The sequence below is a fragment of the Cupriavidus sp. UGS-1 genome, from assembly GCF_021213615.1.
Classification (GTDB): Bacteria; Pseudomonadota; Gammaproteobacteria; order Burkholderiales; family Burkholderiaceae; genus Cupriavidus.
Map to the genome: position 1 here is coordinate 1 of NZ_JAJQJF010000003.1, position 55,712 is coordinate 55,712.

Annotated in this window: 56 protein-coding genes (1 of these 56 running past the window's edge); 39 read left to right on the forward strand and 17 right to left on the reverse strand. The window is 68.8% G+C overall.

What is annotated here, in order from left to right:
• Positions 1-243: 243 nt before the first annotated feature.
• The gene (locus tag LRR16_RS04890; RefSeq protein WP_006578491.1) at positions 244-1,167 is read right to left on the reverse strand and encodes a LysR family transcriptional regulator; all 924 of its coding nucleotides are present in this window, start codon (positions 1,165-1,167) and stop codon (positions 244-246) included.
• A gap of 124 nt (positions 1,168-1,291) precedes the next feature.
• Between LRR16_RS04890 and LRR16_RS04895 the strand changes: the two genes are divergently transcribed.
• Positions 1,292-2,548, forward strand: a complete 1,257-nt coding sequence (locus tag LRR16_RS04895) for an MFS transporter (protein WP_232204962.1) — start codon at positions 1,292-1,294, stop codon at positions 2,546-2,548.
• On the opposite strand, the gene LRR16_RS04900 is transcribed toward LRR16_RS04895, so the two are convergent.
• From LRR16_RS04900 to LRR16_RS04910, 3 genes are all read right to left on the reverse strand, one after another.
• Positions 2,533-3,183, reverse strand: a complete 651-nt coding sequence (locus tag LRR16_RS04900; protein ID WP_064576661.1) for a 4-carboxy-4-hydroxy-2-oxoadipate aldolase/oxaloacetate decarboxylase — start codon at positions 3,181-3,183, stop codon at positions 2,533-2,535. The two genes, LRR16_RS04895 and LRR16_RS04900, sit on opposite strands and share 16 nt — an antisense overlap.
• A gap of 72 nt (positions 3,184-3,255) precedes the next feature.
• The gene (locus tag LRR16_RS04905; protein WP_232204963.1) at positions 3,256-4,275 is read right to left on the reverse strand and encodes a tripartite tricarboxylate transporter substrate binding protein; all 1,020 of its coding nucleotides are present in this window, start codon (positions 4,273-4,275) and stop codon (positions 3,256-3,258) included.
• A gap of 97 nt (positions 4,276-4,372) precedes the next feature.
• Positions 4,373-5,080: an RraA family protein gene (locus LRR16_RS04910; protein ID WP_232204964.1), complete on the reverse strand. Its 708-nt coding sequence runs from the start codon at positions 5,078-5,080 to the stop codon at positions 4,373-4,375.
• A gap of 87 nt (positions 5,081-5,167) precedes the next feature.
• On the opposite strand from LRR16_RS04910, the gene LRR16_RS04915 reads away from it, so the two are divergent.
• The 11 genes from LRR16_RS04915 (at position 5,168) to LRR16_RS04965 (ending at position 16,462) form a co-directional block, all read left to right on the forward strand.
• A complete protein-coding gene (locus LRR16_RS04915; RefSeq protein WP_232204965.1) occupies positions 5,168-6,100 on the forward strand; it encodes a LysR family transcriptional regulator in 933 nt (310 codons plus the stop codon).
• A gap of 92 nt (positions 6,101-6,192) precedes the next feature.
• Entirely contained in the window at positions 6,193-7,845 is a 1,653-nt protein-coding gene (locus tag LRR16_RS04920) for a multicopper oxidase family protein (protein WP_232204966.1), read from the forward strand.
• Between the two features lie 123 nt (positions 7,846-7,968).
• Positions 7,969-8,997 (forward strand): sulfonate ABC transporter substrate-binding protein, encoded by a 1,029-nt coding sequence (locus LRR16_RS04925; protein ID WP_232204967.1) that lies wholly within the window; start codon positions 7,969-7,971, stop codon positions 8,995-8,997.
• Positions 8,994-10,205, forward strand: a complete 1,212-nt coding sequence (gene ssuD / locus LRR16_RS04930; protein ID WP_232204968.1) for an FMNH2-dependent alkanesulfonate monooxygenase — start codon at positions 8,994-8,996, stop codon at positions 10,203-10,205. Before LRR16_RS04925 ends, ssuD begins: the two co-directional genes overlap by 4 nt.
• Positions 10,206-10,210: 5 nt before the next feature.
• The gene (ssuC, locus tag LRR16_RS04935) at positions 10,211-11,089 is read left to right on the forward strand and encodes an aliphatic sulfonate ABC transporter permease SsuC (protein ID WP_023264764.1); all 879 of its coding nucleotides are present in this window, start codon (positions 10,211-10,213) and stop codon (positions 11,087-11,089) included.
• Positions 11,090-11,133: 44 nt separating this feature from the next.
• Positions 11,134-12,021: an ATP-binding cassette domain-containing protein gene (locus LRR16_RS04940; protein WP_232204969.1), complete on the forward strand. Its 888-nt coding sequence runs from the start codon at positions 11,134-11,136 to the stop codon at positions 12,019-12,021.
• Positions 12,021-12,638 (forward strand): NADPH-dependent FMN reductase, encoded by a 618-nt coding sequence (ssuE, locus tag LRR16_RS04945; RefSeq protein WP_232204970.1) that lies wholly within the window; start codon positions 12,021-12,023, stop codon positions 12,636-12,638. Before LRR16_RS04940 ends, ssuE begins: the two co-directional genes overlap by 1 nt.
• 37 nt (positions 12,639-12,675) lie before the next feature.
• The gene (locus LRR16_RS04950) at positions 12,676-12,894 is read left to right on the forward strand and encodes a molybdopterin-binding protein (RefSeq protein WP_006577405.1); all 219 of its coding nucleotides are present in this window, start codon (positions 12,676-12,678) and stop codon (positions 12,892-12,894) included.
• Between the two features lie 17 nt (positions 12,895-12,911).
• On the forward strand, positions 12,912-13,880 hold the full coding sequence (locus LRR16_RS04955) for an aliphatic sulfonate ABC transporter substrate-binding protein (protein ID WP_232204971.1): 969 nt from the start codon (positions 12,912-12,914) through the stop codon (positions 13,878-13,880).
• A 561-nt stretch (positions 13,881-14,441) separates the two neighbouring features.
• Positions 14,442-16,049: a glycoside hydrolase family 68 protein gene (locus LRR16_RS04960; protein WP_083492541.1), complete on the forward strand. Its 1,608-nt coding sequence runs from the start codon at positions 14,442-14,444 to the stop codon at positions 16,047-16,049.
• Between the two features lie 11 nt (positions 16,050-16,060).
• Positions 16,061-16,462 carry a hypothetical protein gene (locus LRR16_RS04965; RefSeq protein ID WP_232204972.1) on the forward strand — a complete coding sequence of 134 codons (402 nt, stop codon included), beginning with the start codon at positions 16,061-16,063 and terminating at the stop codon, positions 16,460-16,462.
• 26 nt (positions 16,463-16,488) lie between these two features.
• On the opposite strand, the gene LRR16_RS04970 is transcribed toward LRR16_RS04965, so the two are convergent.
• The 5 genes from LRR16_RS04970 to LRR16_RS04990 are packed head-to-tail and all read right to left on the reverse strand — an operon-like array spanning position 16,489 to position 23,351.
• A complete protein-coding gene (locus tag LRR16_RS04970; RefSeq protein WP_023263759.1) occupies positions 16,489-17,073 on the reverse strand; it encodes a glycerol-3-phosphate responsive antiterminator in 585 nt (194 codons plus the stop codon).
• 5 nt (positions 17,074-17,078) lie between these two features.
• The gene (locus tag LRR16_RS04975) at positions 17,079-18,629 is read right to left on the reverse strand and encodes an FAD-binding oxidoreductase (protein ID WP_232204973.1); all 1,551 of its coding nucleotides are present in this window, start codon (positions 18,627-18,629) and stop codon (positions 17,079-17,081) included.
• Positions 18,626-20,305 (reverse strand): glycerol-3-phosphate dehydrogenase/oxidase, encoded by a 1,680-nt coding sequence (locus LRR16_RS04980; RefSeq protein WP_232204974.1) that lies wholly within the window; start codon positions 20,303-20,305, stop codon positions 18,626-18,628. Before LRR16_RS04980 ends, LRR16_RS04975 begins: the two co-directional genes overlap by 4 nt.
• Complete coding sequence (locus LRR16_RS04985) at positions 20,302-21,891, reverse strand: FGGY family carbohydrate kinase (RefSeq protein WP_232204975.1); 1,590 nt, start codon at positions 21,889-21,891, stop codon at positions 20,302-20,304. Before LRR16_RS04985 ends, LRR16_RS04980 begins: the two co-directional genes overlap by 4 nt.
• Positions 21,888-23,351 (reverse strand): MFS transporter, encoded by a 1,464-nt coding sequence (locus LRR16_RS04990; RefSeq protein ID WP_064576652.1) that lies wholly within the window; start codon positions 23,349-23,351, stop codon positions 21,888-21,890. Before LRR16_RS04990 ends, LRR16_RS04985 begins: the two co-directional genes overlap by 4 nt.
• 233 nt (positions 23,352-23,584) lie before the next feature.
• On the opposite strand from LRR16_RS04990, the gene LRR16_RS04995 reads away from it, so the two are divergent.
• Entirely contained in the window at positions 23,585-23,950 is a 366-nt protein-coding gene (locus LRR16_RS04995; protein WP_232204976.1) for a TraR/DksA C4-type zinc finger protein, read from the forward strand.
• 61 nt (positions 23,951-24,011) lie between these two features.
• Here the strand turns inward: LRR16_RS04995 and LRR16_RS05000 are convergent, their stop codons facing one another.
• Positions 24,012-25,151, reverse strand: a complete 1,140-nt coding sequence (locus LRR16_RS05000) for a tRNA-dihydrouridine synthase (protein ID WP_232204977.1) — start codon at positions 25,149-25,151, stop codon at positions 24,012-24,014.
• Entirely contained in the window at positions 25,148-25,546 is a 399-nt protein-coding gene (locus tag LRR16_RS05005; RefSeq protein WP_232204978.1) for a RidA family protein, read from the reverse strand. The genes LRR16_RS05000 and LRR16_RS05005 overlap by 4 nt, the downstream gene beginning before the upstream one ends.
• Positions 25,547-25,713: 167 nt before the next feature.
• Between LRR16_RS05005 and LRR16_RS05010 the strand changes: the two genes are divergently transcribed.
• Positions 25,714-26,631, forward strand: coding sequence for a LysR substrate-binding domain-containing protein (locus tag LRR16_RS05010; protein WP_232204979.1), 918 nt, complete (start codon positions 25,714-25,716; stop codon positions 26,629-26,631).
• A gap of 48 nt (positions 26,632-26,679) precedes the next feature.
• On the forward strand, positions 26,680-27,534 hold the full coding sequence (locus LRR16_RS05015; protein ID WP_232204980.1) for an AraC family transcriptional regulator: 855 nt from the start codon (positions 26,680-26,682) through the stop codon (positions 27,532-27,534).
• 24 nt (positions 27,535-27,558) lie between these two features.
• Here LRR16_RS05015 and LRR16_RS05020 read toward each other — a convergent pair whose 3' ends face one another.
• The 3 genes from LRR16_RS05020 to LRR16_RS05030 form a co-directional block, all read right to left on the reverse strand.
• Positions 27,559-28,146, reverse strand: coding sequence for a LysE family translocator (locus LRR16_RS05020; protein WP_157072050.1), 588 nt, complete (start codon positions 28,144-28,146; stop codon positions 27,559-27,561).
• Positions 28,147-28,292: 146 nt separating this feature from the next.
• On the reverse strand, positions 28,293-29,618 hold the full coding sequence (gene oxlT / locus LRR16_RS05025) for an oxalate/formate MFS antiporter (RefSeq protein ID WP_006576590.1): 1,326 nt from the start codon (positions 29,616-29,618) through the stop codon (positions 28,293-28,295).
• 346 nt (positions 29,619-29,964) lie between these two features.
• A complete protein-coding gene (locus LRR16_RS05030) occupies positions 29,965-30,276 on the reverse strand; it encodes a hypothetical protein (protein ID WP_232204981.1) in 312 nt (103 codons plus the stop codon).
• Between the two features lie 126 nt (positions 30,277-30,402).
• Here LRR16_RS05030 and LRR16_RS05035 point away from each other — a divergent pair, with 126 nt between their 5' ends.
• The 3 genes from LRR16_RS05035 to LRR16_RS05045 all read left to right on the forward strand — a co-directional run bounded on the left by LRR16_RS05035 (position 30,403) and on the right by LRR16_RS05045 (position 32,784).
• A complete protein-coding gene (locus LRR16_RS05035) occupies positions 30,403-31,095 on the forward strand; it encodes a putative glycolipid-binding domain-containing protein (RefSeq protein ID WP_232204983.1) in 693 nt (230 codons plus the stop codon).
• Positions 31,096-31,243: 148 nt separating this feature from the next.
• Positions 31,244-32,200 (forward strand): RNA polymerase sigma-70 factor, encoded by a 957-nt coding sequence (locus tag LRR16_RS05040; protein WP_255674026.1) that lies wholly within the window; start codon positions 31,244-31,246, stop codon positions 32,198-32,200.
• A gap of 104 nt (positions 32,201-32,304) precedes the next feature.
• Positions 32,305-32,784: a carboxymuconolactone decarboxylase family protein gene (locus LRR16_RS05045; protein ID WP_006576587.1), complete on the forward strand. Its 480-nt coding sequence runs from the start codon at positions 32,305-32,307 to the stop codon at positions 32,782-32,784.
• Between the two features lie 111 nt (positions 32,785-32,895).
• Here the strand turns inward: LRR16_RS05045 and LRR16_RS05050 are convergent, their stop codons facing one another.
• The gene (locus tag LRR16_RS05050; protein WP_232204985.1) at positions 32,896-34,695 is read right to left on the reverse strand and encodes a methyl-accepting chemotaxis protein; all 1,800 of its coding nucleotides are present in this window, start codon (positions 34,693-34,695) and stop codon (positions 32,896-32,898) included.
• Positions 34,696-35,264: 569 nt separating this feature from the next.
• Between LRR16_RS05050 and LRR16_RS05055 the strand changes: the two genes are divergently transcribed.
• The 21 genes from LRR16_RS05055 to LRR16_RS05155 all read left to right on the forward strand — a co-directional run bounded on the left by LRR16_RS05055 (position 35,265) and on the right by LRR16_RS05155 (position 54,507).
• Complete coding sequence (locus tag LRR16_RS05055; RefSeq protein WP_232204987.1) at positions 35,265-36,029, forward strand: beta-ketoacyl synthase chain length factor; 765 nt, start codon at positions 35,265-35,267, stop codon at positions 36,027-36,029.
• Positions 36,022-36,798: a 1-acyl-sn-glycerol-3-phosphate acyltransferase gene (locus LRR16_RS05060; protein ID WP_064576644.1), complete on the forward strand. Its 777-nt coding sequence runs from the start codon at positions 36,022-36,024 to the stop codon at positions 36,796-36,798. The genes LRR16_RS05055 and LRR16_RS05060 overlap by 8 nt, the downstream gene beginning before the upstream one ends.
• Positions 36,785-37,054: a phosphopantetheine-binding protein gene (locus LRR16_RS05065; RefSeq protein ID WP_006576952.1), complete on the forward strand. Its 270-nt coding sequence runs from the start codon at positions 36,785-36,787 to the stop codon at positions 37,052-37,054. The genes LRR16_RS05060 and LRR16_RS05065 overlap by 14 nt, the downstream gene beginning before the upstream one ends.
• 73 nt (positions 37,055-37,127) lie before the next feature.
• Positions 37,128-37,394, forward strand: coding sequence for an acyl carrier protein (locus LRR16_RS05070; RefSeq protein ID WP_006576953.1), 267 nt, complete (start codon positions 37,128-37,130; stop codon positions 37,392-37,394).
• A gap of 6 nt (positions 37,395-37,400) precedes the next feature.
• Positions 37,401-37,976, forward strand: coding sequence for a hypothetical protein (locus tag LRR16_RS05075; protein WP_006576954.1), 576 nt, complete (start codon positions 37,401-37,403; stop codon positions 37,974-37,976).
• Between the two features lie 265 nt (positions 37,977-38,241).
• Positions 38,242-39,702: an AMP-binding protein gene (locus LRR16_RS05080; RefSeq protein WP_232204989.1), complete on the forward strand. Its 1,461-nt coding sequence runs from the start codon at positions 38,242-38,244 to the stop codon at positions 39,700-39,702.
• The gene (locus tag LRR16_RS05085; protein WP_023264875.1) at positions 39,695-40,444 is read left to right on the forward strand and encodes a glycosyltransferase family 2 protein; all 750 of its coding nucleotides are present in this window, start codon (positions 39,695-39,697) and stop codon (positions 40,442-40,444) included. The genes LRR16_RS05080 and LRR16_RS05085 overlap by 8 nt, the downstream gene beginning before the upstream one ends.
• The gene (locus LRR16_RS05090) at positions 40,441-41,403 is read left to right on the forward strand and encodes an acyltransferase (RefSeq protein ID WP_232204991.1); all 963 of its coding nucleotides are present in this window, start codon (positions 40,441-40,443) and stop codon (positions 41,401-41,403) included. Before LRR16_RS05085 ends, LRR16_RS05090 begins: the two co-directional genes overlap by 4 nt.
• An 11-nt stretch (positions 41,404-41,414) precedes the next feature.
• Complete coding sequence (locus LRR16_RS05095; RefSeq protein ID WP_006576958.1) at positions 41,415-41,852, forward strand: thioesterase family protein; 438 nt, start codon at positions 41,415-41,417, stop codon at positions 41,850-41,852.
• A gap of 92 nt (positions 41,853-41,944) precedes the next feature.
• Entirely contained in the window at positions 41,945-42,487 is a 543-nt protein-coding gene (locus LRR16_RS05100; RefSeq protein WP_232204993.1) for an outer membrane lipoprotein carrier protein LolA, read from the forward strand.
• The gene (locus LRR16_RS05105; protein WP_232204995.1) at positions 42,480-44,852 is read left to right on the forward strand and encodes an MMPL family transporter; all 2,373 of its coding nucleotides are present in this window, start codon (positions 42,480-42,482) and stop codon (positions 44,850-44,852) included. The genes LRR16_RS05100 and LRR16_RS05105 overlap by 8 nt, the downstream gene beginning before the upstream one ends.
• Positions 44,853-44,889: 37 nt before the next feature.
• Entirely contained in the window at positions 44,890-46,119 is a 1,230-nt protein-coding gene (locus tag LRR16_RS05110) for an NAD(P)/FAD-dependent oxidoreductase (protein ID WP_043441466.1), read from the forward strand.
• Complete coding sequence (locus tag LRR16_RS05115) at positions 46,107-46,691, forward strand: DUF3261 domain-containing protein (protein WP_023264795.1); 585 nt, start codon at positions 46,107-46,109, stop codon at positions 46,689-46,691. Before LRR16_RS05110 ends, LRR16_RS05115 begins: the two co-directional genes overlap by 13 nt.
• On the forward strand, positions 46,688-47,890 hold the full coding sequence (locus LRR16_RS05120; protein ID WP_006579416.1) for a beta-ketoacyl-ACP synthase: 1,203 nt from the start codon (positions 46,688-46,690) through the stop codon (positions 47,888-47,890). The genes LRR16_RS05115 and LRR16_RS05120 overlap by 4 nt, the downstream gene beginning before the upstream one ends.
• Positions 47,891-47,895: 5 nt before the next feature.
• On the forward strand, positions 47,896-48,402 hold the full coding sequence (locus LRR16_RS05125; RefSeq protein WP_006579415.1) for a beta-hydroxyacyl-ACP dehydratase: 507 nt from the start codon (positions 47,896-47,898) through the stop codon (positions 48,400-48,402).
• Entirely contained in the window at positions 48,399-49,130 is a 732-nt protein-coding gene (gene fabG, locus LRR16_RS05130; RefSeq protein ID WP_232204997.1) for a 3-oxoacyl-ACP reductase FabG, read from the forward strand. The genes LRR16_RS05125 and fabG overlap by 4 nt, the downstream gene beginning before the upstream one ends.
• A complete protein-coding gene (locus tag LRR16_RS05135) occupies positions 49,127-50,356 on the forward strand; it encodes a beta-ketoacyl-ACP synthase (RefSeq protein WP_006579413.1) in 1,230 nt (409 codons plus the stop codon). Before fabG ends, LRR16_RS05135 begins: the two co-directional genes overlap by 4 nt.
• A gap of 52 nt (positions 50,357-50,408) precedes the next feature.
• The gene (locus LRR16_RS05140; RefSeq protein ID WP_232205005.1) at positions 50,409-50,867 is read left to right on the forward strand and encodes an excinuclease ATPase subunit; all 459 of its coding nucleotides are present in this window, start codon (positions 50,409-50,411) and stop codon (positions 50,865-50,867) included.
• A 17-nt stretch (positions 50,868-50,884) separates the two neighbouring features.
• Positions 50,885-51,619, forward strand: coding sequence for a 4'-phosphopantetheinyl transferase superfamily protein (locus tag LRR16_RS05145; protein WP_006579411.1), 735 nt, complete (start codon positions 50,885-50,887; stop codon positions 51,617-51,619).
• Positions 51,620-51,688: 69 nt separating this feature from the next.
• Positions 51,689-53,260 carry a histidine ammonia-lyase gene (hutH, locus tag LRR16_RS05150; protein WP_023264797.1) on the forward strand — a complete coding sequence of 524 codons (1,572 nt, stop codon included), beginning with the start codon at positions 51,689-51,691 and terminating at the stop codon, positions 53,258-53,260.
• Positions 53,257-54,507 carry a cation:proton antiporter gene (locus LRR16_RS05155; RefSeq protein WP_232205007.1) on the forward strand — a complete coding sequence of 417 codons (1,251 nt, stop codon included), beginning with the start codon at positions 53,257-53,259 and terminating at the stop codon, positions 54,505-54,507. The genes hutH and LRR16_RS05155 overlap by 4 nt, the downstream gene beginning before the upstream one ends.
• A gap of 29 nt (positions 54,508-54,536) precedes the next feature.
• Here the strand turns inward: LRR16_RS05155 and LRR16_RS05160 are convergent, their stop codons facing one another.
• Positions 54,537-55,304 carry an SDR family NAD(P)-dependent oxidoreductase gene (locus tag LRR16_RS05160; protein ID WP_232205009.1) on the reverse strand — a complete coding sequence of 256 codons (768 nt, stop codon included), beginning with the start codon at positions 55,302-55,304 and terminating at the stop codon, positions 54,537-54,539.
• 143 nt (positions 55,305-55,447) lie between these two features.
• A protein-coding gene (locus LRR16_RS05165) for an SGNH/GDSL hydrolase family protein (RefSeq protein WP_232205011.1) crosses the window boundary here: on the reverse strand, positions 55,448-55,712 show its final stretch. Its footprint extends 1,025 nt past the window's final position; only the last 265 of its 1,290 coding nucleotides appear in the window; its start codon lies off the right edge, out of view — the gene reads right to left on this strand; the stop codon is at positions 55,448-55,450.

Consider the following 55,712-nt stretch of genomic DNA (forward strand, 5'->3'; position numbering starts at 1 on the left):
CGAAGCCAAAGTCACTGGGTCCCCGCATGCGCGGGGACGACGTAAATCGATTCCACGGCGCCCGTCGGCCCCAGCGCCATCCCGAGATCGCCTACGCGATTCTGGATGCGCAGGGGCTGCTGGGCGAGGGCTGACGTTGACCCACGCCTACCTCCGTCGTCCCCGCGAAAGCGGGGACCCAGCGGCTCTTGTTGCGCCGAAGCCAAAGTCACTGGGTCCCCGCGTGCGCGGGGACGACATAAGTCAATTCCACGGCGCTCCGTTTGCCCATGCGCGGTCGATCTCGTCGATCAGCCGGCGCACCTTCGGCGACAGATGGCGGCGATTCGGATAGACCGCGCAGACCGGCGCTCCCGGGCCGGTGAACCGCTCGAGCACCGGCACCAGCGTGCCGGCGCGCAGATCGCCGCCGACCAGGAAGGCCGCAATCTGGACCAGCCCCGCGTCCGCCAGCGCCAGGTCGCGCATCGCCTCGGTATTGTTCATGCGCCAGCGGCCCTCGATCGCGAGCGTACAGGCGCGGCCGTCGACGGTGAAACGCCACGGCGGTGCCATGCCCGCATGCGTATAGACGATCGTGTCGTGACGCGCGATATCGTCGAGCGTCGCGGGGGTGCCGTGCCTGGCCAGATAACTGGGCGTGGCGCAGGTCACCAGCCGGTGCGGGGCCAGCACCCGGCGGATCAGCCCGCTGTCGTGCTCGCCGCCGACGCGGATCGCCAGGTCGATGCCGTCGCGCACGAGGTCGCTGTATTCGTCCGAGAACGACACCTCGGCCCGCAGCTCGGGCCATTGCGCCAGGTACCGGTGCAGGATCGGCACGATGTGCAGGCGCCCGAGCGTGACCGGCAGATCGATGCGCAGGCGGCCGCGCGGCACCTCGTTGCGCCAGGCCAGCGCGGCCTGCGCTTCGTCGACCTCGGCCAGGATGCGCACCGCATGCTCGTAGAACAGGCGGCCCTCGTCGGTCAGGCTGACGCTGCGCGTGGTTCGCTGCAGCAGGCGGGCCGCCAGTCCCGCTTCCAGCCGGCCGATGCATTTGCCGACCGCCGAGCGCGAGATGCCCAGCCGCTGCGCCGCCAGCGTGAAGCTGTGCGCCTGCGCGACCTGCACGAAGGCGCGCACATCGCCCAGGTGATCGAGCGCGATGCCTTCCCCATTAGGCACGATTCGTCCCCAGTGTTGCGAAAATTGGCTACTTTATCACCGCATTGGCAACGATTACGCTTGCCGGACTCGCGGGCGGCCCGGCGAAACGGGCCGGGCACCGCGTCAGACGGAGCGATTGCCAATGACTGACATCCATCAAACAAGATTCGACGATTCCCCGCTTGCCGGTCCATCCGCGGCATCCGGCGACACGCCCCCCAACCGCTGGCCCGCGGTCGCCGCGGTCGGCCTGGCCACCTTCGGCGTCGTCACCACCGAGATGCTGCCGGTCGGCCTGCTGACGCCAATCGCGCAGGGGCTGCAGGTATCGGCCGGCAGCGCTGGCCTGATGCTGTCGGCGCCCGCGCTGCTGGCCGCGCTGTTTGCCCCGCTGATCGTCGTCGGTGCCGGTTCGATCGATCGCCGGCGCCTGCTGGCGGCGCTGCTGCTGGCATTGGCCGGCGCCAACGTGCTGTGCGCGCTGGCGCCGACGCTGCCCTGGCTGCTGGCCGCACGGGTGGTGGTGGGCTTCTGCATCGGCGGCATCTGGTCCGTGGCCGGCGGGCTGGCGCCGCGGCTGGTGGCCGCGCCATCGGTCGGCTGGGCGACGGCGATCATCTTCGGTGGCGTGTCGGTGGCCTCGGTGGTCGGCGTGCCGCTGGGCGCCTGGCTGGGCGAACTGGTGGGCTGGCGCGCGGCGTTCGGCGCGATGGCGGTCTGCAGCGGCCTGATCTTCGCGATGAACGTGGCCACGCTGCCGCCGCTGCCGGCCGCCGCAAGCGGCTCCCGGCAAGGGCTGCGCGCGCAATTCGGCAACCGCGGCGTGCGGCTCGGCCTGACGGTGACGTTCTTCCTGGTGGCCGGCCACTTCATGGCCTATACCTTCGTCCGCCCCTTGCTGCAGCAGGTATCGGGCTTCGGCGCCGGCTGGATCGGCGTGCTGCTGTTCGGCTACGGCGTGGCGGGCATGATCGCCAATTTCGCTGCAGGGCCGCTCGCGGGACGGCATCCGGGACGCGCGCTGCTCGTCGTGGCGATGGCGCTGAGCGCGACGCTGCTGCTGTTCGCGGCCTTCGGCGACACCATGACGAGCGGGGCGGCGCTGCTGTTGTGCTGGGGGCTGTCGTACGGCGCGGTGTCGGTCTCGGTGCAGAGCTGGATGCTGAGGGCGGCCGACGGCATCGACGGCATCGAGTCCGCGACCGCGCTGCTGGTGTCGGTGTTCAACCTCGGCATCGCGCTGGGTTCGTTCTTCGGCGGCATCGCGGTCGATGCGGCGGGGCTGCATACCACGCTGCTGATCGCCGGTGCGCTGACGCTGGCGGGGCTTGCCACCAGCGCGCGCATGCAGCGGGCGCCGGCGGAACGTTCCGCCGGCCTCGCTCAATGCAGGCCGTAGCGCGCCAGCGTGTCCTGCAATTCCAGCAGCTCGACCATGGTGGCGCCCCCGGCCAGCCGCTCGCGCATTTGCTGCTCCTTGCGTTCGCGCGCTTCGCTCGCTTCGATGACCTGCGCCACCTGCTCGCGCGCCACCACGACCAGGCCGTCGCGATCGCCGACCACGATATCGCCGGGGCGGATCGCGGCGCCGCCGACGATCAGCGGCACGCCGAGCCTGCCCGGCTGCTGCTTGTTGGTACCGCGGATGCAGACGCCGCGGCAGAACACCGGGAAGCCCATCTCGACGATGCTGGACGCATCGCGCACCGCGCCGTCGATCACCAGCCCGGCAAGGCCGATCGTCTGCGCGGCGAAGGTCAGCACGTCGCCCCACGGGCCGGCGTCGGCGAAGCCCTTGGCGTCGACCACCAGCACGTCGCCGGGCCGCGCCTTGGTCAGCGCGTAGTGAATCATCAGGTTGTCGCCGGGGCGGATATCGACGGTCAGCGCCGGGCCGGCCAGCCGCATGCCGGGATCGAGCGCGGCGATGCGCGGGTCGATCGCGCCTTGCTGGCCCTGTGCCTCGTGGATGGTGGCCGTGCCGAGCCGCTTCAGGCGGTCCAGCTGGGCGATGGTGATGTCGGCGTACGTCATGGAGAACGGGAAGTCGGGATGAGGGCAGGGAAGCGGGCGGGGTGCGGGCAGGGATGTGGGCAAGGACGCGGTTCAGTCCACGGTCGCGCCGGAGCGCTTGACCACGGATTCCCAGTACGGCATCTCCTTGGCGATGAAGGCGCGGAACTGCGCCGCGGTGCCGCGTACGTCGGCCGAGCCCATGTCCGACAGCCTGCTGGCGATATCGGGTTGGCCCAGCACCGCGTTCAGCGCGGTGTTCAGCCGCTGCACCAGCGGCGCCGGCGTGTCGGCGGGCACGAACAGGCCGTACCAGTTCTCGATCACGAAGCCGGGAAAGCCGGCCTCCTGCATCGTCGGCAGATCGGGCAGCGTGCGGGCGCGCTTCGCGCCGGTTGTCGCCAGCGGGCGCAGCCGTCCGGATTTCAGTTGCGGCGCGATCGCGGTGGTGGTCTCGAAGGCGATCGGTACCTGGCCGGCAATCACGTCGCTGAGCGCCGGCCCCTGTCCGCGATAGGGGATATGAACGATATCGAGCTGGCGTTCGAGCTTGAGCATTTCGCCGGCCAGATGCTGCGGGCTGCCGCTGCCGCCGGACGCGTAGCTGTACTTGCCGGGCGCGGCCTTGGCGAGCGCGACCAGCTGCGCCACCGAGTTGACCGGCAGCGCGCTGTTGACGTACAGCACCAGCGGCACCGACGCGACCGCGCCGACCGGCGCCAGTGCGCGCGTGGGATCGAGCTTGAGCGAGTAAAGATTGCGGTTGATCACGATGCCGGTGTTGTTGCCCAGCAGCGCGGTACAGCCATCGCCCTTGGCGCGTCCGACGAACTCCGTGCCGATATTGCTGCTGGCGCCGCCGCGGTTGTCGACGATCACCGGAATGCCGAGCCGCGTCGACAGTCCGGGCGACACGATGCGCGCCAGGATATCGGTGGTGCCGCCTGGCGGATACGGCGACACGATGCGCAAGGTCGCGCATGGGTAAGGCTCGGGCGCTGCGGCGCGGGCGGCCGTGCCGGTGAAGACGAGGCTCGCGATCGCCCCGACGGCCAGCGGGACTGTGGGGTGTCGGCGCGGAAGGCGGCGCGCGGGAGTGGGCGCGATGGTCATGCTGTCTCCTGTTGGATTCGGTGCGACGTGGTCCGTCGTCTGTCGATGAGAGGCGATGCCGGCAGCGGTGAAGGCCGCCGACAGGCTTTAGCGAGCGCTAGTGGCCGGCACGCTGCAGCAGGTGATAGCCGAACTGGCGGCGGGCCTCGCGCAATGCCATGCCGCTCAGCGCCGCGTCGAGAATCCGCTGTTCGACGTCGCGGGTCCGCAGCGCGCGCTCGATCACGCGCTGCGCGTGCGATTGCGGAATGACCACGACGCCGTCGCCATCGGCGAGGATGTAGTCGCCGGCGACCACGCGCACGTCGCCGAGGCTGACGGGCTGCCCGACCGCCGAGACCTGCACGCGATCCTTGCCGGTGCGCATGAAGCGTCCGCGGGCATAGAGCGGGTAGCCGGCGGCATCGGCTTGCGCGGTGTCGCGGCAGACGCCGTGGATCACGGTGCCGGCGACGCCGCGATGCGCGGCCAGCTGGCTCATGATGCCGCCCCACACCGTGCAGTCGAGGCGGCCGCCGTTGTCCAGCACGGCCACCGATCCGGCCGGAATGTCGTCGAGAAAATCGCCGACGGTGCCGGGGGCTGCCACATCCACCGGCACGAAGCTGACGGTGAAGGCCGGGCCGAACAGCGCCGGCGCGCCGGCGACCGGCCGGATGCCCAGCGCGCTGCCGGGTAGCCGGAAATAGTCCAGGGCGTCGGAAACCTCGGCGGTGGAGAGTTCGCGCACGGCCTGCAGCCAGTCGTCTCCGTGCTGCTGCCCGAATTTGTCCCTGTGCCCGTCCCGGGGCTGCATGGCGTTCATATCGATGTCCTCGTAAGCGTCAGGCGCAGTTTCAAGTAAAGTTGCAGCCGGATCAAACATCGATTAATGGACCCATATTCATAAAAAATGAACTTGCGCCAGCTCAGCTACTTCTGTGCCGTGGTCGATGCCGGCAGCGCCGTCGAGGCAGCCAATCGGCTGTTCGTGGCGCCGACGGCGATCAGCATGCAGATCTCGCAGCTAGAAGGCCGGCTCGGCGCGCCCGTGTTCGATCGCTCGACGCGGCCCATGTCGCTGACCGCGACCGGGCGCTTCCTCTATCCGCGCGCCAAGGACCTGCTGTCTCAGGTGCGCCGGCTCGACGAGGAGGCGCGTGCGGTCGCCGCCGGCAATCTCGGCTGGCTGGGCATCGGCTTCACCCGCTCGGCAATCTTCTCGATCCTGCCTGCGGCGGTCCGCCGCTTCCGCAAGCGTTTTCCCGATGTCCATCTGGACCTGGTCGAGCAGTTGTCGGAGCACCAGAGCGCGTTGCTGCGGCGCGGGCGCATCGATGTGGGCATCTCGCGCTATATCGGCGACTTCGAGCGGCCCGCGGATCTCGAGCACACGATCCTGTTCGAGGAACCCTTCGTCGCGGCGCTGCCGGCGACGTCGGCGCTGGCGCGGCGCAAGTCGCTGCGCGCGGCCGAGCTCGGCGCGATGGCGCTGATCCGCTATCCGAAGGATCCGCAGAGCGGCTTCGCGGACCTGATGCTGGCGGCGCTGCGCCGGGCCGCTTGCGATCCGCAGCCCGGCCACGAGGCGATCGAGATCCATACCGCGCTCGGGCTGGTCGCCGCAGGACTGGGCTTTACGCTGGTCGGCGCCTCGGTCGCCGAGGCGAACCGGCCCGACGTCGCCTTCGTGCCGATCGCGGATCTCGACGCCCATGCGACCGTGGTCGCGGTCACGCGGGCCGACGGGTCGACGCCGGCGGTGCAGGCCTTTGTCGCCGCGCTGAAGGAGGGCAGGGGCGGCGCGCACAGGCGCGTACCGCGACGGAAGGTCCGCGCGCCGTAAAGGGGGGCACCATGTCGCCGGCCATGACCTAACATGAGGACTTGTCCCGCCTGCGCTTCCCTTGTGCGGGCTCTCGACGGCAGGAGGTCGCCATGGCTTTCTTCGCAAAGGCTGCGATTGCGCAGGTTCGTGTCGCGACGGGCGCCGCACTGGCCCTGGCGATGCTGGCAGGGTGCGGAGGCGGTGGGGGCGAAGATGGCGGGACCGCCATCCCGCAGCCCGAGGTCGCGACGGCCCGCGACGGCACGCTGCGCGCGACGCTGCGGCAGGCGCCGGCCACCATCACGGTGGCCGGCAAGACCTTCACCTCCAATGTCTTCAACGACACCTATGTGCCGCCGGTATTGAAGCTGCGGCGCGGCGAGCGGCTCGAGCTGACGCTGCGAAACCGCATCGGCAAGGCCGACGTGCAGATCGACGGCCCCGAGGAGACCAACCTCCACTATCACGGCATGTCGATCTCGCCGAAGGCGCCGGCCGACGACATCTTCCTGCATATCGCCAGCGGCGCGGACTACCAGTACAGCTGGCAGGTTCCGGCCACGCACCCGCAGGGCAGCCATTGGTATCACCCGCATCCGCATGGGCTGGTCGAGCCGCAGATACTGAGCGGCATGTCGGGCATGCTGGTGATCGACGGCGTGCTGGATCATTTCCCGGCCTTCGCACGGCTGCCGGAACGCTACTTCCTGCTCAAGGACATCCAGTTGCCCGGCGCCGACGACAGCGCGCCGCTGACCAAGACCATCAACGGCGTGCTGGGCGGCGTGCTGCGCATGCGGCCCGGCGAGATGCAGGTCTGGCACCTGGGCAATGTCGGCGCCGACGCCTACTTCCATGTCGCCATCGATGGCGTGCCGCTGTGGGAGCTGAGCCGCGACGGCAATCTGCGCGCGGGGCCAGAACGCAATGCGTCGCTGTTCCTGCCGCCTGGCGCGCGCTCGACCGCGATCATCCAGGCGCCCGACGTGCCGGGGCGTTATGCGATCCGCACGCTGGCGGTCGATACCGGCCCGCAGGGCGACCCCAATCCCGAGGTCCAGCTTGCCACGCTGATCGTCGAGGGGCCGCGGCATGAGAGCGCCTCGCTGCGCGCCGCGCTGGCAGACCCGGCGGTCGATGTCGATACGCTGACGCCGGCGCAGGTCGCCGCAATGCCGATCACGCGCCGCCGCACGGTGGTCTTCTCGGAATCCGCGGACGGCAATACGTTCTTCATTGACGGCAAGCAGTACGACCCGGCCCGCGACGATGTCACGGTCAACCTGGGCGATGTGGAAGAGTGGACCGTGCAGAACGTCAGCGGCGAGCGCCACGTCTTCCATATCCACCAGCTCGACTTCCTGGTGACCTCGATCAATCAGCAGGACGTTGACGAGACCGGCCTGCGCGATGTCGTCGACCTGCCGTACCAGCAGAACGGCGTGCCGGGCGAGGTCAAGATCGTGATCCCGTTCACCAACCCGCTGATGGTCGGCCGCTTCGTGTTCCACTGCCATATCGTCGGACACGAGGACGGCGGCATGATGGCCAATGTCGTGGTGCTGGGGCCGGGACAGACCACTGCAGCGCCGGCCAGGATGCGCATGGTGACACCAGCAGGGTCAGCAAGATCGGCGAACGCGACTTTCCTTTCGCGCTGGCTGGGCACGCCCGCTCGGACGCGGACGCCGTGGGAGGAGGCGGTGTGCCGGTCGCCCCAGGCGAATGCGGCGGCGGGCGGCGTGGTGGCGCGGCTGCGCTGAGATCGGTGCGCGCATCCCACATGCGCTGACCGCGTATCGAAATCCGAAACGCTTCGTTTGTCATGGCGGCCTGTCGGGCTATCGTCGGGGCTACTCGATTCCCGATCCCCGATCCATCAAGCCATGACGCTTCCGATCCTGATTCAAGGGCTGCGACGCCTGCGCGCCCTGCGTGGCCTGGCGGCGCTCGCCATCGTCTGCGCTGCCGCGGCGGCATCCGGTGCCGCGCTGGCGCAGGCCGCCACCGACACCCTGCGCATCGGCTATCAGAAGTCCGCCAGCCTGCTGGTGCTGCTCAAATCGCAGCAGTCGCTCGAGCGCCGGCTGGCGCCACTCGGCACCACGGTCAAATGGGTGGAGTTTCCGGCCGGCCCGCAATTGCTGGAAGGGCTGAACGTGGGCGCCGTCGATGTCGGCTTCGTCGGTGAAGCGCCGCCGATCTTCGCGCAGGCGGCCGGCGCCGACTTCGTCTATATCGGCTTCGATCCCGCCGCGCCCGAGGCCGAGGCCATCGTCGTGCGCCGCGATTCGCTGCTGCGCTCCGTGGCCGATCTGAAAGGCAGGAAGGTCGCGTTGAACAAGGGATCGAACGTCCATTACCTGCTGGTCAAGGCGCTGGAGAAGGCGGGGCTGAAGATTAGCGATATCCAGCCGGTGTATCTGGCGCCGGCGGACGCGCGAGCGGCCTTCGAGCGTGGCGCCGTCGATGCCTGGGTCATCTGGGACCCGTTCCTGGCCGCCGCGGAAAAGCAGGTCGGCGCGCGCGTGCTGGCCGATGGCCGCGGCCTCGTCAACAACTACGCCTACTACCTTGCGGCGCGGCGCTTTGCCACGCAGAAGCCGCAGATCGTCGAGGCGCTGTTCGATCAGCTGTTGCGAGAGGGCCAGCGCCTGAAGGCCGATACCCGTGCCGCGGCGGCGCTGATCGCCCCGCAGCAGGGGCTCGACGTCGACGTCGTCGAACGCACGCTGAACCGCAGCGAGTTCGGTGTCGCGCCGCAGACCCCGGCCGTGGCCGCGCAACAGCAGCAGATCGCCGATACCTTCCATGCGCTGAAGCTGATCCCGAAGCCGATCCGCATCGCCGACGCGCTGCCCGCCAGGCGAGACGCCGTCGCACAGCGTGCGGCGAACGCCGGAGATGCCCGATGAAAGTCCTGTGGTTCCTGCCCACGCACGGCGACTCGCGCTACCTGGGCACCGCCCGGGGCGCGCGCGCCGCGACCTTCGACTACTTCAAGCAGGTGGCGATCGCCGCCGACAGCCTCGGCTACGAGGGCGTGCTGCTGCCGACCGGTCGCTCCTGCGAGGACTCGTGGATCCTGGCCTCGAGCCTGATCGATGCCACGCGGCGGCTCAAGTTCCTGGTGGCGCTGCGTCCGGGCCTGATGCAGCCCTCGCAGACCGCGCGCATGGCCGCGACGCTGGACCGCTTGTCGGGCGGGCGGTTGCTGGTCAACCTGGTCACCGGCGGCGATCCGGAAGAACTGGAGGGCGACGGCCTGTTCCTGTCGCATCGCGACCGCTATGCGCTGTCGCGGGAATTCCTGACGATCTGGCGCGAGATCCTGGCGCGCAGCCACGATGGCGAGGCCTTCGACTTTGCCGGCGAACATCTGCGCGTCGAGGGTGCGAAGGCGCTGTATCCGCCCATCAGCCGGCCCTATCCGCCGCTGTTCTTCGGCGGCTCGTCGCCCGAGGCGCACGATCTTGCCGCCGCGCAAGTCGATACCTATCTGACCTGGGGCGAGCCGACCGAGGCGGTGGCGCACAAGATCGCCGACGTGCGGGCGCGCGCCGCCGCGGTCGGCCGCGAGCTGCGCTTTGGCATCCGGTTGCACGTGATCGTGCGTGAAACCGAGGACGAGGCCTGGCGCGCGGCCAGCGAACTGGTGTCGCATCTGGACGAGGAGATCGTCGCCGCGGCCCAGCGCAAGTTCGCCGCGATGGATTCGGTCGGGCAGCGCCGCATGGCGCAGTTGCATGGCGGCCGCTTCAACAAGCACGATGTCCGCCAGGGGCTGGAGATCGCACCGAACCTGTGGGCCGGCGTGGGGCTCGTGCGAGGCGGTGCCGGTACCGCGCTGGTGGGCAATCCCGAGCAGGTGGCCGCACGCATCCAGCAATACGCCCAGCTCGGTCTCGAGTACTTCATCCTGTCCGGCTACCCGCATCTGGAAGAGGCGCACCGCTTCGCCGAACTGGTGTTTCCGCTGCTGCCGCTGGCCCAACGCGAGGCCACCGAGCGCGTGCTGACCGGACCGTTCGGCGAGATCGTCGCCAATACCTTCGTGCCTTCGAGCGCCGCGCAGGCGGCCACGAAGGGGGGCACGCAGGGCGCCAATCTGTCCGCGAGCTGAACGCCATGTCGAATTCATCGAAAAGCGGTGCCGCGCTGGCGGCCGACTTCCATGCGGGCGCGCCCGCGCGCGCGCTGCTGCCCCAGGGTTGGGCGGCATCCGCGCTGCGGCGCGGCTTGCCGTGGCTGGTGCCGGCGCTGATCCTGCTGCTGTGGGAGCTGGCCTCGCGCAGCGGCTGGCTGTCGAGCCGCGTCCTTCCCGAGCCGCTGGCCGTCGTCGCTGCCTTCCGCACGCTGGCGCTGTCCGGCGAGCTGTGGCAGCACACCGCGGTCAGCGCGTGGCGCGCCCTGGCCGGGCTGGCGATCGGCGGCGGATTGGGGCTGTTGCTCGGGCTGCTGAACGGCACCTTCCGCAGCGCCGAGACGCTGCTCGATTCGAGCCTGCAGATGGTGCGCAATATTCCCGCGCTGGCGCTGATTCCGCTGGTGATCCTTTGGTTCGGCATCGACGAGGCCGCCAAGCTGTTCCTGGTGGCGGTCGGCGTGTTCTTCCCGATCTATCTGAACACCTTCCATGGGATCCGCTCGGTCGACAAGGGCCTGATCGAGATGGCGCGCAGCTACGGGCTGTCCGGCTGGGCGCTGTACTGGCAGGTGATCCTGCCGGGTGCGCTGCCGTCGATCCTGGTCGGGCTGCGCTTCTCGCTGGGTCTGATGTGGGTGCTGCTGATCGTCGCCGAGACGATTTCCGCGCAGGCCGGCATCGGCTACCTGACGATGAACGCGCGCGAGTTCCTGCAGACCGACGTGGTGCTGGTCGGCATCCTGCTCTACGCGCTGCTGGGCAAGCTGGCCGACCTGCTGGCCAAGGGACTGGAGCGCTGGTGGCTGCGCTGGCATCCGGGCTATCAAGGCGCCGAACCGCCGAGCGCGACGAAGGCCTGAGCGCACTCGAGCCAACCACGAACGACCCTGCCGGAGTAGAACCGATGCATGCCACGCAACAACACTTGCCGCTGCGGCGCGCGGGCCGTGAGGCCAGCGAGTCCGATCCGCCGGCCGCGCCTCGGACCGCGGACGATCGCGGTGACCGGACCCCCCGTCCGCGCGGCACCGAGGTCGCGATCAGCGCCGTGCACAAGGCCTACGGCGGCCGCACCGTGCTGCAGCAGATCGACCTGCGCATCGCGCCGGGCGAGTTCGTCGCGATCGTCGGCCGCAGCGGTTGCGGCAAGAGCACGCTGCTGCGTCTGGTCGCCGGACTCGAAGGCCCCAGCGCGGGGCGCATGGCGCTCGATGGCCGGCCGCGGGACGGCCATGACGACGGCACCCGCATCATGTTCCAGGACGCGCGGCTGCTGCCGTGGAAGCGCGTGCTCGACAACATCGCGCTGGGCCTGCCGGGGCGCGAAGGCCGCGAACGCGCGCGCGAGGCGCTGGCCCAGGTCGGGCTGGCCGAGCGTGCCGACGACTGGCCCGCGGTGCTGTCCGGCGGCCAGCGCCAGCGCGTCGCGCTGGCCCGCGCGCTGGTGCATCGGCCGCGGCTGCTGCTGCTCGACGAGCCGCTTGGCGCGCTCGATGCGCTGACCCGTATCGAGATGCAGCAGCTGATCGAGCGCCTGTGGCTCGCGCACGGCTTCACCGCGCTGCTGGTCACGCACGATGTGGCAGAGGCCGTCGCGCTGGCCGACCGCGTGGTGCTGATTGAAGACCACCGCATCGCCTTCGACGAGCGCGTGCCGTTGCCGCGCCCGCGCAGCCACGGCGCGCCGGCATTCGCCGCGATCGAGGAGCGCGTGCTGCGGCGGGTGCTGCGGCAGCCCGCGTCCGAATCCCCTGACAACGACGCGCGGACCCGCGCATTGGCAACGCACTGATGAACATCGTCGGCATTCTCGGCAGTCCCTCCACGCCTTCGCGTTCGGCCTACCTGCTGGAGCTCGCGCTCTCGCGGCTGGACGCCTTCACGTCCTCCTACCGCTCGATCCGGCCGCGCGACCTGCCGGCCCAGGCGCTGACGCAGGCGGACTTCGGCGATGCCCGCCTGCAGGAGGCGGTGCGCGCGGTCGGTGAATCGCAGCTGGTGATCGTCGCCACGCCGATCTACAAGGCCTCGTACAGCGGCGTGCTGAAGGCCTTCCTCGATCTGCTGCCGCAGGACGGCCTGCGCGACAAGACCGTGCTGCCGCTGGCCACCGGCGGCAGTCCCGCGCATCTGCTGGCGCTGGACTATGCGCTCAAGCCGGTGCTGTCGGCGCTCGGCGCGCGCGACATCCTCGACGGCATCTATGCGACCGACCAGCAGCTGCCATCGCGTCCCGAGGGCGGGTACACCGCGACGGGCGACATCGTCGAACGGCTCGACCGCTCGGTGCAGCGTGTCGCCGCGCGGGCGCGCGAACGGCAAGAGCGCGAGGCCGAACTGGCCCGTGCCGCGACGTCTTCGGCGATCAGCGAACCGTGGCCGGCCGAGCGCGTGCGCTGGTCCGTCTGACTTCGAATCAATCCGCTATTTCATCCAGGAACCCGTCATGACGATTCATGCCATCAACGTACGCAACCAGTTCCGCGGCAGGATCCGCGAAATCATCGAGGGACCGGTGGTGTCCGAGATCGATGTCGAAACCGCCGGCGGGCTGGTGGTGACCTCGGTCATCACGACGCGCTCGGTCAAGGAGCTCGAGCTCGCGGTCGGCAAGGAAGTGATCGCGCTGGTCAAGTCGACCGAAGTGTCGATCGCGACGCTATGACGCAAGGGAAGAGCGGCATGCAAGAGACGCGGCGACGGCTGTTGCTGACGGCGGCCGGCATTGCGGCATGGACGCTGGCCGGCACGGCACGCGCACAGACGGGCGGCAAGCCGGAAACGGTGCGGATCGGCTATCAGAAGTCGTCGACGCTGATGATCCTGCTGAAGTCGCGTGGCACGCTGGAGAAGGCGCTAGCACCGCTGGGCGCCTCGGTGTCGTGGCACGAATTCACCTCGGGCCTGCCGCTGCTCGAGGCGCTCAATGTCGGGGCATTGGACCTCAGTGCCGACGTCGCCGACGCGGTGCCCCCGTTTGCGCTCGCGGCGGGAGCGAAGCTGACCTACTACGCGATCGAGACGCCGTCGCCGACGGCGCAGGCGATCGTGGTGCCGCGCGACTCGTCGCTGACGTCCATCGCGCAATTGAAGGGCCACAAGGTCGCCTTCGCCAAGGGCGCCGGCGCGCACTACCTGCTGCTGGAGGCGCTGGCGCGCAATGGGCTGTCGATGCGCGATATCGAACCGGCGTATCTGACGCCGGCCGATGCGCGCGCCGCGTTCGAGCGCGGCAACGTGTCGGCCTGGGTCATCTGGGACCCGTTCCTCGCGGCCGCGCAGCGCCAGGCGCAGGCGCGCGTGCTGGCCGACGGCACCGGCCTGGCCAGCTATCGGCGCTTCTATCTGGCAGCCAGCGACTTCGCACGCCGACGCGCCGATGTACTGGCCACCGTGTTCGATGCGCTCGCGCAGGCAGGAGAGTGGGTCAAGGCCAATCCCGCGGCGGCGGCCGAATGGCATGCGCCGTTGATCGGCCTGGACGCGGCCACCGTCGAGATCGCCAACCGGCGCCGCAGCTACCGGCTGCAGGCGGTCGACGCGCCGGCGCTGGACGAGCAGCAGCGCATCGCCGATGCCTTCCACGCGCAGCAGATCATTCCGCGAAAGGTGGTGGTCGGCGCTTCGCCGGTGTGGCGGCGGCAGGCCTGAACAACGCTTGCACACCGGTGCAGATCGAGGGCTTGGCATTCGGACAACCGGTGTACTAACCTCGTTCTACGTTCCGGTGAACCGGGTTTACCCCCGGGCCGGAACGGCGCCATCGAAGGCGCGCACGCGGGGGCGCATGCCCTTGCCCTTTGTCATCCACTTCGCAATCCTCATGTGGCCATGCCCGGCAGGAATGATCCGCGCTGGCCAACACAGACTCGAACGATGACCGGCACCGTCCAGGTCCCGCGTCATCCTTCACGAGCGCGCATGGCGCAGCATGCCGATGCCGCCTTTGTCCGCGACCTGTCCTTGTAGTCGCGTGGGGACTTCCCCGGCAAGACGCTGGCTTCGGATGACCTGCGACGAAGAGGCGCGCGCGTGTCCGCATTGCGCGGCTTTGCGAGGCTTCACGCGGCTTCACGCTTCACGTATTCGCCCGGCAGGCCGCCCCTTTCCGCCTCTGTCCGATTCCGCCCAGCGTCGTGACCCTGTTGGCGCTTCCGTGTCCGTCTTCGCGACGGCAGGGGCGGCGCTCGTCTATTCGACGCCGAGGTAATCATGAGCAATGTTCCTCTTCGCATTCCCGGTGGCATCGGCCGATGCCTCGTGGCCGTTGGCACCGCGTCGGTGCCCTTGCTGCTGGCGGTCGCGCCGGCCCACGCGCAGACGCCTGCGGGGCCCGCGCCCACGCCCCATACGCAGGAAGCCAAGGACCCGACCAGCAACTTCACCGCTCGCTGGACGCGCGCCGATGCGCGCCAGATCATGGCGATGTCATCGCCCAACGTCAGCCCCGGGCAGAACTCGCTGCCGCTGCATCTGACGATGCCGGACATACCGGCCAATTTCCCGCAGACCAACGATCGCGTGTGGGTCTGGGACACCTGGCCGCTGACCGATGCGAGGGCCAACCAGTACAGCTACAAGGGCTGGGAAATCATCTTCTCGCTGACCGCCGATCGCAATGCGGGCTATACGTTCGACGACCGGCATATCCACGCGCGCATCGGCTACTTCTATCGCCGCGCCGGCATTCCGGCCTCCCGGCGGCCCGCGAACGGCGGCTGGATCTATGGCGGCCACCTGTTCCCGGACGGATCGAGCGTGCGGATATTCGGCGGTGTGCCGATGACCCACAACGCCGAATGGTCCGGCTCGACGCGGATCATGCCGGATGGCCGCATCGTCGTGTTCTATACCGCGACGTCGTTCAATCGGTCGAGCCCGTCTGGCGGCAATATCACGCCGCCGATCGCGATCATCGCAAAGGCGGAAGGGCGCGTGGAAGCGGATCACAATGGCGTGCGCCTGACCGGCTTCAATGACCATATGAAGCTGCTGGAGCCGGACGGCACCTGGTACCAGACCGGCCAGCAGAACGAGTTCTTCTCGTTCCGCGATCCCTTCACCTTCGAGGATCCGGCCAATCCCGGCGTCACCTTCATGGTGTTCGAAGGCAACACCGCCGGCCCGCGTGGCGCGCGCACCTGCACCGAGCAGGACCTGGGCTACGCACCGAACGACCCGCATCGGGAAGACCTGAACGCGGTGATGGATTCCGGCGCGGTGTTCCAGAAGGCCAACGTGGGACTGGCGGTGGCGATCAACCGGCAATTGAGCCAATGGGTGTTCCTGCCGCCGATCCTGTCGGCCAACTGCGTCAACGACCAGACCGAGCGGCCGCAGATCTATATCAAGGACGGCAAGTACTACCTGTTCACGATCAGCCATCGTTCGACCTATGCCGCCGGGGTCGACGGCCCCGACGGCGTCTATGGCTTCGTCGGCAACGGCGTGCGCAGCGACTACCAGCCGTTGAACAATGGCAGCGGACTGGTGCTCGGCAATCCCACCGACATGAACCGTCCGCGCGGCGAGCCGTTCGCGCTCGATCCGACGCAGAACCCGCGCACCTTCCAGTCGTATTCGCACTACGTGATGCCGGGCGGGCTGGTCGAGTCCTTCATCGATGCCATCGGCCCGCGGCGCGGCGGCTCGCTCGCGCCGACGGTGCGCATCGACATCCAGGGCGCCAACACGGCAGTCGATCGGAACTATGGCGTCAATGGCCTCGGCGGCTATGGCGACATCCCGGCCAACCGCGAGGCGTTGTTCAGCTTGCGCGGCGTGCTGATCGGCGATCTCGTGCGCCGGCTGTTCGATTGACGGAGGCGGCCATGCGAAGAATCGCTCGTTTGCCACGCATGCTGCCGGCCGCCGCGCCGCTGCTGTTGATAGCGCTGGCGGTGGCGGGATGCGGAGGGGGCTCGCCGGACGAGGGTGCACGGCTGAGCGAGGCGGCGCAGCGCGCGCTGGCCGATGCTCCGCCGACCGCGCCGCCGGATACGGTATCGGCGGCAGAAAGCGTGGCCCAGGGCGCTGAGGGCGCGGCCGAAGGCGTGATCGAAGGCGAGGGTCCCGAAACGGCCGGCCCGCCGCCCGTCGCGCCCCATCCGACCCGCCTGATGATCCTGGAAGATGGACTGTACGCCCGTGACGCCGGCGACAACTGGAAGAAGTACGAGAACGGGAGCTGGGTGTCCGTGCACGCGCCGCAGCTTCCGCCGGGCATGCAGTAGCGTGCCGCCGGCCCGGGTCGGTCCTGTCAGCTCTTCAGCGCCTTCGGCTCCAGATGCCACAGCGTGCGGTCGCTGGTCGATACGGCGACCGCGCCGTGGGCCAGCGCGCTGCGGATGTCGTCCTGGTTGCAGACAAAGCCCGAGGTGACGATCGGAGGCAGCCCCTTGCGGTCCGCCTCGGGCAGATGTGCCAGCATCGGCGCCGGCATGATCTGCACGAGATTCGGGTCGCTTTGCTCCAGCGCCTTGACGCTGCGCGGCCAGGTCGAGCGGTCGGTCACGAAGACCTTCTGCATGGTCACCATGCCGGCGCGGTTGGCGCGCTGGATGGTGGCCACGCGGGTCGAGACCAGGCTCGCCACGCCGATGTCGGCCAGGTAGTCGACGCCGCCCTTGTCCTGCGACAGCCCTTCGCAGCTGTCGATATTGACGATGACGTATTTGCCGGCCTGCGTCAGCGTGGCGATCACCGGCTGCAGCTTGCGCAGCTCGACGTTGGCGACGATCGACACCTCGGCCGCACTGTCGACGAAGGCGCCGACCTGTTCGACCCCGTACAGCGTGGCAATGACGGGATGCCGCATCAGGCGTGCACCGAGGGATTTATCCATGGCGTCTATCGGGCTTCGTGGGAAAGGGCGTCGGTCAGGCCCAGCTTCCCGGGGTTCAGGATGTTGTGCGGATCGAGCGCGCGCTTGACGGCCTCGAGCAGCGGGAACGCGCTGCCCAGCGACGGCGCCATGTACGGAGCGCGCAGCAGGCCGATGCCGTGATGGTGGCTCAGCGCGGCATTGTATTGAATCAGCACCGCGTTGGCCGCATCCCAGGCGGCGCGATACCAGCGTTGCCGGTCCTCGACCGCGACCTCGCCGCGCAGCGAGAAGTACAGGCAGGCGCCGTCGATATAGGCGTGCGACTGATGCGCGGAGCCCGCCAGCGTGCCCGGCACCGCATTGATCGCGGCGACCACGTCGCGATAGATATCGGCCAGCGCGCTCCACGGCCCGCACATCTCCAGCGTATCGGCGACGAAGCCCGGGCTGCGCTTGAAGCCCTCGGCGCTCTTGCCGGTCAGGTAGCGCGTATCGAGCCAGCGTTCGAAGATCGCGTCGCTGTCCAGCGGTTCGCCGAGCTCGCGGCACACGCGTTCGCTGATCGCCATCACTGCCTCGACCACCTCGGGCGCGCCTTCGTCGGCGACCAGCAGCACATTGGTGTCGGGCAGGCCGAACTGCACGCCGCTCTCCAGTTCGTCGTAGAGCCGTAGCGCGGCCGGATTGCCGCCTTGCTGCAGGATCTGCCGGCAGGCCTCCAGGCCGATCGCGAACGTCTTGAAGCCATAGGCAATGGCACGGCCGTGGTCCGGCAGCCGATGCAGCTTCAGCCGTACGCGGACGATCACGCCCAGCGTGCCCTCCGAGCCGATGAACAGCTGCTGCAGGTCCGGCCCGAGCGCCGCGCGCGAATAGCCGCCGACGGTGACGAGCCGACCGTCGGCCAGCACCACGTCCATGCCGAACACCATGTCCTCGATCTTGCCGTAGCGCGTCGACAGCTGGCCGGCGCCGCGGCACGCGACCCAGCCGCCGACGGTGCTGATGGCGTAGGACGACGGCCAGTGGCCCATCGTCATGCCGTATTCGCGCTGGATGGTCTGCTCGAAGATGTCGCCGAACATGCCGGCCTCGACCTCGACGATCTGGCTGTCCCGATCGAAACCGAGCAGCCGGTTCAGGCCGCAGACGTCCAGCACGATGCCGCCGCGCACCGGCAGCGCGGCGCCGGTGACATTGCTGCGGCCGGCGGACACCGTCACCGGGATGGCACGCTCGCTGGCGATGCGCATCACCGCCTGCACCTGCTCGACGGTGGACACGCGCACGATCGCCGCGCGCGGCGTGGCGGGCTTGCCGGCGGTCTCGGTCATCATCGAACCGGCCCACCAGTCGCGCGTCCACGCGACCACGCTGCCGGTATCGGTCAGCACCTCGTCGGCGGCCTGCCGCAGCGCCGCGAGCGCCGCGGCGTCGACCGTCACGGCTTCGTGCTGCAGCCCCGGCTCATCGGGCGTCTGCGCGATGGTGGCGGCGTAGCCTGGCGGCGTGTGCGCGCCCACCACGTAGTTGCCGCGGTTGTAGCCGCGCTTGATGGCTTCCTTGCTGATCATGCTGCATCTCCCATGAGTACGGATTTTTCGACGGCAATGGCGTCCAGGTAGTCCCCGACCTGCCGTGCCACGGCCCCCTCGGACAATCCGAGTTCGGCCTGCAGAAGCTGGCCCACGCGCGCGGCGGCACGCGCGGAGGCGTCGCGCGCCATCAGGCGGGCGCGCATGCGGCGCGACAGCACGTCGTCGACGGTCGCCGCGAGCTCGTGGCGGGCCGCGTAGACGACCTCGGCCTCGGTGTAGGGCAGGCCCTCGACGATTGGCCGCGCGAGGCGCGGATCGGCCTGCAGGAGGTCGCTGACGAAGCGCGCCTCGGTGCCGTAGCGCTCGCCGAGATGGGCGGACAGGCCGCCCGAGGCGACGATGGCCTGCGCGTCGTAGCCCGCCGCGCCCAGCAGCCAGGCCGATTTCGTGCGGCAGGCCGCGCGCTTGCCGATGACCTTCTGCGCCGCGTCGATCGTCTGCTCGGCCATATGGCGCGAGGTCGTCAGCTTGCCGCCGACCACGGTCACCAGCCCGTCGTCGGCGATGCGGATGTCGTGATCGCGGGGAATCTCCAGCGTCTTGCCGCCGGGCGGGGCCACCAGCGGGCGGCATCCCGCGATGCTGCCGACCACGTCCTCGGGCTGCAGGTCGGTCTTCAACGCCGAGCGTGCCCCCTCGAGCAGGAAATCGAGCTCGCGGCGCGTGCACAGCACGTTGTCGAGATCGCCCTCGTAGTCCTCGTCCGTGGTGCCGAGGTAAGAGACGTTGCCCCAGCGCGTGATGGTGGCGCGGCGATTGCGGCCCGGCACCGGGATCGTCACCGTGCAGTCGTTGCGGATCTTCAGCCAGGGGATCGCGACGTGGACGCCCTTGGCGGGCCGGATATGCAGCGTCTTCGCTTCGCCGGCCTTGCGCCCCGTCCAGTCGCGCAGCCAGACGCCGGTCGCCATCACGACCACGCCGGCGCGCACGCGGATCTCGCGTTCGCCGGCCTGGACGATCGCGCCGTCGACCTTGCCGCGCCTGTCGCGCGTGATCTCGGCCACGCGGGCGTGGTTGACCACGGCGGCGCCATGGAAGGCCGCGGTGCGCGCGATATTGAGCGTCAGCCGGGCGTCGTCGACGCGCGCGTCGAAGTACATGAAGCCGCCGGTCAGGTATTGCTCGTTGAAGGTCGGGCAGTGCGAGAGCACCTCGGCCTTGGTCAGCTTCTGGTGCAGGATGCCCTCGCGCCAGCCGCCGGCCAGGTCGTAGGTCCACAGCAGGCTGTCGAAGGCCTTGGCCAGGCGTTTGTCGAACACGCCGTCCCGCTCCATCACCGGAAACAGGAACGGCAGCCGCTGCACGAGATGCCGTGCATTGCGGCGCAGCCGCTGGCGCTCGAGCAGCGAATGGCGGACCAGGCGGAGATTGCCGTGCTCGATATAGCGCAGGCCGCCGTGCACCATCTTCGACGACTTGGACGAGGTGCCCGAGGCGAAGTCGTCCTTCTCGACCAGGGCGACGCGGTAGCCGCGCAGCGCGGCATCGAGCGCGGTGTACGCGCCGGTGACGCCGCCGCCGACCACCAGCACGTCGAACGGCTCGCCGTGCAGCCGGTCGAGCTGCTCCTGACGATCCAGCCGCAGGGGCTCGGTGCTGGCCATGGCGGCACGCGCGCGGCCGGCGCTTCGGGATGGCAGAACCATCATGCTGATTGCTTCTCCTTGTTGTTGGCGGGCGATGAAGCGGTGGCGCGGGCGTGGGCCTGCGCGTGGACATGGGCGACGGCATCGACGTGCTCCAGCTCCGATGCGACACGCGCATGCCACAGGGAACGGCGCTGCTCGCGCTCGTCGGCGCCGATCGCGGGCTCGAACACCGCGTCGGCGGCGGTGGTGGCGCGGGCCTGCCGCAGGTCGTCCCACAGCAGGCCGGACGAGCCGGCAAGGAAGGCGATGCCGCGCAGGCTGGCGCGGTCGGTCTCCTTCATGCGCAGGATCGGCAGGCCGGTCAGGTCGGCCTGCATCTGCAGCAGCGCGTCGCTGCCGGACAAGCCGCCGCCGACCAGCAGGCTCGATACCTCGACGCCTGCCATGTCGCGGTTCGCCTCGATGCACGAGCTGACCGAATGGGCGATGCCGTCGAGGATCGCGTAGGCGATCTCGGCCTGCGTGGTCGCCATCGAGATGCCGTTCAGCGCCGCGCGCGCGGCCGGCTCCATGCGCGGCACGCGCAGGCCGGTCAAGGCGGGGATGAAGGTCACGCCGCCGGCGGAAGACACGCCGGCCGCCAGCGCGCTGATCTGGCGGGCGTCGTCGAACCAGCGCAGCTTGTCGCAGATCCAGTTCAGTGCCGAGCCGGTGGTGGCGACGAACGTCTCGACCGAGAAGTGCGACTGGCCGCCGTGGCGGCGCGCGGTCATCGTCAGCGTGCTGTCGGAGCGGCCCATCGCTGGCGGCAGCGTGGGGCCGACAATCAGGTCGACGAAGCTGCCGGTGCCGTGCAGGCACATCGATTGGCCGGCGTCCAGGCAGCCGAGACCGACCGCACCGGCCAGCTGGTCGCCGGCGCAGGCGAGGATCGGCACGTCGATGCCGAGCAGGTCGGCACGCGTGCGGCCGAAGTCGTCGGCGTCCTGCCGCAGCGCGGGCAGCAGCTCGGCGGGAAAGCCCAGCGCATCGAGCCAGTCGAGCCGATAGCGGTGCTCGGCAAGCACATAGGCGCTGCACGAGGTGGCGTTGGTCGGCGTCGTCACGACGGCGCGCTCGCTCGACAGATGCCAAAGCAGCCAGCTGTCGATCGTGCCGAAGGCGAGCCGCCGCGCGCGCCACGCATCCGCGATCGCCGGCGTCTCGCGCAGATGCCGCGCGGCCCACAGATAGGGCGAGCGCACGCCGGCCGGGCGGCCGACGGTGGGCCGCAGTTTCGCATCCCAGTCGGCGGCAAGGCGATCCAGTTCGGCGGCGTAGCGCGTGTCCTGCCACACCATCGCGGGCACCAGCGCGCGGCCCGTGGCGGTATCCCACAGCACCGCGGTGGCGCGCTGCGTCGCGATGGCGAGCGCCACCACGCGCAGTCCTTGACGATCGGCGTGAGCCAGCGTCGCGCGGCACACCGCCAGCGTCTTGTCGAGCAGCACGTTTGCATCCTGCTCGACCACGCCGGGGCGCGGCGAATCGACGTTCAGCGTCGTGTATTCGAGGCACGAGACATGGCCGTCCGCGCCGACCAGCGCGGCACGGGTGCCGGAGGTGCCTTCGTCGATGGCGAGAATGACGTCGGTGGTGCGGGTCATGGCCGGGACTTCTCGATGGCGGGATTCAGGAAGGGCGAGGCCGCATCCGCGTCGCCGCGGAACTGCGGGGCATCGGCCTCGTTGTCAGGATGGACGGCCGTGCGGGTCGGATCCCAACGGATCGCAAAGCAGATCACGCTGGCAACCAGCGGCACCACCGACAGGATCAGGAAGGTCTTCTCCAGCCCGTACTCGGCGCGGAACAGCGGGAAGACCAGCAGGCCCAGCGCGGCGCCGATCGCGCCGAGCGCGCCGATCACGCCGTTGGCGCCGGCGCGCAGTTCGCTGCGGAAGGACAGCGAGGACAGGCTCTTGCCGTTGGCGCCCGGGCCGCCGGAATGGAACAGGATGAACAGCGACGGCACCACCACCGCGACCCACAGCGGCATCTTGCCGTTGAACAGGCCCAGCACCAGCAGCATTGCGAACACCGCGGCAAAGCCGAAGGCGGAGGCGCGGCGCAGGCCCAGCTTGCGGCCGATCGTCGGCGACAGGAAGCCGCCGACGATGCCGCAGACGTTGAAGACGAGCGCGCCGATGGTCGCGTAGACGAAGTCCTTGCCGAACAGCGCGGCGCTGATCAGCGGCAGGTACCAGCCGATCGCGAAATACTGGATCGACTGACCGATCTGCACGGTCGCAGCCAGGATCGTGCGCGGCAGATAGATGCCGCGGAAGATCAGCAGCACATTGGCCAGGCCGCGGCGGGCCTGGTTCAACACCGGAATGCGTTCGGCCGGCGGCGCAGCGGTGAAGGGCCGGCCATAGATGCGCGTCATGGCCTGCGCGGCGGCGTCGAGCCGTTCCTTGCGGGCGAGCCAGGTCGGGCTCTCGACCAGGAACAGCAGCTGCAGCACCAGGATCGCCACGCCGAAGATCGCGGTGGCCGCCACCGAGTAGCGCCAGATCGCGTCGCCGACCTGCCACGAGTGGAACAGCAGCGCCAGCAGCAGATTGGTGCAGACGGCCGTGTACCACATGCCTTGCCAGGTATTGAGCCGGCTCTTGAGCTTGACCGGCGTGAACTCGGCCAGCACGGCCATCGCGATGGCGAAGTCGATGCCGTAGGCGGCGCCGACAAAGAAGCGGCCGACCAGGATCACTTCAAAGGTCGGCGCGAATACGACCAGCACGGCGCCGACCACGGCCAGCACCTTGGCCAGCACCAGCGGGCGCACGCGGCCCCAGCGGTCGGCCATCCAGCCGCCGATCGGATTGAACGCGATCGCTACCCACGAGGCGAACGAGGTCAACAGCGCGACCTGTGCCGGGGCGAGCGCGAGATCGCGCGTCATCGGCCCCAGGCCGGCGCTCAATGCGGAATTGGAAAAGGCGTCGAGAAACAGTCCACCGAGTGCGAGCCACCAGATCAGGCCGGCTCTGCCCCGTATACCTGGACAGGAATCGATATAGGCGATGACATCGTCGATGCCACGAAGGCGGATGGCAGGCGCTTGCACGGCGGTCTCCTTTCATTGTTCTGTAAGAGGCCGCAGCAAACTGCACGCGCTAAGAGACCATCCTACAGATGGTCTCTTATCTGAATCTGCCCGGCCAATGTAGGCCGTCGGACTTGATCAGTCAAGCGGGAAAACCCTGCCGGCGCCATTTCGGGAACGGCGGGAAAGCCGGGATGTCGATCACGTATGCACGGCTCGGCGACGGCCGAGACGACACGTAGATGGAGGGCGACATGTCGCATCTGAACCCGGAACAACTGGCCGCGCTGCGCGGACGGCTGGACGCGCGCGAGCGGGAACTGGAGCCGCTTTATCAGCAGGGGCGCGACCGTCCATCCAGCAACCCGGCCAGGGAGCCGCAGGACCTCGTCGACACCGCCGAGGGCGTCAACGAGGAGCTCGACCGCGCCGCGTTGCAACAGCACTACCGCGGCGAACTGGACGACATCGCGCAGGCGCGCGAGCGCATGGATGCCGGCGAATACGGCGTCTGCCAGGACTGCGAGCAGGAGATTCCGTACGAGCGCCTGCTCGCCAATCCGACGGCAACACGCTGTGCGCCGTGCCAGGAACGGCGCGAGCGCACGTTCGCCACGTAGGCCGCCGGCTCGCGCCTGCCCGTGCACGCGAGCGGGAGCGCAAGTGGACGGCTGCCACCGCTCAGGCCATCACTGCCATCGCTGGTAGGGCCTGTCGCGCCTGCAGTTCCGCGGGCTTGATCTCGCCGAACGGCGACAGCAGCGCGGGATCGAAGGCACGCGGTGCGACGCCTTTCGCCACGCGCATCGGCCAATCGGGATTGGCCAGCGCGCCGCGGCCCAGCGCGACCAGGTCGGCGCCATCGGCCAGCGCGTCTTGCGCTCGCGCCGGATCGTGCAGGCTGCCGTTGGCGATCACGGTCAGATGCGGCGCGGCAAGCCGCGCATGCTGGACCAGCGTGCGCGTGTCGCCGGGGAAGGCAGGCTGCCAGGCCTCGAACTCCGTCACGTGTAGAAAGTCGATGCCCGTCGCGGCCAGCGTGCCGAACACGATCGCCGCGCCCTCGGCTCCCTCGGCCCACTTGTGCGTGAAGTCATTGACCTTGCCTTGCGAAATGCGCACGCCGACAGGAAAGGCGTCGCCGACCGCGGCACGGACGGCGCGCGCGGTCTGCTCGGCGAGCCGGATGCGTTGGCCGATGGCGCCGCCCCAGGCATCGTTGCGCCGATTGGTGTAGTCGGTCAGGAACTGGTCGAGCAGATAGCCGTTGGCGCCGTGGATCTCGATACCGTCGAAGCCGGCGATGTCCCTCGCCAGCCGGGCCGCCTCGGCGAAGCCGTCAATCGCCGCGTCGATCTCGTGCGGCTCGATCGCGCGGGGTGTGCGATAGGGCCCGTTGCCGCGATAGACGCCCATCTGCTTGCCCTTTGGCGTGATGGCGGACGGGCCCACCGTCTCGTCGCGGAAGCGATTGGCCTGCGACAGCGCGCCCGCGTGCATCAGTTGCACGAAGATGCGGCCGCCGGCATCGTGCACGGCGTCGGTGACCGCGCGCCAGGCGCGCGTCTGTTCGATGTCGGTCAGGCCGGGCTGCCCGGCATAGCCCTGCGCATCGGCGCGGTCGGTGTAGGTGCCTTCGGTGACGATCAGCCCGAAGCCGCCGCGCGCGAAGCCCGCGTAGTAGTCGACCATCACCGGCGTGGGTACGCCCTCGGGCGTCGCGCTGATGCGCGTCATCGGCGCGACGACGAGGCGGTTGGGCAGGGCGATGCCGTTGATATCGAGCGGATCGAACAGCGTCGGTCGTGCCTGGGCGTTCATGCCGGCTCTCCTTCGGCCACGGCGATGGCCTCGATCTCGATCAGCGCCTCGGGCGAATACAGGCTGGAGATCTCGACGATGGTGTCGGCCGGATAGGGCGCCGAAAACCATTTGCGGCGCAGCTCGACGATCTTGCCGAAGTTGTCCATCGACTTCAGGAAGATCGTGACCTTGGCCACGCGGTCCAGGCTCGAGCCCGCGGCTTCCAGCGCGCGTTGCAGGTTGCGGAAGGCCTGCTCGGCCTGCTTGTCGAAGTCGCCGCGGCCGACGATGTTGCCGTCGTCGCCGATCGCGGCCTGCCCCGAGATAAAGACCAGGTTGCCGACGCGGATGCCTTGCGACAGCAGGAACGGCGCGTACGGATCGGGGGTGGTGCGAACTTGTTCGAGCAGCATGGGGAGACTCCAGGGTAAAGTTGAGGGAATTTCATCCGTCAGGCGGCCATCGCAAACACTATCGCGTTGCCCCGCGGAGAATGGTCCCAGTATCGTGATCCCATGCAGAGCCGACAAATGGTCAAATCTCAGGATATGGATGAGTTTGGCTCATCCGTGACGACATCATGCGGCGCCTGCCTCCACTGAGCGCGCTGCGCGCCTTCGAGGCGGCCGCCAGGCGCATGAGCTTCAAGCGGGCGGCCGACGAATTGAACGTGACCGCGACGGCGATCAGCCACCAGATCCGTCTGCTGGAGCAATGGCTCGGGGTCAGGCTGTTCGAGCGCGAAACGCGCAAGGTCGACCTGACCGCGAGCGGACGGCTGCTGTTTCCGGCGATCCGCGACGGGCTCGATGGCTTCGAGCGTGCCGTAGCGGCGGTACAGCGGCAGCGCGCGGCCAATATCGCCACGCTGTCGTCGACGGTGGCCTTCGTCGCCAAGCGGCTCGCGCCGCGCGCAGGGTCGTTTCGCGCCGCGCATCCGGACTGGACGCTGCGGCTCGATGCGTCGAACGCCGTCGTGGACCTCGACAGCGATGCCGACGTGGCGATCCGCTATGGCGGCGGCTACTATCCGGGGCTGACGGTCGAGCCGCTGTTCCAGGACCGCTTTGCGCCGGTCTGCAGCCCGCACCTGAAGCTGTCGTCGCTGGCCGATCTGCGCGACGCCGAACTGATCCATTTCGAATGGGGCGCCGGCGTGCGGCAGGACCCGCGCGCCGCGGTCTGGCCGCACTGGCTCGAACGCGCGGGCGCCGACGGGGTCGACGGGTCGTCGGGGCTGTCCTTCACCGACGAGATCCACGCGATCCAGGCCACCATCGCGGGGCAGGGCGTCGGCTTGCTGAGCCTGACGCTGGTCGCCGAAGAACTGGCATCGGGCGTGCTGGTGCAGCCGTTCGAATTGTCGCTGCAGAGCTTCCGCTACGACCTGGTCTACAGCCCGCGCGCGGCAGAACGGCCAGCCACTCGGCTGGTGCGCGACTGGGTTCACGCCGAGTTTGGCGCCGTACCGCCGGAAACGGCCTTGACGCCCGGCTAGAATGGCGCGCATGCAATCTGAGCACTGCTGACAAACGGGCAACCGACGATGACGAGTACAGCGACGCCGGTGTTCTGGCGCGATCCTTCCCTGTCGTTTATCGAGGCGCGTTGGATCGAGGACGGCCGCCGCATCCGCTACGGCGCGCATTCGCACGAGACCTTCTCGATCGGTGCGGTGACCGGCGGCCGCAGCGTCTACGTCAGTGGCCGCATGCGCGCCGGTGTCGGTGCCGGGGCCGTCGTGCTGATGAATCCCGAAGAGGTGCACGCCTGCAATCCGCTCGACGATGCGCCGTGGTCGTATCGGATGCTGCATGTCGACGCCGGCTGGCTGGGCGCGCTGCAGCACGATCAGGGCTTCGACCGCAACAGCGACTTCCAGGCGTTTTCGACGCGGGTCAGCGACGATGCCGCGCTGCATCGCGCGTTGGGCCGCTTCCATGCCTTGCTGACGGACGAGGGCATCGAGCCGATGCGCAAGGAGGAGGCTGCCATTGCGTTTTTTTCGGAGGTGCATCGGCGTCTTCTGCCGGCGCTGAGGCCGCGGTCTTCCGATACCGGCGAGAACGGAGCGCATCGCCACTGGCCGGCATATCGGCTGCGGCGCGCCGCCGAATATATCGACGCCAATTTCGCGCGGCCGCTGCGGCTTGGCGATATCTGCGCCGCCGCGCAGTTGTCCGAATCGCATCTGATCCGCGCCTTCAAGCAGCACTATGGGCTGACGCCGCACGCCTATCTGGTCAATCGGCGCGTGCAGTACAGCCGCAGCCAGCTCAAGCGGGGCCGCGCGATTTCGGATGTCGCGCTGGAAGCGGGATTCGCCGATCAGGCCCACCTGCAACGGGTGTTCAAGCGAATGGTCGCCGCCACGCCGGCGCAATATCAGCGCATGCGCTGAGACCGGCTCGCGGCCGACGGGGCTTCAACGCTCGACCAGAAACAGGGCGCTGGCGACCAGCAGCAGCGCCATCGCGCGATTGAAGAGGCGCACGCGGCGCGCATCGCGCAGATAACCGCGCAGGAACGCCCCGGCATAGGCCCAGCAGGCGATCGACAGATAGCAGACCACGAAATAGATCGCCGCGAAGCGCCACACCTGTACGCCGGCGCCATCGGCCGCGTAGACGCCGATGCCGGCCACCGACGCCAGCCAGGCCTTGGGATTGAACCATTGCATCGCCGCGCCATACAGGAACGACGGCCCTTTGCCGCCGCCGCTCGCCTCGATTGCTCCCTCGTCGGTAGCCAGCTTCCACGCCATGAACAGCAGGAAGGCGATGCCGCCCCAGCGGATCGCCGTCGTCAACGCGGGCCACTGCGTCAGCAGTCGATGCATGCCCAGGCCGACCAACAGCAGCAGCACGGAAAAACCGACGGTCGCGCCGGTGACATGACGCAGGCTCGCGCGCAGGCCGTGCTGCGCGCCGGCGCTGAGCGCCACGATATTGACCGGCCCGGGCGTGATCGAGGAGACCAGGGCAAAGGCGGCCATGGACAGCAGCAGGGGCAGAGAGGCCATCGTTGCGCTCCGGATTGGACGATGGCGCATGCTAGAAGCGGCCATGGGCCGCTGTATTGAACAAAACTGCTTCGGCAAAAAAACGGGCTTCCGAAGAAGCCCGCATCAGTTCCGGCGTGTGCCGGGGTGGAGATCGATCAGGCGGGTACCTGCGTGCCGGCTGCCGCCGCCTCCTCCTTCGAGAACAGCCGTCTGGATGTCGCCACATGCCCCGCCAGCACTGGCCGCAGCACCATCAGCGCCAGGAAGGCCGCGATCAGGTCCATGGTGGCCACCGTGTACAGCACGGTGGACCAGGTGCCGGTTGCTTCCATGATCAGGTTGCCGATCGGCACGAACAGCGCGCCGATGCCCTTGGCGGTATAGAGCACGCCGTAGATCTTGCCGATGTGCTTGGTGCCGAAGGCATCCCCGGCCAGCGCGGAGAACAGCGAGTAGACCTCGCCCCAGGCCAGGAACACGACGCCGGACAGGATCAGGAAGGCATACGGGTTGTGGCCGAAATACCCCAGCGCGATGATGCCCATCCCCTCCAGCGAGAAGGCGATCACCATGGTTTTCTCGCGGCCGATATGGTCGGAGATCCAGCCGAACAGCGGACGCGAGATTCCGTTCATCACGCGGTCGAGCATCAGTGCCAGCGGCAGGGCGGCCATCACGAAGAAGTGCAGGTCGACCTGGAAGTCCTTGACGCCGAGGTCCTTGGCGATGACGCCCAGCTGTGCCACGGCCATCATGCCGCCGGTGACCACCAGCACGAACATCACCAGCATCAGCCAGAACAGCCTGGTGCAAAGCGCTTCCTTCAACGTGTAGTCGCGCGTGGCCTGCGCCAGCTTGTTCGATGCCTTGACCTCGGTTGCCTTCGGCGAGCGCAGGAACCAGGCGGCCGCGAACGCCAGCGTGCCTTGCAGCACCCCGAAGAACAGGAAGGTGTGCTGGAAGCCCGAGGACTCGATCATCGCCGCGATCGGCAGGATCGTGGCGGCCGAGCCGGCGCCGTAACCGCCCGCGGTCAGGCCGACCGCGAGACCGCGGCGGTCGGGGAACCACTTGATCGCGTTGTTGATGCAGGTCGCGTAGATCGAACCGACGCCAAGCCCGCCGACCGCGGCGCCGACGTAGAAGCCCATCAGCGTGGTGGCCTGCGAGTTGATGACCCACGAACTACCCATCAGCAAGGCGCCGAAAGCGACCATCATCCGCGGCCCGAACTTGTCGATGAAATAGCCCTCGATCGGCGCCAGCCAGGTCTGCACCAGCACGAACACCGTGAAGGCGATCTGGATATTGGCGCGCGACCAGCCGAAGGTTTCCTGGATTTCCGGGACGAACAGCGTCCAGGCGTATTGGATGTTGGCGGTGGCGACCATGCAGATGACGCCAACGATCAGCTGTGTCCAGCGCGTCTTTTCGGAGACCTGTGGATTGGGGCGGAATGCCGCCGTCGACGAATTATTCATGGCGCACTCCTTCAATCGTTTGATCCTGCCTGTCCGAATGTGCGGTGCCGCACCTCGGCTGGGATATCGTCGCTAGCATTTCAATGTCTCCTGTATCGTTGGCTTCTATGTCCGTTACACATCCGCTCCTGAAACAAAAAACCCTGCGCTATTGCGCTGCCGGTGGCGGCAGGCGCGATCGGAACTGAAGGATGGGGCGAAGCGGGCTTGCTTAAACTGATCTGGCGGCGATGGACGACCCGGTCGAATCGTTTTCCATGCATTCCTCCTGCCGTTGGTGTCCCTCTGTTGGGGTGCCGGTTGCCATCACGGACATCGCCCCGCTCGCATTGGGTGTGGCGATGGGTTACAAGGTATGTGATATATCAATTAAGTCAAGTGAAAGGGGTGGCAGGGTTTTCACCAGCAGGGATTCATTCCGGAAATCACTATGCTGCGCTGCTTCAGATGAATGGCGAATGATTATGGAAAATAAAATGATTGCCCGTTGAAAATATCTGGCGATGCGGTTTCCATGGTGATGCGGCGCAATATTCGATGCGCCGGGATTGCTGCCGGGAAGATTATTGATTTGATTTGTTTTTTCGCTCGCCATTTTCCTGGCGATATTGCATGTCATTATCGGCGGAGGCGCGCCGGCACCATGAATAACCGCCACCAATGCCGATTGCGCATCGCCGGCTTGCCGGTATCGCGGTAGATTGACGCTCTCGATGGCGAGGGCACGCGGCCCATGACAGAAGACCGCGCCTGCCCAAGCCTGTCTGCACAAAGGAGGGCGAACATGAATCCATCGGCATCCCCGGGCGGCACTCCGCAATCCGCCGACGTCCAGCTGGTCGCGTGGTCCTGGCTGACCCGCACCGGCCTCGATGTGGCCGCCGTGACCCGCACCGCGGATCGCGTACGGGTCGAAGGGCGGGTCCAGGCCCAGTGGGACGACGGCCCGCTGGAACTGGCCTATCGGCTCGAGTGCGAGGCGGACTGGCGCTTTGTCCGGCTCGAGGCCCGCACCGTGTACCAGGGCGATACGCGGGCCCTGGGGCTGGCGTGGGACGGCAGGCAGTGGACCGATGAGCAAGGTCCGCGCGACGACCTTGCCGAGGCCGGCTATATCGACATCATGGCCACCCCGATCACCAACACGCTGCCGGTGTGCCACGCCAGCTGGGAGCCGGGCGTCGCCCAGGTCTTCACGATGGCCTATGTCCGCCTGCCCGAACTGCGGGTCGAGCCGGTCCGGCAGCGCTACACCTTGCTGGCCACGGACACGGACGGTTGCCGCCGCTTCCGTTATGAGACGCTCGGGCCCGCAGGGGAGCGTCAGCAGGCCGGCAGCGGCCTGGGCGGCTACCACGGCCAGGATTCGTCGTTCACCGCCGAGTTGACGGTCGATGCCGGGGGCCTCGTCATCGGCTATCCCCCGTATTGGGACCGGATGCCGGCGGCACGGGCGCTGGCCGCAAGCGGACCCTGACCCTTCGGCAGCACGGCGCTGTCACAAACGGGCCTCGCCAGACGTCTTGTGTTTGACTGGCTGCTACAGTGCCACGCCGGCACCGCAGCGGCGCCATGGTCGCGCCACGGTTGCGCCATGGCATTGACCCTTGACGATCTGGAATGCGATGACCCGCCCATCCGATACCCGCGATCGGCCGGACCCGGCCGCTTATGCCGCCACCGCCGCCACCGCCGCGCCCGCCGATCCCGCCACGCTGACCTTCGCCCGGCTGCGGCCGCGCCTGCACGGCATCGCCTATCGGATGCTGGGCACGGTGGCGGAAGCGGAGGACGTGGTGCAGGACGCCTGGCTGCGTTGGCATGAGGCCGACCGCGGCGGCATCGACAACGCCGAGGCGTGGCTGGTCACCGTCACGACGCGGCTATCGATCGACCGGCTGCGCATGGCCAAGGTCCAGCGCGAGCACTACGCCGGCATCTGGCTGCCGGAACCCGAGCTGTCGGAATCGCCCGCGACCCCCGAGCAGCTGACCGAGCGGGCCGACGACCTGTCGGTGGCCTTCCTGATGCTGCTGGAACGTCTGACCCCGGAGGCGCGCGCGGCCTTCCTGCTGCGCGAAGTCTTCGACGCCGACTACGCGGACGTGGCCCGCACGATCGGCAAGAGCGAGGCCGCCTGCCGCCAGCTGGTCAGCCGCGCCAAGGTGCAGCTGCGCGACGAGCGGCGGCGCTTCGCCGTCCCGCGCGAGACGCATCTGCGTCTGCTGCAAGGGTTTGCCCAGGCGATGGAGCGCGGCGACATGGCGGCATTGCAGTCGATGCTGGCCGAGGACGCGGAGCTGATCGGCGATGGCGGCGGCAAGGTGCCGAGCTTCCCCAAGCCGCTGGTCGGCGGCTGGCGCATCGCCAAGGTGTTCGCGGTCAGCGCGCAGCGCCCCGGCGCTGCGGTCAGCGTCGAACTGGCACTGCTCAATGGCGACTGGGCCTTGCTGCGCTTTGTCGACGGCCAGCTGGAATCGGCGCAGTGCTACGAGACCGACGGCGAGCGCATCGTCCGCATCCACGCCCAGCGCAATCCCGACAAGCTGCTGCGCATCGCGCTCGCGCGCGGCGCCTGCTGAGCGCCTGCATGTTCGTTCATTTCAGGGGCGCGTGGCCGCTGGCCGCCGCCGTGATAACCGCCGCGCTCCCCCCGGTGCGCACCCATTTGGACCAGGAGAAAGCCATGACCCAACGCCTGAACTACATCCAGCAATCGCCCGAACTGTTCAAGGCCTATCTGAACTTCAGCCAGGCCATCGATGGCGGCGCCATCGAACGATCGCTGCTCGATCTGGTGTCGATCCGCGCCTCGCAGCTCAATGGCTGCGCGTTCTGCCTCGACATGCACGTCAAGGAAGCCAAGCTGCACGGCGAGCGCGAACTGCGCCTCTACCATGTCGCGATCTGGCGCGAGTCGGCGCTGTTCTCGCCGCGCGAGCGTGCCGTGCTGGAATGGACCGAGACGCTGACGCAGTTGCCGCCGCACGGCGTGCCGGACGACATCTACACGCGGGTGCGCGAGCAGCTGTCGGAGAAGGAGCTGTCCGACCTGACCTTCGCGGTGATGGGCATCAACGGCTGGAACCGCGCCAACGTCGCGTTCCGCACGGTGCCGGGTTCGGCGGACAAGATGTTCGGACTGGACAAGGCCGGGCTCGAATAACGGCCCACCGGCCACACTGGAAAAAACGCTCCGTCGTCCCCGCGCAGGCAGGGACCCAGCGGCTTCAAAAGACGCTGGGTTGCCGCGTTCGCGGGAACGACCCGAACATCCTCACGCCAGCCGGAACAGCCCCACCGCGCCCGCCAGCTTGTTCGCCTGCGCCTGCAGCGCTGACGCGGCCGCCGACGATTGTTCGACCAGCGCGGCGTTCTGCTGCACCATCTCGTCGAGCTGGCCGACCGCCTGGTTGACCTCCTGAATGCCGCGCGTCTGTTCGACCGCGGCGCTGGAGATCTCCGAAATCACCGTGCTGACCTGCGACACATTGCCGACGATCGCCGTCATCGTCTCGCCGGCCCTGCGCACCTGGCCCGAGCCCGAGGCCACCTCGCCGACCGTGGACTCGATCAGCGTCTTGATCTCCTTGGCCGCCTGCGCGCTGCGCTGGGCCAGTCCGCGCACCTCGCCGGCGACCACCGCGAAACCGCGGCCCTGATCGCCCGCGCGGGCCGCTTCGACGGCGGCGTTCAGCGCCAGGATATTGGTCTGGAAGGCGATGCCCTCGATCACACCGATGATGTCGGAGACCTTGGCCGAGGCGTGCTCGATCTTGTCCATCGTGCCGATGACCTCACCGATCACCACGCCGCCTTCGGAGGCGATCTTCGAGGCAGCGACCGCGGAATCGTCCGCCTGCCTGGCCGAGGTGGCCGACTGCGCGACGGTGGCAGTGATCTGCTCCATCGACGCGGCGGTCTGCTGCAGGCTCGCGGCCGCCGATTCGGTGCGCTGCGACAGATCCAGGTTGCCAGCGGCGATCTCGTCGGCCGCATGGCGCACCGATTCGCTGGCATCGCGGATCTGGCGCATCACGGTGCAGAGCTTGTCGACGAAGGTATTGAAGGCCCGGGCGATCTGCGCGACCTCGTCCTTCCCGTCGGCCGGCAGGCGCCGCGTCAGGTCGCCATCGGCGGAGCCGATCGCATCCATCACGTCGCGCACCTGCGACAGGCGGCGGAACGAGGCCGCCGTCGCCATGCCGGCCAGCGCGGCCGCGGCCAGCGCGATGACGACCAGCGTCAGCGCCGAGGCCATCAGCACCGAACGCATGCCGGCGGTTGCTTCGGTCTTGTCCAGCGCGATCATCGCGATCCAGTCAGTGTTCGGAATCGCGCGGGCGCGCAGCAGCTTGGCGGCGCCGCCGACCTGCACTTCGGTCGGCGCGGCGGCCGTCAGCAGCGCGGCCAGTTGCGCGGCGTCCAGGCCCGGCACCAGATCGGCGACGGGTTTGAGCGTCAGCTTGTCATCGGGATGCGCCACGATCAGGCCGGCCTGCGTCACCAGCATGCCGAAGCTCGAGGGCGTCGGGTGGATCGCCTTGACGTTGGCGATCACGCGGTCCATCGCCACGTCGCCCGACACCACCGCCTTGACGCCGCCGTCGGCAATCACGGGCGCGGCGAAGGCCACCACCAGCTTGCCGCTGCCGGCATCGACATAGGGCGGCGTCACCACCGGCTTGCCCGCGGCGGCGGCCTGCCGATACCACGGACGACCGGTCGGATCGTAGCCCGGCGGAATGCCGGTCGGGTTGGAGAACATCGCCCGCTTGTCGTCATAGCCGACATAGACGTTGGTGAAGCCGCCGGCGTCCGCGACCTGCTTCAACGCGGCGGACGGGTCGGCCTGCAGCACCGCATCGCGCAGCGACGCAATCATTCGGCCATGGCTGTCGACCCAGTCGGCAATCGCGCCGGCATGGCCAGCCTGCAGCGCGGTCAGCGAATCGTCGATCGCCGTGTCGTTGTAGGAGTCGGCGACCACATAGTTGATGGCGGCATTGACCGCGAGCGCGGCCACGACGATAGCCACGCACAGCGCCACGATGCGCGAGCGGATGGAGGAGAACATACGAAGCAATTCCAGGAAATGGCGCCGGTGCAAGGGGGAGCCAACGGCCCCTCGGGGACACTCGCGGCGGCGCCTGCGCGGCTAACGGCGCGCAGCGGCGGATATTCACCCTCGGCTTGACAGGGAAATACAAATGTGATTTGAGAGGCAGTTTGCGAGGCCGCGCGGTACGCCCCGGCAGCGGTTCGCGGGGTATCGGACGTGGCGACTACTCCTGTCGGGGGGAGTGACCGGATGTACTTTGGTAATACAATCGCGGGTTTCGAAAATCAAAAGAACACGGGTAAGGTCAACAAGGGGAGCGTCAATTCGCGACCGACATCGATACGGTTCGGTCGCCCGGCGGTCAGCGCCGTCGCCGTGCCCGCGCGTGCCAACGTGCGCGGGCACATTGACCGGCGCGCTGCCGCGGGAAGCCTCAAGGTCTGCGCAAAGCCGTCGATAACCGCTAGCAGCGCCAATCGGCTTCCTCATCCGCACCAAGTTTCGGCATACGGCAAGTCGGCCCGGACGCCTTCGCGCGCCCGTGGGCCGCTGCGCGCCGTCTGTCGGTATATCCAACACCTCGCATGGCATGTGAATTCGCAATCCGCGGCTGGGCCGCGTGTGCGCCGCAACTGCATACCGCCCGGCAATGGGAGGCATGGAGCCGCGCGCCATGGCTTCCCCCGGATGGCGAGGTGCCGGCGGTGGCGGGCATGGCCCCGATGCTGCGGCGCCGGCTCGGTGAACTGGGCCGCGTGGCCCTCCATGCCGCCTACGCGTGCGAGGCACCGGCGGACATCCCCGCGGTTTTCGCTTCGCGCCATGGCGAAGTTTCCCGCTCTGCGCTGATGCTCGAGGAGCTGGCCGCCGGCGCGCCGCTGTCGCCGACCAGCTTCGGCCTGTCGGTTCACAACGCGATCGGCGCGCTCCATTCGATCGACCAGCGGCGTCCGGCGGTGCTGCAGGCGATCGCGGCCGGCCGCGAGACCGCCGAGACGGCACTGGTTGAAGCGTGCGCCCTGCTGGCCGATGGCCATGAGGAAGTGCTGGTGGTGTGTTACGACGCGCCGCTGCCGCCGTCCTACGCGATGTTCGCCGATGAGCCGCAGGCACTGTATGCCTGGGCCTGGCGCATTGCTGCGCCAGGCGCCGATGCGCCGCGCTGGTCGTTGACATGCGATGGGGACGAACCATTGGGTCCCCATCACGCTGTCGACGTCGAATCGCCATGCAATACCGGCGTGCCGCTGCCGCACGGGCTCGAGGTACTTCGCTTCATGCTGGCGCGATCCGCGGTGCTGTGCCATCGCGGCGGCGGTCGTAGCTGGACCTGGCGGCATCATGGTTGAGCGGCTCGATCGCGGCTGGCGCATTTGTGCGACCGGCATATGTTTCGCGTGCTTCGGGGTGGGTGGACTGGCGCTGCGCGTGCTGGTGTTTCCGCTGCTGTCGCTGCTGCTGCGGCCGTCGCCGGTATGCCAGCGTGCTTGCAAGAACCTGATCCACCATGTGTTCCGACTGTTCGTCTGGCTGATGGCAACGGTCGGCGTGATCCGCTACGAGGTTCGACATGCGGAGCGTCTGCAACGCTCCGGCCTGCTCATCGTGGCAAATCACCCGTCGTTGATCGACGTGGTGCTGCTGATCTCGCAAGTGCGGCGAGCCGACTGCGTGGTCAAGGCCGCGCTGATGCGCAATCCCTTCACGCGTGGTCCGGTGCGCGCCACCGGTTATGTCTGCAACGACGCTGGTCCGGGCATGGTCGATGCATGTATTGCGTCGCTGCGCGCAGGCAACAATCTGGTCATCTTCCCCGAAGGAACCCGTACCGACCCGTGCGGCCTGCCGCGTCTGCAGCGGGGCGCGGCCAATATCGCCGTGCGGGGCGGGTTTGCGTTGACGCCTGTGACGATCCGCTGCACGCCGCCGACTCTGACCAAAGGGGAGAAGTGGTATCGGGTGCCAGTGCGGCGGCCCTGCTTCGTGCTCCATGTGCACGAGGACGTGCCTGTCGAACACTGGGTCGCTCCCGATACCGAACCGATGCAGGCGGTGCGCGACGTCACGCGCGCGTTGGCAGAGTTTTTTATCCAGGAGGTACGCCGTGAAGGCGCTTGAACAAGAAATCAAGGAACTGATCGTTGCTTCGCTGTCGCTGGAAGATATCCGCCCGGCGGACATCGACAGCGATGCGATGCTGTTCGTCGAGGGGCTTGGCCTTGACTCGATCGACTCGCTAGAACTCGGGCTGGCCGTGCAGAAGCGCTACGGTGTCGCGATGAGCGGCGACAAGGAGGAGATGCGCAAGCATTTCAGCAGCGTCGCGGCGTTGGCGCGATTCGTAGCGGCCCAGCGCACGCCGGAGCCTGCCTGAGGTAGCTGTCGCGAGCCCCGTTGCAACCCCTGTTGCAATTCCCATCCCCTGCGAAGACATCAAGCCAAAGATCATGACTCACGAAGAGATTTTCGCGCGCGTCGCGGCGGTCCTGGAAGAGACGTTCGAAATCGATGCCGAACGCATCCGTCCGGACGCACGCCTGTATGAGGACCTGGACATCGACAGCATCGACGCGGTCGATCTGCTGGTCAAGCTCAAGCCGATGCTGAACAAGCCGCTCAAGCCCGAGCAGTTCAAGTCGGTGCGTACCGTGCAGGACGTGGTGGCGGCGCTGGCGCTGCTGATCGACGCCTCGCCTACGCCGGCGGAGGTGTAAGTCTCGATGGCACCCGGCACCGGCTGGCGCGTGCCGCCCCGCATGCTGCTGGCGGGGGCGGCCACGCTGCTCTATCCGCTGATCGTCTACGCTGGGCTGCGCCATGCGTCGCCGCGCGTGGCCGCGTTCGCGCTGGTGGGCGTGGCGCTGCTGCGCGCCAGCACGCTGCGCGGCAAGCCGGCCTGGATCGCAATGGCGGCCGCGGCGTTGTTGCTGGCGGTCGCGGTGTTCCTGTCCGGCGAGACGCTGCCGCTCAAGCTGTATCCAGCGCTGGTCAATGGCGTGATGCTGGCCGTGTTCGGATGGAGCCTGTTGCATCCGCCCACGCTGGTCGAGCGTATCGCGCGCCTGCGCGAGCCGGAGCTGCCGCCCAGCGGCGTGGCCTACACGCGCCGCGTGACCATCGCCTGGTGCCTGTTCTTCGTTTTCAACGGCGCGCTGGCGCTCGCGACCGCCTGGTGGGCCAGCGACGCGGTCTGGGCGCTGTACAACGGCGGCATCGCCTATGTGCTGATCGCGCTGATGTTCGCCGGCGAATGGCTCGTGCGGCGACGCGTGCTGGCGAGGAAGCATGATGAGTGATTGTGTTGGCCTCCACGAACTGGTGTCGCGACTGGCGCGCACGCCGGACGCCACCGTCGCCAGCGGCCTCGGTGCGGCGGCCTTCGTGCAACGTGTCGCCGCATGGCGCGACGCGTTCGGCGCGCGCCAGGGCGTCCGGTGGGCGCTCTATCACGACGCCGCGCCCGAATTCGCTGCGGCGCTGTTCGGTGCCTGGCACGCCGGCAAGCACGTCGTGCTGCCAGGCGATACGCGGCCCGAGACACTGGCCGCACTGCGTCCGTTCGTGGACGGCTTCGCCGGCGAGTTGGCCGATGGCCTGCTGCCCGATCCTGGTGTCCAGTCGCAAGCGGACCGGTTGGCCGAGGTCCTGTCCTGGCCGCCGCTGTGTCCTCGGTCGACCACGGTGACGCTGTTCACTTCCGGATCGACGGGCGTCCCCACCGGCCTGCCCAAACGCCTGGACCAACTCGACTGCGAGGTGAGAGCGTTGCAGGCGGCGTTCGGCGCCGCGCTGTCCGCCGGCACGGAGGTGCTGACGACGGTGTCGCATCAGCACATCTACGGCCTGCTGTTCTGCGTGTTATGGCCCCTGGCCGCGTTCCGCCGGATGCCGGCGGTACGCTTTGCCTTCCATGAAGAGATCGTCCGCACCGCGCCGAACGTATCGCCTGGCGCGGTGCTGGTCAGCAGCCCGGCGCATCTGCGCCGGATGCCGGCCTCGCTCGATTGGGCAAGCGCCCGGCGGGCGCTGCGGGCCGTGTTCTCGTCGGGCGGTCCGTTGCCGGCGGACGCCGCCGCGGACGCGCATGCGCATCTCGGACGTTGGCCCATCGAGGTCTACGGCAGCTCGGAGACCGGGGGAATCGCGTGGCGCACCGCCAGCGGTGGAAACCTCGCCTGGACGCCGCTGCCCGGCGTCGAATGGCGCATCGAAGACGGCCTGCTCGCCGTCCGCTCCGGCCATCTGGCGCAGCCGGGCTGGCTGGTCGGCAGCGATCGCGTCGAAGCGGCAGACGGCGGCAGTTTCGTGCTGGCCGGGCGCGCCGATCGCATCGTGAAGATCGAGGAAAAACGCGTGTCGCTGACCCGCATCGAACAATTGCTGGTGGCCTCGCCGCTTGTCGAGGAGGTGCGCGCGCTGACCGTCGAGCTCGACATCGGTCTGCGTACCGCGGTGGTCGCGGTGCCAGCCCCCGCAGGTGCCGCGCTGCTCGCCGACGCAGGCCGGCCGGCACTGATCGCGGCATTGCGCGCGCTGCTGGTACAGGCCCTGGAGCCGATCGCTTTGCCGCGCCGCTGGTGCTTCCCGGCCGCGCTGCCCTGCAACGCGCAGGGCAAGACGACCGAGGCGATGCTGCGCGAGATGGTGCGTGGCGTGCTGCCGCGGGTGCAATGGCTGCCCGCCGAAGCACCGGGGCGTGCCGCGGCATGGCTTGGCATCGACGCGGACCTCGCGGTGTTTGATGGCCACTTCGAGCACGCGCCGATCGTGCCAGGCGTGGCGCAGCTGGACTGGGTGATGACGCTCGCCGCGCAGTCGCTCGAAGTACCGCCGCGCAGCGCGTTCCGCCAGCTCGACGCCCTCAAGTTTCAGCAGGTGATTCGTCCCGGCGATGTCGTCCGCGTCGATCTCGACTGGCAGCCGGAGCGCAACACGCTGACGTTCAAGCTGGCGTCGGATGCCGGTCAGCATGCCAGCGGCCGCGTCATGTTCTGTGCCGTCCCGGGAGCCGGCGATGTTTAGACCGGTCGTGTTGATCCCTGTGTACAACCACGAGCACGCGGTCGGGCAAGTTCTTGCCGCGGTGCTCGCGCATCCGGTGCCGTGCCTGCTCGTCGACGACGGCAGCGCGCCGGCGTGCGCGCAGGTATTGCGCGAGCTGGCCGCCAGCCATCCGGACCGTGTCGAGCTGCTGCGGCTGCCCACCAACCAGGGCAAGGGTGGGGCCATCATCGCGGGCGCGCGGCATGCGCGGCAGCGCGGCTACAGCCATGTGCTGCAGATCGACGCCGATGGCCAGCACGACAGCGCCCGCGTCGCCGATTTCCTGGCGCTTGCCGAGGCGAGCCCCGAGGCGCTGATCTGCGGTTGTCCGGTCTATGACGAGTCGGTACCGCGCGCGCGGCTGGTGGGGCGCTACTTGACCCATATCTGGGTGTGGATCAACACGCTGTCATTCGCAGTGCGCGACGCGATGTGCGGACTGCGGGTCTATCCGCTGGCCTCGCTGGTCCCGCTGGTGGAGAGCGTGCCGCTGGGTCGCCGCATGGAGTTCGACATCGAGGTGCTGGTGCGCATGGTCTGGCGCGGCGTGCGCATCGTCAACGTGCCGGTGCGCGTCACCTATCCCGCCGACGGCGTGTCCCACTTCCGCATCTGGCGCGACAACGCGCTGATCTCCGGCATGCACGCGCGGCTGTTCGCCGGCATGCTGATGCGCGCGCCACTGCTGCTCGCGCGCAAGGTCGGCTGGGGGACCGCATGAACCCGTCCGCATCGAGCAGCCGGTGGTCGCCGCATTGGGCCGATATCGCCGAGTCCACCTGCGTCTGGGGCATCTGGTCGTTGTACGCGGTCAATCGGCTATTCGGCCGGGCGCTGTTCCGTGTGCTGCTGTATCCCGTCGTGATCTATTACTGGCTGGCCAGGCCCGCCGCGCGACGGGCCTCGCTGGACTTCCTGCGGCACGTGCACCGGTACAGCGGCGCATGCGGCGCGGAGCCGGGTCTGCGCCACAGCCTGCGGCATCTGATGTCGTTCGCCGAAACGCTGCTCGACAAGATGCTCGCCATCGGCGGCCGGTACCATTTCAACGCGGTGCGCCGGGAGGGCGCAGAACTGATGGCGCGGCAGCGTGACAGCGGACGCGGCGCGGTTATCGTCACCGCCCACATGGGCTGCCTCGAACTGTGCCGGGTGGTGTCCACCCACAAGGCAGGGCTGCGCGTCAATGTGCTGGTGCACACGATGCACGCCGAGCGCTTCAACCGGATTCTGTCCCGGCTCGATCCGCAATCGGTGGTGCAGCTGATCCAGGTCACCGAGATTACGCCGGCGACAGCGCTGATGCTGCAGCAGAAGATCGAGGCCGGCGAGTTCGTTGCCATTGCGGGCGATCGCGTGCCGCTGGAAGGCGGCCGCAGCGTGACGGTCTCCTTCCTGGGCGCACCGGCCCGAATGCCGATCGGGCCGTACGCGCTGGCGGCGCTGCTTCGCTGCCCGCTGCTGGCGATGAGCTGCGTGCGAGCCGGCGATGGCCATCTGCTGCGCTTCGCAAAGCTGGCCGATGCGATCGTGCTGCCACGCGGCGCGCGGCAGCAGGCGCTGACGGACCATGCGCAGGCCTATGCCGACTGGCTGGCCATGCAGGTCTGCGCCGCACCCTACGAATGGTTCAACTTCTACGATTTCTGGAGCGACGCCGGCGACGGCGACGCCCACTGAGCAAGGCCTCCATGTCGATCCCGCCGTCCTCAGCGCACGCACCGCTCGCGCATGAACTGGTACTGAGCCCCGCCTTCCACGACCTCGATCCGATGGACGTGGTCTGGCATGGCAACTACGCACGCTATTTCGAACTGGCCCGTTGCGCGTTGCTGGCCCGCTTCGATTACGACTATCCGGCGATGCGCGATTCCGGCTACGCCTGGCCCGTCGTCGACATGCGAATCAAGTACATTCGGCCGCTGGTCTATGGACAGCAGACCATTGTGCGGGCCACCATCGCCGAGTGGGAGCACCGGCTCAAGATCGACTACGAGATCCGCGACGCGGCGACTGGCCAGCGGCTCACGCGTGGCTACACGATCCAGGTGCCGGTGGAGATGGCTACCGGCGAAATGAGCTATGTCTGCCCGCCAGTGCTGGCCGAGCGGTTGGGAGTGGCGTCGTGAAGGCGCAGTGTTGGCGGGTCGCGTCGGGCATGACGCGGTGCTTCCTTCTTGTGGCGATCGCAGTTGGCAGCGCTTCTGCAAATGCCGCCAGCATGCTGGACCAGGTCGCGGTGCGGCTCGACGATGCGCCGGTGATCCGGGGCCGGTTCGAGCAGACCCGCAAGGTTGCAGGCTTTGCCATGCCGCTGGTCTCGCGCGGCGACTTCGTGCTGGCACGCGGCCGCGGCTTGCTCTGGCAGACGCGCGCGCCGATCGCGTCCAGCCTGTTGCTGACGCCGCGGGGCCTGACCATGCGCGGGGCCGACGGCAGCGTCCAGCAGCAATTGCAGGCCGATGCGCAACCGGGCATGCGTGCGGCGCTCGAAGCCATCCTTGCCGTGCTGCGTGCAGATGCGCCCGCGCTGGCGCAACGCTTCGCCATGACCGGCGAAGTGCATGGCAAACAGGGCTGGAGACTTGCGCTGACGCCCACCGATGCCGACATGCGCAGGGTATTGAAGCGAGTGGACCTGGAAGGCGACCGCTTCGTCCGCGAGGTGCGTCTGCAGGAGGCAAGCGGCGACAGCACCGTGGTGCGCCTGCTTGCGCCGATGGTGGCCGGTGCCGACGCGGCCCGGGAGATCGACGTTGACTGACGTTGCGATCGACGTGCGGGGCACGCCCGGGCCGACGCGCATGGCCCGGGCGCTGGCGCTCGTCTGGCTGCTGCTGGCGATTGGCCTGGTCGTGCACCAGCTGCAGTTCTGGCGCGAGGCGCGGCTGGATACCGATGTGCTGGCGCTGCTGCCGGTGACCGAGCGCACCGCGATCGCGGACCGCGCGTTGCGGCAACTGGCCGACAACGCCGAGCGCGAGGTGATGGTGCTGGTGGGCGCGCCGGACTGGCCGCGTGCCCGGGCGGCGGCTCAGCGCTTTGCCGCTGCGGCCGCGGCGGCGCCCGGCGGCGCACTGCTGCAGCCGTCCGCGCGGATGGGAGCATTTGATCTCGACGCGGCGCTGGACTTCTATCGCCCGTACCGTGCCGGCATGCTGACCGACGCCCAGCGTGCCATGCTGACGCGGGCGGACACCGAGGCGTTGGCTGGCCAATCGCTGGCGCGGCTGTACCAGTTCGCGGCCGGGCCCCGGCTGGCGGACTGGCAGGCCGATCCGCTGAATCTGTGGCCGGATTGGTGGCTCGCGCGGGGCGGGGCGACCGCGGTCCGTCAGCGCGACGGCCTCGCCACGGTCAGTGGCGACGGCGCCGAATGGGTGGTGCTCGGCTACCACGCGGCGCGCGCGGCCTTTGCCGCCGATGGCGCGTCCGACTACCGAGCCTTGCTGGCCGCGGGCGAGCGCGCCGCCCAGCAGGGCGACGGCGACGTGAAGGTGGTGGCGGCGGGCATTCCGCTGCATGCGGAGGCGGCCGCTGTTCAGGCCAACCGGGAAATGAATGTGATCGGGCTGGGCTCGCTGGCGGCGGTGCTGCTGCTGGTCTGGCTTGCCTTCCGCTCGCTGCGGCCGATCGGGCTGGTCGCGCTGTCGCTGGTGATCGGCACGGCCGCGGCGCTATCCGTGACCGCGCTGGTCTTCGGCCGCGTCCACCTGATCACGCTGGTGTTCGGCGCGAGCCTGGTCGGTGTCGCCGAGGACTACGGCATCCACTACTTCGTGATGCGCCAGGCCCGGCCGGCATGGACGCCCGCGCGCACCGTGCGGATGCTGTTCGGCGGCATGGCGCTGGCGCTGGCCACCAGCGTGGCGGCCTATCTGGCGCTGGGCGTCGCGCCGTTCCCCGGTCTGCGCCAGATGGCGCTGTTTTCGGCGACCGGCCTGGTGTGCGCGTTCCTGACAGTGGTGCTGTGGTTCCCGTGGCTGGACCGGGCGCCGGTCCGGCCCACGCCGCTGTCCCGCTGGTTGGCCGGCAGCCTGGCGCGCTGGCCGCGTGTGCGAGCGGACCGCCGCACCGCGCTTGCGCTGGGGCTGCTTGGTGTCTTCATCGCGCTCGGCGTGTCCCGTGTGCGAGTCAGCGATGACGTGCGTCAGCTGCAGAGTTCGCCGCCGGAACTTGTCGAGGCGCAGCGGGTCGCCGCACGGTTGCTCGGCACGGCAAGTCCCGCCCAGTTCATCGTGGTGCGCGGCGCCACGCCGGAACAGGTGCTGCAACGCGAGGAAGCCGTCAAGCGCGCGCTTGCGCCGGTCGTGTCCGCAGGGCAGCTGCGCGGCGTGCTGGCCTTGTCCGACTGGGTGCCCTCGGCCGCGCGGCAGCAGGCCGATGCGGCGTTGGCCGGCAGGGTCGAACACGACGTGCGCGCGCGCGTGCGCCGCGCACTGGGCGAGTCGGCGGCTGCCGGTCCGGCCGTTGCAGCGTCCGGCGCCGTGCTGACGCTGCCGGCATGGCTCGCCGATCCGGTGTCGCTGCCACTGCGGCAGCTATGGCTGGGACAGATCGGCCCGGACCATGCCAGCGTCATGATGCTGCAGGGACTGGACGGTCGCGATGCGATCGGGGCGGTGGCCGCGGCGGTGGCACCTGTCGCAGGCGCGCTATGGGTCGACCGCGTGGCCGACTATTCCGCATTGCTGGCCCGCTATCGCGCGATGATGACCTGGCTGCTCGTGGCAGGTGCGGCGGTGGTCGCCGTGCTGCTGGCCTGGCGCCATGGGCGCGCCGCATGGCGAGCGCTGGTGCCGACCTTGCTGGCCGCGGCACTGAGCGTCGCGATGCTGGGCTGGCTCGACGTGCCACTGCAGTTGTTCTCGGTGCTGGCGCTGGCATTGCTGCTGGGCGTCGGTGTCGACTACGGAATTTTTCTGCTGGAGCATCCCGGCGACGGCGTGTCATGGACCGCGATCGTGCTAGGTGCGGCCAGCACGCTGCTGGCGTTCGGCCTGCTCGCCCTGTCGGCGACGCCGGCGCTGCATGCGTTTGGCATGACCATGCTCGGCGGCGTGGGGGCCGTGTGGATACTGTCGCCGTGGTTTCGGCCCGCGCCAACCGATCAAAACGTGGCGCGCTGAAGGCGCGCCAGACTTCGAGGATACGCAGATGCAACAGATGGAACTTCAATACGTCGATGTGCTGATCATCGGTGCGGGACCGGCCGGCGCGGTGGCCGCCGGGCTGCTGCGCCAGCGCGGCATCGCGGTGCTGGTGCTGGAGAAGGAGACGTTTCCGCGCTTCTCCATCGGCGAGAGCCTGTTGCCGCAGAGCATGGAATACATCGAGCAGGCCGGCATGCTTCGCGCCGTCGTCGAGGCGGGCTTTCAGTACAAGAACGGCGCCGCCTTCGTGCGCGGCGACCGCTACACCGAGTTCGACTTCCGTGACAAGTTCACGCCGGGCTGGGGTACGACCTACCAGGTCCAGCGCGCACACTTCGACGATGTGCTGATCCGCGATGCGCAGCGCCAGGGTGCCGAGGTCCGCTTCCGCCACCAGGTCACGGCGGTCGAGCTCGACGGCGCTCGTCCGCGCGTGACCGTGCAGGGGGAGAATGGCGGGCCGTATCAGGTCGAATGCCGCCAGTTGCTGGATGCCTCGGGCTTCGGCCGCGTGCTGCCGCGCCTGCTCGATCTGGAATCGCCATCGAACTTCCCGGTACGCAGCGCGATCTTCACGCATATCGAGGACCGCGTCGCGCCCGGCGCATTCGATCGCAACAAGATCCGCATCAGCGTGCATCCGGAACATGTCGACGTCTGGTACTGGACGATCCCGTTCTCCAACGGCCGCTGCTCGCTCGGCGTGGTCGCCGAGAAGGCCTTTCTCGACCGCTATGCCGGCACCGACATGGAACGGCTGCAAACGCTGGTCGGCGAAGAGCCGGCATTGGCGGCGCTGCTTGCCGACGCGCGCTGGGACACCCCGGCGCGCCAGCTGACCGGCTATTCGGCCAATGTGCGGTCGCTGTGGGGCAAGGGCTACGCGCTGCTGGGCAATGCCGGCGAATTCCTCGACCCGGTGTTCTCGTCCGGCGTGACGATCGCCTTCAAGTCCGCGAGCCTGGCGGTGGACTGCATCGCCCGCGAGTTCGCCGGCGAGGCGGTCGACTGGGAACAGGACTATGCGCGCACGCTGAAGGCGGGGGTCGACTGTTTTCGCACGTTCGTCGAAGCCTGGTATGCCGGCTCCTTCCAGACGCTGATCTTCCACCCCGATGCCACGCCGGAAATCCGCCGCATGATCTCGTCGATCCTGGCCGGATACGCATGGGACCGCAGCAACCCCTTCGTGGTGGAGTCGAAGCGCCGGCTGACCGTGCTGGAGGAATTTTGCCGCGCCTGATCCAGACCGTGGTGGCCGCAGGACTCGTCGCCTGGCTGGCGGCGTGCGCCGGCCTGCCGCCATCGCCATCGCCATCCGCCGCAGCTGCCGCGCCCGTGCTGCGTCTGCAGCCGGCGGCGCTGCAGCGAACCATCGCCGTACAGCAGCACATCGAGGCGCGCTACCGGACGGCCGGTGGCCGGGTTGAAACGCGCGAGCTGATTGCGCTGCTGCAGGCCGACGCCAAGCATACGCGGCTGGCTGCGCTCGCAGGCGGGCAGGTCCTGGCTCGGCTGGACTGGGACGGCACACGGCTCGATGTCTCGCGCGCGTCCTGGGCGCCCGCGCAGCTCGATCCCGAGCGGATCCTCAGCGACCTGCAACTGTCGCTGTGGCCGCTGCGCGCTGTCGCGGACGCCTTGCCAACGGGCTGGACCGTGCGCGAGGGAGAAGGGCGGCGAGTGCTACACCATGGCGACGAGGTCGTCGCCGAGGTGCAGCACGCCGACGCCGGCACGCTGCGCTTCATCCAACATCGCGACGGCTATGCGCTGACGATCCGCACGCTGGCCGGTGGGGAGACGTCGCAATGATGTCCGGGCATACAACGCCACCGGTTTATCTGAACGCGATGGGCGTGCTGTGCGCACTCGGCAACGGCGGCGGCGATGTCCGCGCCGCGCTGTGGCGTGACGACGGACCACACGGAGGCGAGGTGACCGATCGCTTCACGCCCGGCAGGCCAATGCATGTCGGCAGCCTGCCATCGCCGCCGGCGCTTCCTGCAGATATGCCCCCGTCGCAGCGGACCCATGGCAACGCGATGCTGCTGCAGGCATTGGCGCAGATCCGGCCGCAGGCCGAGGCCGTGTCGAGCCGCTTCGGCCCGCGGCGCGTCGCCGTGGTCCTTGGCACCAGCACCTCCGGCATCCGCGAGGGCGGGGACGCCGTGCGCGCGCGCCTGGCACAGGGCCGCTGGCCGGACGCATTCGACTACGCCCAGCAGGAGCTCGGTTCGACGGCGGCCTTTGTCGCCGCGCAACTTGGCGCGCGCGGCCCCGCCTATACGCTGTCGACCGCCTGCTCGTCCGGTGCGAAGGCGCTGGCGGCCGCGGCACGGCTGCTGAACGCCGGCATCGCCGATGCCGTGATCGCAGGCGCTGCCGATTCGTTGTGCCCGTTCACCATCGGCGGATTCAGTGCGCTGGAAGCGGTGTCCGCCGCGCGCACCAACCCATTCTCCGCTCACCGCGCCGGCATCAATCTGGGTGAGGGCGCCGCGCTGTTCGTGTTGTCGCTCGAACCCGGACCGGTCCGGCTGTCGGGCTGGGGCGAGAGCTCGGATGCCTACCATATCTCCGCGCCCGAGCCGGAAGGCAAGGGTGCCCAGCAGGCGATGCGGCAGGCCCTGGCGCGCGCCGGCCTTGCGCCAGCGCAGATCGACTATCTGAACCTGCATGGGACCGGTACCGGACACAACGACGCGATGGAGTCGCGTGCCGTCCATGCCGTGCTCGGGGCCGACGTGCTGTCCAGTTCCACCAAGCCGATGACCGGCCATGCGCTCGGTGCGGCCGGCGCGATCGAAGCCGCGCTGTTGTGGCTGACCCTGGTCGACAACGCGCACGGCCGGCTGCCGCCGCATTGGTGGGACGGCGTGCCCGATCCCGCGCTGCCGGCATTGCAGCTGGTGGGACCGCGCGATCGGCTCGGCCGGGCGGCCCGCCATGCGATGAGCAGCTCGTTCGCCTTCGGCGGCAGCAATTGCGCGTTGATTCTCAGTGCGGCGTGACGACGATGACCACGAACACGACCCCGAACACCATTGCCGTGCCGATGCCGGCGGCCGAGAGCGTTGCCGGCGATATCGCCGCCATGGTGCCCCATGGCGGCGCGATGCTGCTGCTCGATGCGCTGCTGCATGCGGACGAGGATCATGCGATTGCACGCGCCACCGTGCGGCCCACGCAGCTGTTTGTCGACGCAAACGGCATGCCGGCCTGGGTCGGCGTGGAGTACATGGCGCAGACCATCGCCGCGTGGTCCGGCGCGCGCGCCCGGCGCGGCGGCAGCGCACCGGCGATCGGCTTTCTGCTCGGTTCGCGCCGCTATACCTGCGACGTGCCGGCATTTCCCCGCGGCAGCGAGCTGACCATTACGGCCCGGGTCGAGCTGATCGGCGAGAACGGGCTGGGCATGTTCTCGTGCGCCATCGATATGGACGGGCGCGAGGTAGCCCGCGCCAACGTTTCCGTTTTCCAGCCTGCGGATGCGCAGGCTTTCTTGCAAGGACACAAGCCATGAGCGACCACACCGTCCTCGTGACCGGCTCCTCGCGCGGCATCGGCCGCGCCATTGCGTTGCGGCTCGCGCGCGAGGGCCATGACATCGTAGTGCACTGCCGATCCCGGCGCGACGAGGCCGAGTCGGTCGCCGACACGGTGCGCAGCCTCGGACGCGCCGCGCGCGTGCTGGCCTTCGATGTGGCCGATCGGGAGCAGTCGGCGCGGACGCTGCAGCAGGACGTCGACGCGCACGGCGCCTACTACGGCGTGGTGTGCAATGCCGGCATCGCGCGCGATGCCGCCTTTCCGGCGATGACCGGTGCGGAGTGGGACGAGGTCATCCATACCAACCTCGATGCCTTTTATAACGTGCTCAATCCCGTGGTGATGCCGATGGTCCAGCGGCGCGCGCCAGGACGCATCGTCACGCTGTCGTCGGTATCGGGCCTGGTCGGCAACCGCGGACAGGCCAATTACAGCGCGGCGAAGGCCGGCATCATCGGCGCCACCAAGGCCCTGGCGATCGAACTGGCCAAGCGCCAGATCACCGTCAACTGCGTGGCCCCGGGGTTGATCGACACCGAGATGATCGACGCGGCCGTTCGCGACGAGGCGCTACGCCTGATTCCCGCGCGCCGCATGGGGACGCCGGACGAGGTGGCCGCCACCGTCGCCTTCCTGCTGTCGGCCGACGCGGGCTACATCACGCGCCAGGTGATCTCCGTCAACGGAGGGATGTTCGGATGAAGCGCGTCGTCGTCACCGGTGCCGGCGCCATCAGCGCGCTCGGCAACGACTGGGCCACGGTGGCTCCACGGCTGCGCGCCGGCCAGAGCGCCGTCGTCAGGATGGAGGACTGGAGCAAGTACAAGGGCCTGAACACGCAGCTCGCCGCTCCCGTTCCGGAGTTCGAGACGCCGGCGCACTACACCCGCAAGCGCACTCGCGGCATGGGGCGGGTCGCGCTGATGGCGGTGCTGGCCAGCGAGGCGGCGCTGCGCGACGCCGGGCTGTATGGCGACCCGCTGGTCACCAGCGGCGAGCTCGGCATCGCCTACGGCTCGTCCACCGGCACGCCGGAAGCCGTGGCCGACTTCGGCCGGATGCTGCTGGACTGCTCGACCGAAGGCGTCAGCGCGACCACCTACATTCGCATGATGCCGCATACCACCGCCGTCAATATCGGCGTGTTCTTCGGCATCACCGGCCGCATCCTGACGACCTCCAGCGCCTGCACCTCGGGCAGCCAGGGCATCGGCTACGCCTACGAGACCATCCGTGCGGGGCGCCAGGTGGCGATGCTGGCCGGCGGTGCCGAGGAGCTCGACCCGACCGAGGCGGCCGTGTTCGACACGCTGTTCGCCACGAGCACGCGCAACGACGCCCCGCAGACCACGCCGCGCCCGTTCGACGCCGCGCGCGACGGCCTGGTGCTGGGCGAGGGCGCCGGGACGCTGCTGCTGGAAGAACTCGAACACGCGCGCGCCCGTGGCGCGCGCATCCTGGCCGAGGTGGTGGGCTTCGGCACCAACAGCGATGGCGCGCACGTGACACAGCCCAATGCGGACACGATGGCGCAGGCGATGCGGCTGGCGCTGCGCGACGGCGGCATCGATCCTTCGTCGATCGGCTATGTGAATGCGCACGGCACCGCGACCGACCACGGCGACGTGGCCGAGTCGCACGCGACTCATGCCGTGCTGGGTGCCGGCGTGCCGATCAGCTCCTTGAAGAGCTACCTGGGCCATACGCTGGGCGCATGCGGCGCGCTGGAGGCGTGGCTGACCATCGAGATGATGCGCGCGGGGTGGTTCGCGCCGACGCTGAACCTGACCACGCCCGACCCACGCTGCGCACCGCTGGACTACATCGCCGGAGAAGGACGCGTGCTCGAAGCCGACCACGTGATGAGCAACAACTTCGCCTTTGGCGGCATCAACACCTCGCTGGTGTTCCGGCGCTGGGCCGACTGAACGGCCCGTCTCGCGCCTGATTTGTTGAACCTCGACAACGACAAGGAAAATCATGAAGTTCGGTCAATACGCAAGCCGTGCAATCTTCGCCGCCATTGCTGCCGGTGCCATCGTCAGCGCTCCCGCCAGCGCCCGCGACACCAAGTACTTGCTGCCCATCCAGGATGTATTGGACATGCCGGAGGCCAAGGAGAAGCTCGACGGCTCCGTGCGCTTCTTCTTCGCCGGCCAGCGCACGCCCAAGGTGCTGGAGACCAAGGGCAGCGACGTGTCGAACCGCAAGACCAACGGCGTGGGCAAGAGCGATGAGGAGGCCTGCCGCTGGGCCGCACTGTCCGCGTTGCTGTCGTTCCAGGACAAGGCGAAGACAATGGACGCCAACGCCGTCGTCAACCTGGTCAGCTATTACAAGAAGAACGAGATGGCCAGTGCCGACCAGTACGAATGCCACGCCGGTGCGGTGGTGGTTGGCGTCGCGCTGAAGGGCGACTACGCCCGCGTGGGCAACTGACCGTCCGGCGGCCGCGCGTGACGATCTCCATCCGGCTGCGATCGGTCAGCGCCTTGATGGCTGGCGTGGGCGCGAATGCCCACGCGTGGCTGTCACCGGCCGAGCGCGCTCGTCTGGCCGACATCCGTGCGCCGCGGCGCGCGGCTCAGTTCGTCGCCGGCCGATGGCTGGCCCGCGCGTTGCTGGCGGAACGGTTCGGCGGCGTGTCCGGCGATTGGAGGATTGAGGCATCGCCGAATGGCGCGCCGCTCGTCGCGAGGCATGCCGACAAGCATGTTTCGATCGCGCATGTCGGCGACAGTGTCGCGTGTGCGGTGAGCAATCGCCCGATCGGCCTCGATCTGGAGATGCTCCGGCCGGGACGATCGCGCGCGGCGCTGCTGGAGGCGATCACCGATGCCGCGGAACGGAGCATGCTGCTTGCCGGACGGAGGCACGATGCCGAAACGCTGGCCCTGGAGGCGTGGACCTTGAAGGAAGCCGCGCTCAAGTGCCGTGGCGGCGAGCTGTTCTCGACGATGCTCGGCCATCGATCCTGCATCCGGCCGGCCGGGTCCGCGCACCCCGGCATCCCCGCCAACGGATGCAGCTGGTGGCATGGCGACACCGTCGTTGCCGTGGTCAGCGACCCGTTGCTGCCGGAGCTGGACCACGACGGCGCCACGCCCGACGCCATGCGCCAGTGGCAGGTGGCGATGGCTGGCTCGGGCGCCGATTTCCCGCAACGATCGGCGGCGTCCTCGCCGCGCTGATCGTTCCGATGGTTCGGTCCGATTTCCCAAACGATCTTCCAAACGATTTTTCAAACGACTACCCAGACCATGCGTATCTCTTCGCAGTCCTCTTCCGACGCCGGCCCAGGTTCGGGCGGCAGCGTCCGTCACGCGACCGTGATCTTCGACGGCACGCCCCTGACGGTGGAGGACGTGGCCGCGCTGGCCCGTCGGGAAGCGGTGGCGGCCCTGTCGGCATCCCCGGCGTTCCGCGGCCGCATCGAACGCGGCATGGCGTTTCTCGACCGGCTGTTGGCGGAGGAGGGCCGCATTTACGGGGTCACGACCGGCTACGGCGACTCCTGTGGTGTCGAGGTGCCGGTGGCGATGGCGGATCGGCTGCCGCCGCGCCTGTACACCTTCCATGGCTGCGGCCTGGGTCGCATGCTCGATGCCGACGAAACTCGCGCGGTGCTGGCGGCGCGTCTGGCGTCGCTATGCCAGGGGTATTCCGCCGTCAGCCCGGCCTTGCTGGAACAGCTGACTGCCCTGCTGGCGAACGATGTGCTGCCGTGCATCCCGGCCGAAGGTTCGGTCGGTGCCAGCGGCGACCTGACGCCGCTGTCCTATGTCGCCGCGGTGCTGTGCGGCGAGCGCGACGTCATGGTGGAAGGCCGGCGGATGGCCGCGGCCGATGCGTTGGCTCAGCTGGGGCGCGCGCCGCTGCGTCTGCGCCCGAAGGAGGCGCTGGCCATCATGAACGGCACCGCGGTGATGACAGGCCTGGCCTGCCTGGCCTGGCAGCGCGCGCGCCAGCTGGCGCGGTTGGGCTGCGCGATCACCGCCGGCGCGGTCGCGGCGACCGATGGCAATCCCTATCACTTCGACCCGACGCTTTTTGCGGCGAAACCGCATCCGGGCCAGCTGCGTGCGGCTGCGGCGATCCGCGGCTGGCTTGGCGACGTGCACGCGCCGCGCCACGCGCACCGGCTGCAGGACCGCTATTCGCTGCGCTGCGCGCCGCATGTGATCGGCGTTCTGGAAGACGCGCTGGATTGGTCGCGGCAGTGGATCGAAACCGAGCTGAACAGCGCCAACGACAATCCGCTGGTCGATCCGGACGAAGAGCGCGTGCTGCACGGCGGTCATTTCTACGGCGGCCATATCGCCTTCGCGATGGACGGCCTGAAGGCGGCGGTGGCCAGCGTGGCTGACCTGCTCGACAGACAGTTCGCGCTGATGGCAGACCCACGCCACAATCACGGCCTGCCCGCCAACCTGTCCGGTGCGACCGGCGACGACGCCTGCCTGAACCATGGCCTGAAGGCCCTTCAGATCGGCGTGTCGGCGTGGACTGCCGAGGCGCTGAAGGCCACCATGCCGGCCGCGTCGTTTTCGCGCTCGACCGAATGCCACAACCAGGACAAGGTCAGCATGGGCACCATTGCCGCGCGGGACTGCCTGCGGGTGATCGAGCTGAGCGAGCAGGTCGCCGCCGCGATGCTGGTCGCGGTGCGGCAGGGGGTGGCGCTGCGGCGCCGCGCCGGCGGCACCCCGCCCGCCGCGCTGGCGCCGTTCGAACAGCGGCTGAACGCCGCGATTCCCTTCCTCGAACAGGACCGCGCGCTGGACCGCGAGCTGGTCGCGTTGGTCGGCCAGATCCGGGAGGGCCGCTGGTGAACGGTGCGGCGGTATTCTTCCTGCAGGCCGCCATCGTCGTCGGCCTGCCTTATGCGCTGTGGCGGCTGTTCGGCAAGGGTCGCGTGCTGCCGCTGGTGGTGGTGCAGATCCTGGTCGGCATCGGTCTGGGGCCGACGGGGTTTGGACGCTGGTTTCCCGAAGCGTGGGCGACGCTGTTCGGTCCGCCGGCGCTGTCAATGCTCGGCGGCCTGCAATGGCTCGCGGTGACGCTGTTCTGTTTCCTGACCGGCCTGCACCTGCGTGAGACCGAGCTGGGCGGCCAGCCGCGAGCCGCGGTGGCGGCTGGCGTAGGTGGCATCGTGCTGCCCTTCTGCCTGGGCACCGCCGCCGGTGCCTGGCTGGTGGCGGATCTGCCGCAGCTGGCGGGGCCGAATGCCGGCCCGATCGGCTTTGCACTGGTGCTGGGCCTGTGCAGCGCGGTGACCGCGCTGCCAGTGCTCGCGGCTATCCTGCGCGAAATGGGGATGGCGAGCACCGGCATGGGCCATCTTGCGCTGCGCTGCGCCGCGCTGACCGATGGCGTGGTGTGGCTTGCCCTGGCGGTAGTGCTGGTCGGCCACGGCGAAGGTGCCGGGCCAGTCGGTGTGGCCGCGCTCGCACTGATCTACCTGGCGGCCTGCCTGCTGGTGGCGCGGCCGCTGCTTGCACGCTGGCTGTCGCGCGATGGCTGGCACGCCGAACCGCTGCTGGCGGTGGCGCTGGTCACGGTGCTGGTATCGGCCTTTCTGTCGGAACTGGTCGGGCTGCACCACGTGATGGGCGGGTTTGTCGCCGGGCTGGTGTGGCCGCGACAGCATGCCTCGCAAATCAGGAAACTGCTCGAACCGGCGACGGTGGTGGTCCTGCTGCCTTTCTTCTTCCTGGCGGCTGGCCTGCGGACCACGGTCGGCATGGCCGATGGCGAAGTGCTGCGGGTCTTCGCGATCGCTGTGGTTGTTGCGGTGGTCGGCAAGACGGTTGGCGTAGCCGTGCCCGCGCGGCTGGCAGGGCTCGACTGGCGGCAAGCATGGACCTTGGGCGCACTGCTGCAGACCAAGGGCCTCGTCGAGGTCGTCGTGCTCGGCATCCTGCTCGACGCCGGCCTGATCGCCGGCCCGGCGTTTTCCGGCCTGTTGTGGATGGCACTTGCGACCACCGTATTGGCGCGTCCGCTTGCCGCCATCGCGATGCGCGCAAGGGGGAACGCCTGGCCTGTCGTCGCCGACCGCGCCGCCGAGCGCGGCTGACCCGCAGTCAGCATGGTGATGCGACTGGTTTACTGCTCGCTGTAATTCCACAGCAGCCCGCCGTCGATCACCAGCGTGGCGCCGGTGATGTAGTCGGCGTCGGCGCTGCACAGGAAAGCGGCCAGTCCCGCCACATCCCCCGGCTCGCCCAGGCGGTTCAGCGGGATATTGGCCAGCAGCGCGCGCAGCTGATCGGGGCGTTGCTGCAGGGCCTGGTTGATCGGGGTCTGGATCGCGCCGGGCGCGATGTTGTTGACGGTGATGCCATGCGGCGCCAGCTCGATCGCCAGGTTGCGCATCAGCATGCGCAGTCCGCCCTTGCTGACGCAGTAGCTGGTGAAGTTGGGGAAGGGCAGGTCTTCGTGCACCGAGCTGATGTTGACGATCTTGCCGCCGCGGCGCTGCTGTTTGCAGTGGTGCACGAACTGCTGCGACAGGAAGAACGGTCCTTTCAGGTTGACGTTCAGCACGCGGTCGTAGTCTTGCTCGGTGACCTCGCCGAACGGGGCGCGGATCTCGATGCCGGCGTTGTTGATCAGCGCATCGATCGAGCCGGCGGCCTCGGTGGCCTCGCGGAACAGCCGCTGGACCTCGCCGACGCCGCCGACATCGCCTTGCACCAGCCATGCCTGCACGCCGGCCTCGCGGATCTCCTTGCATACCTGCTCGGAACGTTCGTCGAGCCGATGCACGGCGACCACCACGTTGGCGCCTTCGCTTGCCAGCCGCAGCGCGATGCCGCGGCCGATGCCGGAGGCGGCGCCGGTCACCAGCACAGTCTTGCCTTGCAGTCTCATCTGCGCACCTCTTGACGGTGAGGCCGCCGAGGGGCGGCCGATGCTGCGGGACAGGGTTATCCCGGTGGGAGTCGGCGCGCCGCCGTGAAGTTCCGGAAGTGCCGCGCATTCGGCCATGAAATGCGCTGCGTCAGCACCGCCGCCTAGTCCGCCATGCCGACCTCGGCAACCGCAGCGGCCGCGACCTCGGCCATCCGCCGATAGCCCACATCGCCCGGATGCAGATGATCGCCGCTGTCGTAGCGCGGCAGCATCGCCTGCGGACGCGCCGGGTCGCGGATTGCTGCGTCGAAGTCCGCGACGGCATCGAATTCTCCGCTGTCGCGTATCCAGGCATTGACCGCCTGCCGCAGCGCTTCCTTTTGCGGCGGCGCATCGTAGCCGCGGATCGGCGTGCCGGCCAGCGCG

What these genes read in the sequence shown, in the direction of transcription:
- LRR16_RS04895 (WP_232204962.1), top strand. Translation starts at nt 1,292, where the DNA reads ATGACTGACATCCATCAAACAAGATTCGACGATTCCCCGCTTGCCGGT.
- LRR16_RS04900 (WP_064576661.1), bottom strand. Translation starts at nt 3,183, where the DNA reads ATGACGTACGCCGACATCACCATCGCCCAGCTGGACCGCCTGAAGCGG.
- LRR16_RS04905 (WP_232204963.1), bottom strand. Translation starts at nt 4,275, where the DNA reads ATGACCATCGCGCCCACTCCCGCGCGCCGCCTTCCGCGCCGACACCCC.
- LRR16_RS04910 (WP_232204964.1), bottom strand. Translation starts at nt 5,080, where the DNA reads ATGAACGCCATGCAGCCCCGGGACGGGCACAGGGACAAATTCGGGCAG.
- LRR16_RS04915 (WP_232204965.1), top strand. Translation starts at nt 5,168, where the DNA reads ATGAACTTGCGCCAGCTCAGCTACTTCTGTGCCGTGGTCGATGCCGGC.
- LRR16_RS04920 (WP_232204966.1), top strand. Translation starts at nt 6,193, where the DNA reads ATGGCTTTCTTCGCAAAGGCTGCGATTGCGCAGGTTCGTGTCGCGACG.
- LRR16_RS04925 (WP_232204967.1), top strand. Translation starts at nt 7,969, where the DNA reads ATGACGCTTCCGATCCTGATTCAAGGGCTGCGACGCCTGCGCGCCCTG.
- ssuD (WP_232204968.1), top strand. Translation starts at nt 8,994, where the DNA reads ATGAAAGTCCTGTGGTTCCTGCCCACGCACGGCGACTCGCGCTACCTG.
- ssuC (WP_023264764.1), top strand. Translation starts at nt 10,211, where the DNA reads ATGTCGAATTCATCGAAAAGCGGTGCCGCGCTGGCGGCCGACTTCCAT.
- LRR16_RS04940 (WP_232204969.1), top strand. Translation starts at nt 11,134, where the DNA reads ATGCATGCCACGCAACAACACTTGCCGCTGCGGCGCGCGGGCCGTGAG.
- ssuE (WP_232204970.1), top strand. Translation starts at nt 12,021, where the DNA reads ATGAACATCGTCGGCATTCTCGGCAGTCCCTCCACGCCTTCGCGTTCG.
- LRR16_RS04950 (WP_006577405.1), top strand. Translation starts at nt 12,676, where the DNA reads ATGACGATTCATGCCATCAACGTACGCAACCAGTTCCGCGGCAGGATC.
- LRR16_RS04955 (WP_232204971.1), top strand. Translation starts at nt 12,912, where the DNA reads ATGCAAGAGACGCGGCGACGGCTGTTGCTGACGGCGGCCGGCATTGCG.
- LRR16_RS04960 (WP_083492541.1), top strand. Translation starts at nt 14,442, where the DNA reads ATGAGCAATGTTCCTCTTCGCATTCCCGGTGGCATCGGCCGATGCCTC.
- LRR16_RS04965 (WP_232204972.1), top strand. Translation starts at nt 16,061, where the DNA reads ATGCGAAGAATCGCTCGTTTGCCACGCATGCTGCCGGCCGCCGCGCCG.
- LRR16_RS04970 (WP_023263759.1), bottom strand. Translation starts at nt 17,073, where the DNA reads ATGGATAAATCCCTCGGTGCACGCCTGATGCGGCATCCCGTCATTGCC.
- LRR16_RS04975 (WP_232204973.1), bottom strand. Translation starts at nt 18,629, where the DNA reads ATGATCAGCAAGGAAGCCATCAAGCGCGGCTACAACCGCGGCAACTAC.
- LRR16_RS04980 (WP_232204974.1), bottom strand. Translation starts at nt 20,305, where the DNA reads ATGATGGTTCTGCCATCCCGAAGCGCCGGCCGCGCGCGTGCCGCCATG.
- LRR16_RS04985 (WP_232204975.1), bottom strand. Translation starts at nt 21,891, where the DNA reads ATGACCCGCACCACCGACGTCATTCTCGCCATCGACGAAGGCACCTCC.
- LRR16_RS04995 (WP_232204976.1), top strand. Translation starts at nt 23,585, where the DNA reads ATGTCGCATCTGAACCCGGAACAACTGGCCGCGCTGCGCGGACGGCTG.
- LRR16_RS05000 (WP_232204977.1), bottom strand. Translation starts at nt 25,151, where the DNA reads ATGAACGCCCAGGCACGACCGACGCTGTTCGATCCGCTCGATATCAAC.
- LRR16_RS05005 (WP_232204978.1), bottom strand. Translation starts at nt 25,546, where the DNA reads ATGCTGCTCGAACAAGTTCGCACCACCCCCGATCCGTACGCGCCGTTC.
- LRR16_RS05010 (WP_232204979.1), top strand. Translation starts at nt 25,714, where the DNA reads ATGCGGCGCCTGCCTCCACTGAGCGCGCTGCGCGCCTTCGAGGCGGCC.
- LRR16_RS05015 (WP_232204980.1), top strand. Translation starts at nt 26,680, where the DNA reads ATGACGAGTACAGCGACGCCGGTGTTCTGGCGCGATCCTTCCCTGTCG.
- oxlT (WP_006576590.1), bottom strand. Translation starts at nt 29,618, where the DNA reads ATGAATAATTCGTCGACGGCGGCATTCCGCCCCAATCCACAGGTCTCC.
- LRR16_RS05035 (WP_232204983.1), top strand. Translation starts at nt 30,403, where the DNA reads ATGAATCCATCGGCATCCCCGGGCGGCACTCCGCAATCCGCCGACGTC.
- LRR16_RS05040 (WP_255674026.1), top strand. Translation starts at nt 31,244, where the DNA reads ATGACCCGCCCATCCGATACCCGCGATCGGCCGGACCCGGCCGCTTAT.
- LRR16_RS05045 (WP_006576587.1), top strand. Translation starts at nt 32,305, where the DNA reads ATGACCCAACGCCTGAACTACATCCAGCAATCGCCCGAACTGTTCAAG.
- LRR16_RS05050 (WP_232204985.1), bottom strand. Translation starts at nt 34,695, where the DNA reads ATGTTCTCCTCCATCCGCTCGCGCATCGTGGCGCTGTGCGTGGCTATC.
- LRR16_RS05055 (WP_232204987.1), top strand. Translation starts at nt 35,265, where the DNA reads ATGGCATGTGAATTCGCAATCCGCGGCTGGGCCGCGTGTGCGCCGCAA.
- LRR16_RS05060 (WP_064576644.1), top strand. Translation starts at nt 36,022, where the DNA reads ATGGTTGAGCGGCTCGATCGCGGCTGGCGCATTTGTGCGACCGGCATA.
- LRR16_RS05070 (WP_006576953.1), top strand. Translation starts at nt 37,128, where the DNA reads ATGACTCACGAAGAGATTTTCGCGCGCGTCGCGGCGGTCCTGGAAGAG.
- LRR16_RS05075 (WP_006576954.1), top strand. Translation starts at nt 37,401, where the DNA reads ATGGCACCCGGCACCGGCTGGCGCGTGCCGCCCCGCATGCTGCTGGCG.
- LRR16_RS05085 (WP_023264875.1), top strand. Translation starts at nt 39,695, where the DNA reads ATGTTTAGACCGGTCGTGTTGATCCCTGTGTACAACCACGAGCACGCG.
- LRR16_RS05090 (WP_232204991.1), top strand. Translation starts at nt 40,441, where the DNA reads ATGAACCCGTCCGCATCGAGCAGCCGGTGGTCGCCGCATTGGGCCGAT.
- LRR16_RS05095 (WP_006576958.1), top strand. Translation starts at nt 41,415, where the DNA reads ATGTCGATCCCGCCGTCCTCAGCGCACGCACCGCTCGCGCATGAACTG.
- LRR16_RS05100 (WP_232204993.1), top strand. Translation starts at nt 41,945, where the DNA reads ATGCTGGACCAGGTCGCGGTGCGGCTCGACGATGCGCCGGTGATCCGG.
- LRR16_RS05110 (WP_043441466.1), top strand. Translation starts at nt 44,890, where the DNA reads ATGGAACTTCAATACGTCGATGTGCTGATCATCGGTGCGGGACCGGCC.
- LRR16_RS05120 (WP_006579416.1), top strand. Translation starts at nt 46,688, where the DNA reads ATGATGTCCGGGCATACAACGCCACCGGTTTATCTGAACGCGATGGGC.
- LRR16_RS05125 (WP_006579415.1), top strand. Translation starts at nt 47,896, where the DNA reads ATGACCACGAACACGACCCCGAACACCATTGCCGTGCCGATGCCGGCG.
- fabG (WP_232204997.1), top strand. Translation starts at nt 48,399, where the DNA reads ATGAGCGACCACACCGTCCTCGTGACCGGCTCCTCGCGCGGCATCGGC.
- LRR16_RS05135 (WP_006579413.1), top strand. Translation starts at nt 49,127, where the DNA reads ATGAAGCGCGTCGTCGTCACCGGTGCCGGCGCCATCAGCGCGCTCGGC.
- LRR16_RS05140 (WP_232205005.1), top strand. Translation starts at nt 50,409, where the DNA reads ATGAAGTTCGGTCAATACGCAAGCCGTGCAATCTTCGCCGCCATTGCT.
- hutH (WP_023264797.1), top strand. Translation starts at nt 51,689, where the DNA reads ATGCGTATCTCTTCGCAGTCCTCTTCCGACGCCGGCCCAGGTTCGGGC.
- LRR16_RS05160 (WP_232205009.1), bottom strand. Translation starts at nt 55,304, where the DNA reads ATGAGACTGCAAGGCAAGACTGTGCTGGTGACCGGCGCCGCCTCCGGC.